54 protein-coding genes are annotated in these 54,074 nt (G+C 70.0%); 25 read left to right on the top strand and 29 right to left on the bottom strand.

The window, feature by feature from the left end; translation table 11 throughout:
* Positions 1-63: 63 nt before the first annotated feature.
* The 4 genes from KBX34_RS24365 to KBX34_RS24380 form a co-directional block, all read right to left on the bottom strand.
* Positions 64-1,416 carry a ricin-type beta-trefoil lectin domain protein gene (locus KBX34_RS24365; RefSeq protein WP_210927114.1) on the bottom strand — a complete coding sequence of 451 codons (1,353 nt, stop codon included), beginning with the start codon at positions 1,414-1,416 and terminating at the stop codon, positions 64-66.
* 269 nt (positions 1,417-1,685) lie between these two features.
* The gene (locus tag KBX34_RS24370) at positions 1,686-2,255 is read right to left on the bottom strand and encodes a DM13 domain-containing protein (protein ID WP_210927116.1); all 570 of its coding nucleotides are present in this window, start codon (positions 2,253-2,255) and stop codon (positions 1,686-1,688) included.
* A gap of 136 nt (positions 2,256-2,391) precedes the next feature.
* On the bottom strand, positions 2,392-2,868 hold the full coding sequence (locus tag KBX34_RS24375) for a nitroreductase/quinone reductase family protein (RefSeq protein WP_210792700.1): 477 nt from the start codon (positions 2,866-2,868) through the stop codon (positions 2,392-2,394).
* A complete protein-coding gene (locus KBX34_RS24380) occupies positions 2,865-3,644 on the bottom strand; it encodes a glucose 1-dehydrogenase (protein WP_210927118.1) in 780 nt (259 codons plus the stop codon). The genes KBX34_RS24375 and KBX34_RS24380 overlap by 4 nt, the downstream gene beginning before the upstream one ends.
* A gap of 132 nt (positions 3,645-3,776) precedes the next feature.
* On the opposite strand from KBX34_RS24380, the gene KBX34_RS24385 reads away from it, so the two are divergent.
* On the top strand, positions 3,777-4,421 hold the full coding sequence (locus KBX34_RS24385; protein WP_088947668.1) for a TetR/AcrR family transcriptional regulator: 645 nt from the start codon (positions 3,777-3,779) through the stop codon (positions 4,419-4,421).
* A 56-nt stretch (positions 4,422-4,477) separates the two neighbouring features.
* On the opposite strand, the gene KBX34_RS24390 is transcribed toward KBX34_RS24385, so the two are convergent.
* Together KBX34_RS24390 and KBX34_RS24395 are read right to left on the bottom strand one after the other, a co-directional pair.
* Positions 4,478-6,652 (bottom strand): UvrD-helicase domain-containing protein, encoded by a 2,175-nt coding sequence (locus KBX34_RS24390; RefSeq protein WP_210927120.1) that lies wholly within the window; start codon positions 6,650-6,652, stop codon positions 4,478-4,480.
* 366 nt (positions 6,653-7,018) lie between these two features.
* A complete protein-coding gene (locus tag KBX34_RS24395; RefSeq protein ID WP_210927122.1) occupies positions 7,019-8,866 on the bottom strand; it encodes a glycoside hydrolase family 15 protein in 1,848 nt (615 codons plus the stop codon).
* A gap of 269 nt (positions 8,867-9,135) precedes the next feature.
* Here KBX34_RS24395 and KBX34_RS24400 point away from each other — a divergent pair, with 269 nt between their 5' ends.
* Positions 9,136-9,909, top strand: a complete 774-nt coding sequence (locus tag KBX34_RS24400) for a hypothetical protein (protein WP_210927124.1) — start codon at positions 9,136-9,138, stop codon at positions 9,907-9,909.
* A gap of 393 nt (positions 9,910-10,302) precedes the next feature.
* On the opposite strand, the gene KBX34_RS24405 is transcribed toward KBX34_RS24400, so the two are convergent.
* Positions 10,303-14,391: a tetratricopeptide repeat protein gene (locus KBX34_RS24405; RefSeq protein WP_210927126.1), complete on the bottom strand. Its 4,089-nt coding sequence runs from the start codon at positions 14,389-14,391 to the stop codon at positions 10,303-10,305.
* Positions 14,392-14,463: 72 nt separating this feature from the next.
* Between KBX34_RS24405 and KBX34_RS24410 the strand changes: the two genes are divergently transcribed.
* The 3 genes from KBX34_RS24410 (at position 14,464) to KBX34_RS24420 (ending at position 16,762) form a co-directional block, all read left to right on the top strand.
* Entirely contained in the window at positions 14,464-14,628 is a 165-nt protein-coding gene (locus tag KBX34_RS24410) for a hypothetical protein (RefSeq protein ID WP_210792706.1), read from the top strand.
* On the top strand, positions 14,625-15,263 hold the full coding sequence (locus KBX34_RS24415) for a hypothetical protein (protein ID WP_210792707.1): 639 nt from the start codon (positions 14,625-14,627) through the stop codon (positions 15,261-15,263). The genes KBX34_RS24410 and KBX34_RS24415 overlap by 4 nt, the downstream gene beginning before the upstream one ends.
* 1,169 nt (positions 15,264-16,432) lie before the next feature.
* On the top strand, positions 16,433-16,762 hold the full coding sequence (locus tag KBX34_RS24420) for a TraR/DksA C4-type zinc finger protein (RefSeq protein ID WP_210792708.1): 330 nt from the start codon (positions 16,433-16,435) through the stop codon (positions 16,760-16,762).
* Positions 16,763-16,876: 114 nt separating this feature from the next.
* Here KBX34_RS24420 and KBX34_RS24425 read toward each other — a convergent pair whose 3' ends face one another.
* A complete protein-coding gene (locus KBX34_RS24425) occupies positions 16,877-17,650 on the bottom strand; it encodes a maleylpyruvate isomerase N-terminal domain-containing protein (RefSeq protein ID WP_210927128.1) in 774 nt (257 codons plus the stop codon).
* 194 nt (positions 17,651-17,844) lie between these two features.
* Between KBX34_RS24425 and KBX34_RS24430 the strand changes: the two genes are divergently transcribed.
* The 3 genes from KBX34_RS24430 (at position 17,845) to KBX34_RS24440 (ending at position 20,932) form a co-directional block, all read left to right on the top strand.
* Positions 17,845-19,050 carry an NAD(P)/FAD-dependent oxidoreductase gene (locus tag KBX34_RS24430; protein ID WP_210927130.1) on the top strand — a complete coding sequence of 402 codons (1,206 nt, stop codon included), beginning with the start codon at positions 17,845-17,847 and terminating at the stop codon, positions 19,048-19,050.
* Positions 19,047-19,967, top strand: coding sequence for an RNA polymerase sigma-70 factor (locus KBX34_RS24435; protein ID WP_210927132.1), 921 nt, complete (start codon positions 19,047-19,049; stop codon positions 19,965-19,967). Before KBX34_RS24430 ends, KBX34_RS24435 begins: the two co-directional genes overlap by 4 nt.
* 101 nt (positions 19,968-20,068) lie before the next feature.
* Positions 20,069-20,932 carry an alpha/beta fold hydrolase gene (locus tag KBX34_RS24440; RefSeq protein WP_210927133.1) on the top strand — a complete coding sequence of 288 codons (864 nt, stop codon included), beginning with the start codon at positions 20,069-20,071 and terminating at the stop codon, positions 20,930-20,932.
* A gap of 102 nt (positions 20,933-21,034) precedes the next feature.
* Here KBX34_RS24440 and KBX34_RS24445 read toward each other — a convergent pair whose 3' ends face one another.
* Complete coding sequence (locus KBX34_RS24445) at positions 21,035-21,838, bottom strand: SGNH/GDSL hydrolase family protein (protein ID WP_088947677.1); 804 nt, start codon at positions 21,836-21,838, stop codon at positions 21,035-21,037.
* A gap of 139 nt (positions 21,839-21,977) precedes the next feature.
* Between KBX34_RS24445 and KBX34_RS24450 the strand changes: the two genes are divergently transcribed.
* Positions 21,978-22,730, top strand: coding sequence for an MBL fold metallo-hydrolase (locus KBX34_RS24450; RefSeq protein ID WP_210927135.1), 753 nt, complete (start codon positions 21,978-21,980; stop codon positions 22,728-22,730).
* A gap of 70 nt (positions 22,731-22,800) precedes the next feature.
* Here KBX34_RS24450 and KBX34_RS24455 read toward each other — a convergent pair whose 3' ends face one another.
* The 3 genes from KBX34_RS24455 to KBX34_RS24465 all read right to left on the bottom strand — a co-directional run bounded on the left by KBX34_RS24455 (position 22,801) and on the right by KBX34_RS24465 (position 25,076).
* Positions 22,801-23,334, bottom strand: coding sequence for a hypothetical protein (locus KBX34_RS24455; protein ID WP_210792714.1), 534 nt, complete (start codon positions 23,332-23,334; stop codon positions 22,801-22,803).
* 50 nt (positions 23,335-23,384) lie between these two features.
* Complete coding sequence (locus KBX34_RS24460; protein ID WP_210927137.1) at positions 23,385-23,921, bottom strand: alpha/beta hydrolase; 537 nt, start codon at positions 23,919-23,921, stop codon at positions 23,385-23,387.
* Between the two features lie 135 nt (positions 23,922-24,056).
* Positions 24,057-25,076: an NADPH:quinone reductase gene (locus KBX34_RS24465; RefSeq protein ID WP_141908986.1), complete on the bottom strand. Its 1,020-nt coding sequence runs from the start codon at positions 25,074-25,076 to the stop codon at positions 24,057-24,059.
* 98 nt (positions 25,077-25,174) lie between these two features.
* On the opposite strand from KBX34_RS24465, the gene KBX34_RS24470 reads away from it, so the two are divergent.
* Positions 25,175-25,528: a helix-turn-helix domain-containing protein gene (locus tag KBX34_RS24470; RefSeq protein WP_307871485.1), complete on the top strand. Its 354-nt coding sequence runs from the start codon at positions 25,175-25,177 to the stop codon at positions 25,526-25,528.
* A 148-nt stretch (positions 25,529-25,676) separates the two neighbouring features.
* Complete coding sequence (locus tag KBX34_RS24475; RefSeq protein ID WP_210927139.1) at positions 25,677-26,177, top strand: hypothetical protein; 501 nt, start codon at positions 25,677-25,679, stop codon at positions 26,175-26,177.
* A 17-nt stretch (positions 26,178-26,194) separates the two neighbouring features.
* Here KBX34_RS24475 and KBX34_RS24480 read toward each other — a convergent pair whose 3' ends face one another.
* The 4 genes from KBX34_RS24480 to KBX34_RS24495 all read right to left on the bottom strand — a co-directional run bounded on the left by KBX34_RS24480 (position 26,195) and on the right by KBX34_RS24495 (position 30,175).
* Complete coding sequence (locus KBX34_RS24480) at positions 26,195-27,694, bottom strand: FAD-dependent monooxygenase (RefSeq protein ID WP_210927141.1); 1,500 nt, start codon at positions 27,692-27,694, stop codon at positions 26,195-26,197.
* Between the two features lie 125 nt (positions 27,695-27,819).
* Entirely contained in the window at positions 27,820-28,437 is a 618-nt protein-coding gene (locus tag KBX34_RS24485; protein WP_088947683.1) for a TetR family transcriptional regulator, read from the bottom strand.
* A 195-nt stretch (positions 28,438-28,632) separates the two neighbouring features.
* Entirely contained in the window at positions 28,633-29,343 is a 711-nt protein-coding gene (locus KBX34_RS24490) for a class I SAM-dependent methyltransferase (protein ID WP_210927143.1), read from the bottom strand.
* A 331-nt stretch (positions 29,344-29,674) separates the two neighbouring features.
* Positions 29,675-30,175, bottom strand: coding sequence for a GNAT family N-acetyltransferase (locus tag KBX34_RS24495; RefSeq protein ID WP_210927145.1), 501 nt, complete (start codon positions 30,173-30,175; stop codon positions 29,675-29,677).
* Positions 30,176-30,279: 104 nt separating this feature from the next.
* Between KBX34_RS24495 and KBX34_RS24500 the strand changes: the two genes are divergently transcribed.
* Entirely contained in the window at positions 30,280-30,765 is a 486-nt protein-coding gene (locus tag KBX34_RS24500) for an N-acetyltransferase (protein ID WP_185755273.1), read from the top strand.
* Between the two features lie 86 nt (positions 30,766-30,851).
* Positions 30,852-31,163 carry an NIPSNAP family protein gene (locus tag KBX34_RS24505; RefSeq protein WP_088951663.1) on the top strand — a complete coding sequence of 104 codons (312 nt, stop codon included), beginning with the start codon at positions 30,852-30,854 and terminating at the stop codon, positions 31,161-31,163.
* Between the two features lie 12 nt (positions 31,164-31,175).
* Here KBX34_RS24505 and KBX34_RS24510 read toward each other — a convergent pair whose 3' ends face one another.
* From KBX34_RS24510 to KBX34_RS24520, 3 genes are all read right to left on the bottom strand, one after another.
* The gene (locus tag KBX34_RS24510; RefSeq protein WP_210927147.1) at positions 31,176-31,826 is read right to left on the bottom strand and encodes a DinB family protein; all 651 of its coding nucleotides are present in this window, start codon (positions 31,824-31,826) and stop codon (positions 31,176-31,178) included.
* Between the two features lie 279 nt (positions 31,827-32,105).
* Entirely contained in the window at positions 32,106-32,420 is a 315-nt protein-coding gene (locus tag KBX34_RS24515; RefSeq protein WP_210927149.1) for a hypothetical protein, read from the bottom strand.
* Between the two features lie 38 nt (positions 32,421-32,458).
* A complete protein-coding gene (locus tag KBX34_RS24520) occupies positions 32,459-33,118 on the bottom strand; it encodes a DJ-1/PfpI family protein (protein ID WP_210927151.1) in 660 nt (219 codons plus the stop codon).
* Positions 33,119-33,222: 104 nt separating this feature from the next.
* Here KBX34_RS24520 and KBX34_RS24525 point away from each other — a divergent pair, with 104 nt between their 5' ends.
* Positions 33,223-34,224, top strand: a complete 1,002-nt coding sequence (locus KBX34_RS24525) for a GlxA family transcriptional regulator (RefSeq protein ID WP_210927153.1) — start codon at positions 33,223-33,225, stop codon at positions 34,222-34,224.
* Here KBX34_RS24525 and KBX34_RS24530 read toward each other — a convergent pair.
* Complete coding sequence (locus tag KBX34_RS24530; protein ID WP_210927155.1) at positions 34,142-34,588, bottom strand: MerR family transcriptional regulator; 447 nt, start codon at positions 34,586-34,588, stop codon at positions 34,142-34,144. The two genes, KBX34_RS24525 and KBX34_RS24530, sit on opposite strands and share 83 nt — an antisense overlap.
* 55 nt (positions 34,589-34,643) lie before the next feature.
* On the opposite strand from KBX34_RS24530, the gene KBX34_RS24535 reads away from it, so the two are divergent.
* Positions 34,644-35,561 carry an oxidoreductase gene (locus tag KBX34_RS24535; RefSeq protein WP_210927157.1) on the top strand — a complete coding sequence of 306 codons (918 nt, stop codon included), beginning with the start codon at positions 34,644-34,646 and terminating at the stop codon, positions 35,559-35,561.
* Between the two features lie 3 nt (positions 35,562-35,564).
* Here KBX34_RS24535 and KBX34_RS24540 read toward each other — a convergent pair whose 3' ends face one another.
* Together KBX34_RS24540 and KBX34_RS24545 are read right to left on the bottom strand one after the other, a co-directional pair.
* Positions 35,565-36,134, bottom strand: a complete 570-nt coding sequence (locus KBX34_RS24540; RefSeq protein ID WP_210927159.1) for a hypothetical protein — start codon at positions 36,132-36,134, stop codon at positions 35,565-35,567.
* Between the two features lie 103 nt (positions 36,135-36,237).
* A complete protein-coding gene (locus KBX34_RS24545) occupies positions 36,238-37,425 on the bottom strand; it encodes an amidohydrolase family protein (RefSeq protein WP_210927161.1) in 1,188 nt (395 codons plus the stop codon).
* A gap of 178 nt (positions 37,426-37,603) precedes the next feature.
* Between KBX34_RS24545 and KBX34_RS24550 the strand changes: the two genes are divergently transcribed.
* The gene (locus tag KBX34_RS24550; protein WP_210927163.1) at positions 37,604-38,788 is read left to right on the top strand and encodes a MalY/PatB family protein; all 1,185 of its coding nucleotides are present in this window, start codon (positions 37,604-37,606) and stop codon (positions 38,786-38,788) included.
* A gap of 26 nt (positions 38,789-38,814) precedes the next feature.
* Here KBX34_RS24550 and KBX34_RS24555 read toward each other — a convergent pair whose 3' ends face one another.
* The gene (locus KBX34_RS24555; protein WP_141909001.1) at positions 38,815-39,186 is read right to left on the bottom strand and encodes a DUF302 domain-containing protein; all 372 of its coding nucleotides are present in this window, start codon (positions 39,184-39,186) and stop codon (positions 38,815-38,817) included.
* 186 nt (positions 39,187-39,372) lie between these two features.
* Here KBX34_RS24555 and KBX34_RS24560 point away from each other — a divergent pair, with 186 nt between their 5' ends.
* Positions 39,373-39,942, top strand: coding sequence for an RNA polymerase sigma factor (locus KBX34_RS24560; RefSeq protein WP_210927165.1), 570 nt, complete (start codon positions 39,373-39,375; stop codon positions 39,940-39,942).
* Positions 39,943-39,959: 17 nt separating this feature from the next.
* On the top strand, positions 39,960-40,925 hold the full coding sequence (locus KBX34_RS24565; RefSeq protein ID WP_210927167.1) for a CU044_5270 family protein: 966 nt from the start codon (positions 39,960-39,962) through the stop codon (positions 40,923-40,925).
* Positions 40,926-40,968: 43 nt separating this feature from the next.
* On the opposite strand, the gene KBX34_RS24570 is transcribed toward KBX34_RS24565, so the two are convergent.
* From KBX34_RS24570 to KBX34_RS24580, 3 genes are all read right to left on the bottom strand, one after another.
* Positions 40,969-42,105: a toprim domain-containing protein gene (locus KBX34_RS24570; protein ID WP_210927169.1), complete on the bottom strand. Its 1,137-nt coding sequence runs from the start codon at positions 42,103-42,105 to the stop codon at positions 40,969-40,971.
* A gap of 70 nt (positions 42,106-42,175) precedes the next feature.
* Entirely contained in the window at positions 42,176-43,252 is a 1,077-nt protein-coding gene (locus KBX34_RS24575; RefSeq protein WP_210927171.1) for an SMP-30/gluconolactonase/LRE family protein, read from the bottom strand.
* Between the two features lie 184 nt (positions 43,253-43,436).
* A complete protein-coding gene (locus tag KBX34_RS24580; RefSeq protein ID WP_157743963.1) occupies positions 43,437-43,835 on the bottom strand; it encodes a hypothetical protein in 399 nt (132 codons plus the stop codon).
* A 32-nt stretch (positions 43,836-43,867) separates the two neighbouring features.
* On the opposite strand from KBX34_RS24580, the gene KBX34_RS24585 reads away from it, so the two are divergent.
* On the top strand, positions 43,868-44,680 hold the full coding sequence (locus tag KBX34_RS24585) for a class I SAM-dependent methyltransferase (protein ID WP_210927174.1): 813 nt from the start codon (positions 43,868-43,870) through the stop codon (positions 44,678-44,680).
* 39 nt (positions 44,681-44,719) lie between these two features.
* Here the strand turns inward: KBX34_RS24585 and KBX34_RS24590 are convergent, their stop codons facing one another.
* Positions 44,720-45,361, bottom strand: coding sequence for an alpha/beta fold hydrolase (locus KBX34_RS24590; protein ID WP_210927176.1), 642 nt, complete (start codon positions 45,359-45,361; stop codon positions 44,720-44,722).
* Positions 45,362-45,428: 67 nt separating this feature from the next.
* Here KBX34_RS24590 and KBX34_RS24595 point away from each other — a divergent pair, with 67 nt between their 5' ends.
* Positions 45,429-45,794 (top strand): DNA polymerase ligase N-terminal domain-containing protein, encoded by a 366-nt coding sequence (locus KBX34_RS24595; protein WP_088947701.1) that lies wholly within the window; start codon positions 45,429-45,431, stop codon positions 45,792-45,794.
* Between the two features lie 57 nt (positions 45,795-45,851).
* Here KBX34_RS24595 and KBX34_RS24600 read toward each other — a convergent pair whose 3' ends face one another.
* Positions 45,852-46,571: a VOC family protein gene (locus KBX34_RS24600; protein ID WP_210927178.1), complete on the bottom strand. Its 720-nt coding sequence runs from the start codon at positions 46,569-46,571 to the stop codon at positions 45,852-45,854.
* 158 nt (positions 46,572-46,729) lie between these two features.
* Between KBX34_RS24600 and KBX34_RS24605 the strand changes: the two genes are divergently transcribed.
* The 4 genes from KBX34_RS24605 (at position 46,730) to KBX34_RS24620 (ending at position 53,155) form a co-directional block, all read left to right on the top strand.
* A complete protein-coding gene (locus KBX34_RS24605) occupies positions 46,730-47,377 on the top strand; it encodes a TMEM175 family protein (RefSeq protein ID WP_210927180.1) in 648 nt (215 codons plus the stop codon).
* 86 nt (positions 47,378-47,463) lie between these two features.
* On the top strand, positions 47,464-48,078 hold the full coding sequence (locus tag KBX34_RS24610; RefSeq protein WP_099852471.1) for a YdeI family protein: 615 nt from the start codon (positions 47,464-47,466) through the stop codon (positions 48,076-48,078).
* Between the two features lie 162 nt (positions 48,079-48,240).
* Positions 48,241-49,680 (top strand): AMP-binding protein, encoded by a 1,440-nt coding sequence (locus tag KBX34_RS24615; protein ID WP_210927182.1) that lies wholly within the window; start codon positions 48,241-48,243, stop codon positions 49,678-49,680.
* Positions 49,681-49,933: 253 nt separating this feature from the next.
* The gene (locus KBX34_RS24620) at positions 49,934-53,155 is read left to right on the top strand and encodes a BTAD domain-containing putative transcriptional regulator (protein ID WP_307871486.1); all 3,222 of its coding nucleotides are present in this window, start codon (positions 49,934-49,936) and stop codon (positions 53,153-53,155) included.
* 104 nt (positions 53,156-53,259) lie between these two features.
* On the opposite strand, the gene KBX34_RS24625 is transcribed toward KBX34_RS24620, so the two are convergent.
* Positions 53,260-53,439 carry a hypothetical protein gene (locus tag KBX34_RS24625; protein ID WP_088947704.1) on the bottom strand — a complete coding sequence of 60 codons (180 nt, stop codon included), beginning with the start codon at positions 53,437-53,439 and terminating at the stop codon, positions 53,260-53,262.
* Between the two features lie 273 nt (positions 53,440-53,712).
* On the opposite strand from KBX34_RS24625, the gene KBX34_RS24630 reads away from it, so the two are divergent.
* Positions 53,713-54,051, top strand: a complete 339-nt coding sequence (locus tag KBX34_RS24630; RefSeq protein WP_099857337.1) for a hydroxyisourate hydrolase — start codon at positions 53,713-53,715, stop codon at positions 54,049-54,051.
* The last annotated feature ends 23 nt before the right edge of the window (positions 54,052-54,074 follow it).

The raw sequence follows: 54,074 nt of genomic DNA on the forward strand, positions 1-54,074 counted from the left end.
CTACACCTCTGGGCCTGCCACGGCGGCGCACGGCCGACCTGGCAGACGATGCGCGATGCGGCGCTAGTTGCGCGTGCTCCACTGCTGGTTGGCGCCGCCGTGGCAGGCCCAGAGGTGTAGTTGCGTCCCATTGGCCGTGCCGGAACCGACGGCGTCGAGGCAGAGCCCTGACTGGACGCCGGTGATGGTGCCGTTGGAGTTCACGTTCCACTGCTGGTTCGGTTGACCGTTGCAGTCCCAGATGAGGACAGCGGTGCCGTTGCTGCTGCCTGCCCCGCTGGCATCCAGGCACTTGTTGCCGTAGACGGTCAGGGTGCGGTTGGCGGTATGGGTCCAGCGCTGGTTGGTGCCACCGTGACAGTCCCAGAGTTGCGGACGGGCGCCGTTGCTGGTGCTGGAGTTGGGTATGTCGATGCATCGACCGGACTGGCTACCCGCGATCAGCACGTTCTGCTGGCCCGGCGGCGGGGTCGATGGTGGCGGAGTGGTGGGCGGCACGGTGGAGCCGAACTGGGTGAAGAACCGCCACACCTCCTGCTTGACCCAGCTCCGCGCGCCGCTCTCACAGCCGGCGCACCCGTCCACCGGACCTTGCTGGTGGCCGCCGTCGAACGCGGCCCAGACCACCGGGTATCCGGCCTGGCAGGAGTATGCGGTGGTGATGTGGGTCCGGCTGCCCGCCGCTGGTTCGGGCGGGTTCTGCGCGGCGCAACCGTTGTTGCGGACGAACCTGTCGCGCAGCGACCGCCCGCTCGGGATGTTGTCGTTGATGCCGTGAATCCCCAGGTACGCCACCGGCTGGGTGCCGCCGCTGCATCCGCTGATCGCCCCCGGGGCCGCGATTGCCGCGACCGCGCGGAACACTGTCGGTCGGGAACACGCCAACGAGTAGCTCATCGCGCCGCCGTAGCTGAACCCGACCGAGAAACGTTGCGTGGTGTCGACGCAGAGAGCGTTCTCGATGACGCGGATCATGTCGTCGGTGAAGGTCACGTCCTCGCCGTTGGAGTTGCCCCAGCCGTTGTTGAGGCCCTGCGGGGCGACGAAGATGGTGCTGTTGTTCGCCTGGGAGAGCATGCCGTAGTAGGCCCAGGCGGCTCCGTCGGTTCCACCCGACGCAACCTGGTTGGCGGTGCCGCCAAGCCAGTGGAACCCGAAGGCCAGCCGGTGGGCATAGGTGTTGTCGTAGCTGTCGGGCAGCCGAAGGATGAAGCTGCGGCTCTTCCCGCTGCTCTGGATGGTGTGGGTGCCGCTGTTCAGTCCGGGCGCCTTGCCGCACCCGGCGGTCGCTGCGGCGGCTGCGACATTCGCGGCGGACGCAGTGGTGCTCAAGCCACCGGCCAGCGCCGCCGCGCCCACGGCCACGACGACTGTCGCCGTCGCAAGAAAACCAAGAATGGGTCTGCGTTTTGTCATGATGGGGCTCCTGCCACTCGGCACGAAATGGTTGGACGAGGTCCTCGGCACCCGGCCGGCTCATGGACACAGGTCCCCGCCACTGGTCCCGCCGCCCACGCGGGACCAATCGGTCATCGAATCGATGTTGCCCACGCCGCGCGCCCGAGCACCACATGACCGATCGTCAGCGGCGCCGCAGCACCTGGCTCGACGTCGAATCGATTCGCTCCGACGCTAGATTGCACAGTGAAAGATGTCAATGCCATGTCCGGCGGGTTGCGGCCTGATCAGGTGCTCGTGAGGTCGGCCGCGCCGAAGGAGACCGCGAACCGCTTGCACCAGATGGAGACGCTGCGGAAGTCGCGCGGGTCGACCGAGGCTGGTAGCTCGTACACCTGGTTGCCCTTGTTGCCTTTGAGCTTTGCCAGCTCGACCCATTCGCCGTCGTCGAACACCCGCCAGCCGGCCGTGCCCCGGGTGACCGGTTGGTCGGTCAGCCACACCCGCAGGTCCGGCCCGTTCGACGTCTTCAGGTCCTTCACGACGAGCTGGTGGCGCCCGTTGGCGAGCCGGACGATCTCGGCGCTGCCGGTCGTCTCGTGCTCATGGGTGACGAACTTGCCCGCAGCCAGGATCTCGTTGACCGCAGGGGCGGTGGCCGATGCCGTGGGGGACTGGGGCGTGGACATCGGCGTCGTGGCGGCCGGTGTCACCCCGGCGGGAGGAAGCGCTTCGTCGACGTACGTGTCGGTGAACAGCTTCCACGGCTGGAACCAGTAGGCGGCCAGGACCGCCACGACCACAACGGTCGCGAGACCAGCCAACGCCACCGGCGACCGGAAGATCGATGCCCTCATTCCCGGAGCGTACGACCGCCGCGACCGTCGAACTGGCCGCGAACCCTTTCGGATCTCTTACGACTCTTCACGGTCGAGGGCGCAGTCGTCGTCTGAACCCGGCCAGGAGTAGGTCATCTGTCGGGGGATCCCGTGATTACGGCCGCTGGCGGAAGCTGATGCGCATCAGCCGACTGTCGGCCCAATCTTCGAGCCGAGTCGGCCGGATGGTCCCGGGGTCGTGGGGCTGATTGAGATCCGCGACGATCTCCGCCAGTACGGCCTGACGTTCGGCTGGGTCGGTGACCGGCGTGGCCCGTGCGGGCAGATCTGCGCGGATCCCCTGCTTGAGGTGGAAAGTGAAGGTCGGATTGGCGAGAAGGTTCGCATGCCAGTCGGTAGCGGCCCCGCCAGCGCCGCTACACAGGTAGGTGGTGCCCGCAGCACGGTAGAAGAAGATCTCGATGCGGCGTGGTCGGCCGGTGCGGCGCCCCAGCGTCGTGATGTCGATGATCCGTTCGCTGGTGCCCGCGGCGGGTGTGATCTGAATGGCTCTCCGGATGGGAGCGGGCAGGTGGGACAGAGACGCGTCCCCTGCGGAGTCGTTCCATCCGGTCGTGTCCGGAGTGCTCATGCGGTCTCGTTCTGGAGGGCGGGGCCGAGGAGGAGGCCGCCGTCGATGACGTACTCCGAACCGGTGATGAACGAGGCGTCCGATGACGTGAGGAACAGGAGAAGCCGAGTGACGTCGGTCGGTTCCCCAAGCCGGGGGATGGCGAACGGGTCGGGTGAGTAGAAGTCGGCGATTGCCATGGTGGCGCCAGCTGCTGGTTCCTGGATGAAGGGGGTCGCGATCACGCCGGGGTGGATGGTGTTCACACGGATGTGGTCGCGGCCGAGCTCGAGCGCCGCCGTTCGTGTGAGACCACGCACGGCCCACTTGCTGGCGACGTACGGCGCATAGTGCGCCGTGCCGCCCAGGCCCATCGTCGAGGCGATGTTGACGATGGTTCCCCCTGCCGCTCGGCGCAGAGCGGGGGCGGCGACCTTGATGCCGAGGAAGGTCCCTGTGAGGTTGATGTCGAGGATGCGCGACCACGTGGCCTGGTCCGTGTTCTCGATCGGCGCCGGCGGGTTCTGGACGCCTGCGTTGTTGACGAGCACGTTCAGGGCGCCGAATGTGCTTTCGGCGGCCTGCACAGCGGCGGACCACGAGCTTTCGTCGGTGACGTCGAGGCGGGTGAAGCGAGCACGGGTCCCGAGCTCGTCGGCGAGAGCGGCGCCGCGTTCGGCGTCGATGTCGCCGATCACCACGTTCGCTCCCTCCGCGTGAAAGGCGCGTACGTGGCTGGAGCCCTGGCCGCCGGTCCCACCGGTCACGAGCACGGTCTGGTTCTCGAAGCGGTTCATCGGATGTTCCTTCGGTACAGGGGTGACCGACCGGGAACGCCGGCCGATGGTGAGTCGAGCGACTCACCACTGCCCCTGACACTAGGTCGGCGGCAGTGGTGAGTCAAGCCACTCACCTCGTATGCTCGGTCCATGAGCAGGGTCGTGACGACGTATCACCAGCGTGTAGCCCAGGAGAAACGCGCGCTGATCGTGACCGCCGCGACGGCACTGTTCCTCGAGTTGGGCTACGACCGGACGTCGCTGGCGCAGATCGCAGAGCGCTCGGGCGTTTCGCGGGCCACCTTGTTCAAGCAGTTTCCGAGCAAGGCTGCCCTGTTCGACGCCATCGTCACCGAGTCTTGGGCAACAGCTGACGAAGAGGAGCCTCCGCCGGCGGGCAACCTCGTCGACGGGCTCAGAACCATCGGTCGCCGCTACGCCGAGCTGTTGAGCCAGCCCCGGATGACCGACCTGTTCCGAATCGTCATCGCCGAGCTGCCGCGATTCCCCGAACTGGCCCACGCGCAGTTCTCGCACGGGAAGATGCCCTACTTCGAGTCCGTACGCGGGTACCTCCTGGCCGAGCACGAGGCGGGAACGGCGCGCGTCGAGGACGTGGAGCTCGCAGCCACCCAGTTCCTGGGCATGATCTCCAACTACGTCTTCTGGCCAACCCTTCTCGTGCCGGGCTGGGAGGTGAGCGCCGAACGCGTCGCTCAAGTGGTCGACGAGGCCGTCCGCACCATTGCCGCCCGGTATGCCGCGACTGGACCAGACACGTCCACCACCGACTGACCCCGCCACCCGCAGGCCCAGGCGCGCGACCACACCCTCGTCTGTGAAGAGCCCGACTACCGCGTGATTATCAGCTGCCCGAGTTCCTGGGTGCATCGGGTGAGCGCGACGTAGAGCCCGTTCCAGCCGCGCGGTTCGGCGGCGATGCCCTGGGGATCGATCAGTAGCGTCACGTCCCATTCCAGTCCCTTGGACTGGGTCGCGGTGAGCACTGGCACATCACTCAGCACGGCCCGGAGTTCGGCGACGCGGTCGGCGGGGGCGATGACGCCGACCATGCCGCCCTGCCATCGTTGCTGGAGCTGTCGCACTGCCTGGGCGGCGGCGCCGGCAAGCTCGGCGGGGGTGATCGTGAGCTCCCAGGGGGCGATGCCGGAGGATCGCACCGCCCGTGGCGGCGCGTTGTGGCTGCCAGCCTTCTTCAAGACCGGTTCGGTGAGGTCCATGACCTCACGCGGGGTCCGGTAGCAGATGGTCAGTTCCGCGGCGGTCCAGCGGTCTCCGAAAGCAGCCTGCACCGCCTGCGCCCAGCTGGTGTGCCGGTGCGCTGCCTCGGCCTGGTCGATGTCGCCCACGGCCGTGATGGAGCGACTGGGGCAGCGCCGCAGGACCATCTGCCACTGCATCTCGGACAACTCCTGCGCCTCGTCGACGACGACGTGGCCGTACACCCAGCCGCGCTGCCGGCGAGCGTGGTCGGCGACGAACTCGCCCTGTGGTTGCGGGGCGTCGACGTCGCCGAGCAGGTCGGCGAGGGCGTCGAGCAGGGGAATGTCGCTCGATGCCCATGGGACCGGCTCGGCCGCGACGGCGGTGAGCTCCTCCGGCGACAGTTGCGGGGCGATCCGGGCCAGCAGGGCGCGGTCGCTCAGGAGGTCACCCAGCAGGGTTTCGGCGTCGAGGGTGGTCCACAATGCCTCGACGAACCGGGCGATGGTGGCGTCCTCGGCGATACGAGTATGCAGGTGTTCGATCTCTTCCTCGGAGAGCAGCCCGTCGACGTCGCTGCCCGTGGACGTCCGGAGGGGACGGTGGTCATGTTCCATCCCCTTGTCGACGCGGGCGAGGATGTCCTCGAAGCCCTCCTCCATCTCGTTCATCAACGTCTCGCGCTGCTCGGCGACGGCGTCGGCGAGGAGGTGGTGCAACTGCTCGGCGAACGCCGCGCGAGCCCGGTGGTAGGGGCGTCCCTGCACCGCCGAGGCGAGCGCCTGCGCCACCGTCGCGGCGTCGATGACGTAGAAATCGCCCTCCCAGCGCAGCTTCAGCTCACGGGGTCGGGGGAGCAGCGACGCGACGTAGCCCTCGAGCGCGGGCTGCCAGAGGGCGCGGCCCTTGATTTCGGCGAGAAGCCGGCTCTCGTCGCGGCCCACGCGGATGTCGGCCAGCAGGGTGTCGCAGGTCGCCGAGACGACGGCGGTCTCACCGAGGGCGGGTAGCACCTGGCCGATGTACTGGAGGAAACGCGGCGAGGGGCCGAGGACCAGGACCGCCTGCTCGGCCATCTTTCGGTAGGTGAACAGCAGGTAGGCGACGCGGTGCAGCGCAACCACGGTCTTGCCGGTGCCGGGACCGCCCTGAACGACCAGCGGGCCGGTCGCCCTGGCCCGGACGATGTCGTCCTGTTCGCGTTGCAGCGTGGAGATCGCCGTCGACATGACACCGGTGCGCCGCTGGTCGAGGGCGGCCAGGAGGGCGCCCTCACCGACGAGTTCGGCCGTCATGCTCCCGTCCAGCGGCTCGTCGTCCACCCCGACGACGGTCGACCCGTTCGTGCGTACGTGACGCCGTCGTGCCTGACCCTGGGGGTCGACGGCCGTCGCGGTGTAGAACGGCCGGGCTGCGGGAGCGCGCCAATCCACCAGCAGTGGCTCACTGTCCTCGACGTCGTCGCGGAGACCGACACGGCCCACGTGTCGCACGGTGCCATCAAGGCCGTCGAGGCGACCGAAGACCAGCCCCTCCCGAGCTCGTTGCAGCTCTTCGTACTGCTGGCGGAGCATGCGCTGCCGGGCATGTTCCAACGCGTCCAGGGCCTCCGACGAGAGCTCGACCTCCAGGTGCTCGGTCAGCCTGTCGCGCCGGGCCGTGGCCATGTCGAGGAACGCCTGTTCCTCGGCGATGGCAGATTGGCGGGCGACGCCCTCCGGGGTGGAGGTCGGCTGTTCACCGCCCGGTGCTACTACGCTGGCATCGGCAGTGCCGTTGTTCAGGGCAGAATTCCGGCGCATTCGCAAATCCTCGTATGGGTGTTCCCCTCGGCCCCGGATGAGCCGCAGTGCATTCCGCCGGCAAGCATAGGGAGCGTTTCTCTCGTCGGCCAGGAACTCCGCCGACCGAGATGGGAGTCTCAACGCCTTGCAGTTCCGGGTCGCTTGTGGCCTCACCCAATCGTGATTTTCTTATTGACAGCTCCGGCAATATCTGATCTGCGGCTGCATTTCCACCAGCCACGGTCTCCGTGGTGATGGTCCGGACCCAGAAGCGGACCGTCAGGTCGCAGCCGGCCGGCACCGTGACGGTGCTGCGCAGTAGGTCCGTGCCCGTCAAGCCCATCCCAGCGCCGGGTCCGCACGGCCGACCGGAGCGTGCCCGTGCTACCGGCGACGCCGGGCGTTGGCCTCGGCGTCGAGCAGATCGTTGAGTGTCAGCGCTGAGTTGATCAAAGAAAGATGGCTGAACGCCTGAGGATAGTTGCCGATCTGCTCCCCGGTCGCGGCGATCTCTTCGGCATAGAGGCCGAGGTGGTTGCTGAAAGTGAACATCTTCTCGAACGTGAGTCGGGCGTCGTCCAGGCGGCCGGAACGGGCCAACGCCTCCACGTACCAGAAGGTGCACATGTTGAAGGTGCCCTCGTGGCCGGGGAGACCGTCGGGGGAGTGGACCGGGTCGTACCGGTGCACCAGGCTGTCGGAGACCAGTTCGCGCTCGATCGCGTGCAGGGTCGACTGCCACAGCGGGTCGCTCGGCGTGACGAAACCGACTGACGGCATGGCGAGCAGCGCCGCGTCCAGCACGGACTCGTCGTACGCCTGCACGAAGGTGCCGCGCTCCCGGTTGTATCCGCGGGCCATGACCTGGTCGTAGATGCGGTTGCGTTGCTCCGTCCAGCAGGTCATGTCCCCCGGGCGGCCGGTGCGGGTGGCCAGCCGGATGGCGCGGTCCAGCGCGACCCAGGACATCACCCGACCGAAGGTGTAGTTGCGGGGGTGGTGGCGGCTCTCCCAGATGCCGGCGTCCGGCTGGTCCCAGTTGTGGCAGAGCCAGTCGACGAGCCGGACGGTGCTCTTCCACACCTGGTGCGAGACGCGGATGCCCTGCTCGTCGGCGAGGTGCATGGCGTAGAGCGCCTCGCCGTGGATGTCGAGCTGGATCTGGTCGGCGGCGCCGTTGCCGATCCGCACCGGCCGCGAGCCCCGGTAGCCCTCCAGATGGTCCAGCACCTCCTCGTGCAGGTCGGAGGAGCCGTCCACCCGGTACATGATCTTCAGAGGATCCTGGTGCTCGCCGGCCTCGCGGATCCGCTCGTCCAACCAGTTCATGTACCGGCTGACCTCCTCGGTGAAGCCGAGGCCGAGCAGCGCGTGCACCGAGAACGACGTGTCACGTACCCAGGTGTAGCGGTAGTCCCAGTTGCGGGTTCCGCCGACCAGTTCGGGTAGCGCGGCGGTGGGGGCGGCGATCATCGCGCCGGTCGGCGCGTACGTCATGAGTTTCAGCGTGATGGCGGAGCGCTCGACCATCTCCCGCCAGCGGCCGGTGTAGCTGGAGCGCTCGAGCCAGCGCCGCCAGTAGTCCTGGGTCCACTCGAACATGCCCTGGACCTCTTCCGGCGAGAAGATGCGCGGCTCGGTGCCGGCCGTCTCCAGGACCACGCCGCCGGTGTCACCCTCGTTGAGCGTGCCGTACGCGATCAGGTCGCCGCCCTCGAGGCGGACGTCGCCGTGTTCGGCGAGCAGCCGCCGCACCGGGTCGACCGGGTTGAACGTCATCGTCATCGACCGGCTGCGGAAGAGGTAGCCATTGGGGTGGCGTTCCAGCTGGTGCTCTTCGCGGGCGTAGTCGAACCGCGGCCGGCACTCCACCCGGAAGCGCATGCTCCCCCGGACCATGTTGACGATGCGGACCAGGCGGTGCGCGTCGGTGGCCCGCTCGCCGGTGACCGGCATGAAGTCCATCACCTCGGCCACCCCGTCGGCGCTGATGAACCGGGTGATCAGGATGGGCGTGCCGGGCAGATAGAGCTGCTTGGTCACGTACCGCGTGTCGTGCGGCGCGATCTGGAAGTAGCCGCCCTTCTCCTTGTCCAGCAGCCCGGCGAAGACGCTCGGCGAGTCGAAGCGCGGCGCGCAGAACCAGTCGACCGTCCCGTCGCACGTCACCAGCGCGGCGGTCTGCAGGTCGCCGATGAGTCCGTGATCCTCGATCGCCGGATAGCTGTCCACGTCTCTCCCCGGTTCGGCTGCGTCCTGCGCATCGAATCTAGGGGGAGAATTGCCGAGTTAGGTGCGATTCGCGTTCAGCCACCCTGTCGCGTACCCCGAGGTGCCTCGACAGCCCGGCCGGCACCTCGCCCAGCCCACCCGGTCGCGTGGATTGCCGGCATCACCGCCAGCCGAGCTCGCGCCCGCCGTCGGACAACCTTCTGAAGGCGGATGCCCCGCCGTACCCCCCAAGGTCAACGTCGACCTGGCTGGTGCGGAACGATGGCACCGTGTCCATGGAACGCGTAGAAGCTCCAGCCACCCTGTTGACCTGGCTCGCAGACCGTCCCAAGTGGGAGGCGGCAACCGGCTACCACCCGGCTGGTTGGGAATCCTCGACCTGGATTCTCCATGCGATGTACGAGAACCCGCGCTTCGCGGGTCTGGGCACCCACGACGAGCTGCATCGACACGGGCGCGAATCTGGCGACCTCGCGCCGCTGATCGTCGGAGACATCAACCTCGACGAGGGAACCACAGAAACCGGCATACCCCTGGGCTTCGTCGTCCGACCGCGGGACCCCTGGCGGCGGGTGCTCTGGTCGCAGCATCTGACCGGGGAGCGGGGGCAGGCACCAGATCGACGCTACCCTCCATGCCACCGCTGGTTTCCCCATAACAGTTGGCCCGTTGCCGTCCAGCCGCCGCCCGAAGGTTCCCTCGACGAGGAGAGCCTGGATGCCTTGCTGGATGCCCTGTGCCGACACTCGGCCGCCGGCCCGAGCACTGACTGCGTCGCTTTCTACGCCTCCTTGCCGGCCAACGACTTCGACAACCTCCACGTGTGGCGCGGCCCGTTGTCAGCAGTCCCCGGACTGCTCAAAGAACGCGGAGGGCCCTACCCGTTCTCACCGACGAATCTGTGGCCCACGGATCGGTCCTGGTTCATCTGGACCGACTACGACCTGCAGGGCACCAGGATCAGCGGATCCAGGTCCCTGATCGAGGCGGTCAGGAGCCACCCCGCTCTCGAGACGGTGGACTGGTCAGGCCAACTCGGCTGATTCTCTGCGACCCCCGGGCACTGTCAGTTGAAAGGCAGATCTGGCGAAAGGGATCGATACCAGAGACAGGGGGCACAGCAGAGGAGTACGACGAGTGCCATGATGGCGATCAGAGCAATCCCGCTGAGGCTGCCGATGGCGAACAGGCGCCCGAGCAATCGACTCCCGCCGCCCGCTTCGTCCGCGTCTGCGGCCATGACGCTCCCATGATCAGCAGTGCTGGCGGATCAATCTACCTTTCGAGGCAGACGGTGACCTTCTGGCGGCTGCACCGTCCGAGTCTCGAGGCGACGGTTCATCACTTCGCCCCTGCGGTGGAGATCGTAGACCTCGGCTGATGGCTCTGGCTTACGAGCCTGAGGGCTGGGTTCGATCGGGCTGGAGACGCGACGGTCAGGTCTGCTCGGCCGTGGTCGGTAGCACCGCGATCAGGTCGAGCACCTGGGCGGCCTGGGTTGGCCCGAAGGCGTCGGTGAGGATGGCCGTGAACGCCTCCTCACCGAGCCCGGCCCGCAGTTCGCGCAGCGCGTTCAGGTCGAGCGCCGCGTTCCTCGACCCGATCTGCCGGTCGATGGCCAGTGCCTCGACGATCAGTGGGATGCCCTCCGCGGGGTGGCCCTGCTTGACCCGCAGCTGCCCGATCGCCACCTGGTCCAGTGCCACCTCCTCCCAGTTGCCCTGCTCGCGGTCGATCCGCAGGCAGGTCCGGTAGCACCGCTCGGCCAGGGCCTGGTCGCCGCGCAGGCCGGCCACACGGCCGAGGTGGAAGGTGCTGTTGGAGACGCCCGACTGGTTCCCCAGCCGTTCCTTGATCGCGATGGAGCGGCGGTAGAACCTGTCCGCGCCGGCGAGGTCCTCCTGCTCCTCGCAGACCCGGCCGAGCTGGTGCAGGACGATGGCCTGGTTGGGCTCGTGGCGCAGCGCGCGGTAGACCTCCAGCGCCTGCTCGTAGCGGGACCGGGCCTCGGCCAGCTGGCGGGTTTCCAGTGCCACCATGCCGAGGTCCTCGTGGCATTTGGCGATCCCCGCCCGGTAGCCGGCGGTGGCGCAGATCGGCAGTGCCCGGAGAAGGCACATCCGGGCGGTGCCGAACTCGCCCGCCTGGGCGGCGGCGATGGCGAGCAGGACGTATCCGCTGCCGAGCGGGGTCGGGTGGTCATCGGGAAACCGGAACCGAAGGTACGCCTCGACCCGCTCGGCCCGGTGGGCCGCCTGCGCCGGGTCGAGGTGCCGGGCCAGCAGGTCGGCGAAGGCCGCCGCGCCCAGTTCCAGGCGCTGCACGGCCAGCCACTCCAGGGCCGACGGGTGCGGTGGCCCGTCGTTCCCGCCCATCACGCTCAGGGTGTGCGGCACCGCCTCGACGGCCCGCCCGAGGACCGTCCGCACCTGGCCGAGCAGGTCGTCGCAGCGGCGCAGCAGCGGGTCCTCGCCGAGCGCCGCGACGATCGTCCGGGCGCGGGCGAAGCAGCTCTCGGCGAATTCGAGGTCGCCGAGGTCCCGGGAGAGGTGACCGAGCAGCAAGGTGCACTCCGCGATGCGGCCGTTGCTGCCGACCTCTTCGAAGATCTCCAGGGCGGCCCGGACCCGGGACTCGGCGATGTCGTACGCGAAGCGGGCGAGGGCGATCCGCCCGAGCATCACCAGCCCGCTGCCCTGCTCGACCCGGACGCCCATCCGCGCGTAGGTGGTGATCGACACCTGGATGCACTGCTCCGCCTTCACGAGGTCCCGGGCTTCGAAGGCGAGCATGCCGATCTGGTGGTGGCTCGCGGCGATCCCGTCCAGGTCGTCGAGTTCCCGGGCGATCGTCAACTCTTCCAGGTAACGCGCCATGGCCAACTCGACGTCGCCGTCGCCCCGGGCGATGCCGGCGAGCTGGTGCAGGGTTCGGGAGGCAGCCCCGCGGTCGCCGAGCCGACTCAGGATCGTCAACGCCTCCTGGTACAGCCGGTCCGCTGTCGCCCGGTCGCCCCGGTTGTCGGCGACCAGGCCCAACTGGTGCAGGAGCTTGCCGACCCCGCTGTCGTCACCGAGGTCCCGATAGACGGCCAGCGCCGCCTGGTAGCGCTCCGTCGCCTGCGGGTACTCGCCCCGGTTGAGGTGTACGTCGCCCAGCCCCTTGAGGAAGCTCGCCGCGAGCGCCGAGCCGGGCGGCGCCATCGGCAGGAGCTCTCGCCAGATCTTCTCCTCCCAGGCCCAGTGCCCGGCCGCGTGCAGCACCTGGCAGGCCCGCTCGGAGTAGGTGATGGCCTGCTCGGTGTCACCCGCCGCCAGGTGGTGGTACCGCGCCTCGACGACCTGCCGGATGAAGGTGTGCTGGTCTGCGGCGTTTCGGGCCCGCCAGCCCCAGTAACGGCCCGCCCGGCGGTGTGACTCGGTGACCGCGTCGCGGCCGGCGACGCGCAGCAGGCTCGTCGCCGTCCACCGGTGCACCAGGTGGCCACCGGTCACCGGGGCCAGCAGCCCCAGGTGCGACAGGGTCGCGACCGCTTCGGCCAGCCCCGCCGACTCCGGCGGCGGGTCGTCGCCGTTCGCCGGGTCGGCGAGTTGCCAGGAGAGCCCGGTCCGGTCCACCGGGGTGCGGTAAACCGCCGCGCCGAGCAGCAACCGGCGGGCCGCCGGGACGGCCTCCAGGTGGGCGAGCAGCCGGGGCAGCAGCACGTCCTCGGCGGCCAGCGCGCCGGCCTCGGCCAGCGGCGCGCCGACGCCGGTCGCCCTGGCGTCGTCGCTGCCGCCGCCTGCCGCCAGTCGACTGGTCACCTCGCCGGCTCGGGCGCTGCCGTCGCGCAGCAGACCGTCGAGGTATTCCAGCGCGCGCGGGTGGCCGCCCAGCCGGTGCCACATCCGCTGCTGTTCCGCCGGAGCCAGCCGGCCGACGCCCGGTAGCCGCCAGAGCAGCTTGCGGGTCTCCTGCCAGGAGAGCGGACCAAGGTGGTGGGGCTCGATGTCGGCGACCGGGAACGGGTGCCGGCTGGTCACGACCAGCTCGTGCCGGGTCGCCCAGTCGGCGAGGAACGCGGCCAGGTCCCCGTCGGCCAGCTGGTGCTCGGCGTCCAGGGCGTCCTCGGCGTTGTCCAGGACGAGCAGCAGCGGCGTGCCGCTGGCGCCACTCGCCGCGAGCCGTCGACGCCAGGCCTGGCCGGGCTCGGCGAGGGCGACGAGGAGTTGTCGCAGCGGGTCGTCCGGTGCGGTCGCCGGCCGGGCACATCGGATCTCCACCTGACGGCGGAGCTCGTCGAGGATCCCGTCGACAGTGGCGTCGCCGCTGGTCGCCACGACGATGCCGCCCGCGTCGGCAAACCGCTGTGCGAGTTCGGCGGCGAGGCTCGTCTTGCCGATTCCGCCGATGCCGTGCACGAGGACCCGTAGCCTGCCCCGGGACAGCCGGCGCAGGATCTCCCGCCGGCCCACGAAGTCCGTCGGCGCGCGTACCACGCCGTCCCCGACGACCGACTGGCCCGGCGGCGCGGCGACGGCCCCGCCGACCCGCCCGCCGGCCAACCGCAGCGCGGGGTCGGCCAGGAACAGCGTCGGCATCCACCACTCGGCGGAGGTCGGCGCCAGCTCTCGGCGGACGACGGAGACCTCCGCCAGGAGTTCCGGCTCGCCCCGGGCGGCCAACCGCTCGTAGAGCCGGGCGCAGAACTCGATGGTGTACGCGTCGCTGACTGTTCCGTTCATCGCCAGGACCGCCGGCGCGCCCCGGGCCAGCAACGCGCCGGCCAGCCCGGGCAGCTCCCGCTGACCCTGGCGGGCGGTCGAGCAGCCGGCGAGCACGATCAACGGTACGGTCCGGCCCGGCGGCAGCACCTCGGTCAGGAACCGCGCGGCGTCCACCCGGTCCTCCGCGCCGGTGGGGGTTTCCAGCAGCAGTGCGCCGGGACGCGCGTGGCAGGAGACGTGCAGGACGTGGAACGGCTCCTCGGCGAGAGCGGCGCGGATCGCGGCGGCGCTGCCCCACTCCAGGACTCGCACCCGCACTCCGTGGCGGTGCCCGGGTTCCACCGCGCCGAGGATCCGGCCTAGCTCCCGCTCGTGGTCGAGCAGCGGCTGGTTGGAGTCGTCCGGGCTCGCGATCGCCGCCAGCATCCGCAGCGGGCCGTCCACCCGGGCCGCAGACACCGCTGCCCGGGGGCCGGTCCGGCACACGTCGACGTCGGGGCGCAGCGCCAGCGGCAGGTCCTCGCCCGGCGGCACCAGGGTTTCCCACGGCAGGTCGGCCAGCGCCGGATCGGTGACCTCGATGCCGAGGCGGTGCCGGCCGGGCCGGGCCAGCTCCGCGCGTAGGGCCGCGCCGGGAGCGCCGAGGAAGCGGTGGCCGAGCGCGGCGCCGACCTCGTACGACAGCTCCACCGAGGGGTCGCCGCGTAGCCGCCAGAGCAGGTCGGCGGTGCGTTGGTCGGCCCGGCCCACCGGGTGTCGCCAGCGTTCACCCCGCGCAGCCATGACCACGTCGGTCGCGCTGACGGTCAACCGGATCACAGACGCTCCCCGCGGTCGCCGGTAGACGACCCGATGCCGGGGCGCATTGCCGGACTGACCGATACTGTATCCATGGCTGACGATTCTGAGGAGCTCGCGCAGGTCAACGCCGTGCGGATCAACGATGTCGGCGAGATGGAGTTCTTCGACGGCCAGCGTTGGGTGCCGTACACCGATCTGCCCGACGACGAGACCGGCCCGCTGGGTGTCGTCTTCCGCCGCGACAACAACCAATGATCGGGGAGCCGCCGACGGGCGGCGGAGGGCTGGACGCGCTCCCGTCCCCGTTGGACTCGGTCGCGGACAGCCGGGCGGCGGCGCGCTGGATCATCTCCTCGGCCGGGGCGGTGGGCGCGCTGCTGCTCGGCGCTGGCCCGCTCATCGCCGCCGGCAAGGTCACCGACTGGGTCCACGCGACGTGGGCGGGCGGCGGTCTGCTGGTGTCGCTGCTCGGTGTGGCCTGGGCGATCTGGCGAACCAGCGAGGTGCTCGTCCCGCCGATGACCACCCCGGGGTCACTCACCGGGCCGGAGCTGCGCGGGCTGCGCGAGCGGCTGCAGGCCGAGCCCTGGTACCACTTCGGGGGGTACGCCGACGACATCGACGGCCTGCTGCGGCACCGCCGGATTGCTGCCGCGATCACCGGCCGCCTGCCGACGGCCCCGCCGGAGGAGCGGGCGGCACTGCGAGAAGGCCTCGCCGTCGCGCGTCGCAACATCGTTCGGACCGACCCGTACCTGCGGTGGCTGCTCACCACCGCGCACGCCTGGCAGGTCCGGGAGATGTTGCGCCAGGCCCGCCGACAGACCTTCCTGGCCTCCGCGCTGGTGGTGGTCGGTGCGGTGGTGTTCATCGCCGCGACCGCCGGATAGCGCGATTTCCGTGATGTCCGAATGCATCCACTTGGTGCAGCCGTGAGATCGTGCTGGCGACGAGGCGGTCAGCCGCCGGGTTGGCGGGAGTGGTGAAGCTGGAGACCGTCGATCGGAGGGTGCCGGCGTTGCGCTACCGTCAGGGTGCCCACACCGGCGTCGAGTAGCCCGCGTCCGTCGGCTGTCGATGATCCGCACTGCCCAAGAACCCAGGGAGATACCGATGCCGGAGCCTGAGCCCGTCGAAGACGCCCACGCGGCGGACGCCGACACCTCAACCACGGACGAGACCGACCAGCCTGCCGTTCCCTCGAATCGGGCTGCCCGTCGCGCGAAGGGCAAGGCCGTCTCGCCTCAACCGCACGGAAAGGGCCAGCACCTCGGCGGCCGGGGCTCGGTCCAGAGCCCGCGCCAGTACGGTAATCGCCGAAGCGGCTGATCGCCGTCCCAGGTCCCGCGCGTATCAGTCGGCGGGCTGTGGGAGGGCAACCTCGCGCGGCGGTGGTGGGCGCCTGCGACGGTAGCCGCCGCGCCGACGTACTGGTCCAGGTCTGACGCCGCTGTGGCATGAGCAGGCCGTCGAGGACTTCACCGACGCCCTGACCGGCTACACCATCGTGGAAGCGGACTCGCACGACGAGGCAGTTCAGATCTTCTCCGGGCACCCGCACCTGAGGCTGTTCGCCGGAAACTCGATCGCCGTCCTGGAGTGTCCCTCTCCGCCCAGCTGATGCCCCGGCTGACGAGTTGTCTGTGAGCGGACTGGCGCTGTTTTCCAGGCCGGTGGCTCGGAGCCGTGATTGTCCGGTCTGAGCCGTGAAGAGACGTTTCGGGTCGCAGGCCGTGGCCAACATGGGGGCCCTCCGCAGGCGTTGGCTTTAGCGCAGGAGTCCCCCTATGGTGGAGGCATGCCGTCGGTGACTTTCTGCTCGTCTGTCGTCACTGCGCTGGCAGCGCTTGGCGCTGCTCGCGCAGCGACGCAGCGACGCCTGACGGTTGGGATGCGCGTGCCGGTTGTCCGCGCGCTGCACATCGCGCCCTCGCACAAGCTGTCGAGCCCGCCGCCAATCGGCCGAGACCCTCCCGCGGAATCGTTGCATCCCAGAACGACCGCAGGGCGAAGCCATTCGAGCTTCGGCCCTTTTTCTTTTTCCCTGGAGAGGTAGACCATGAGCGTCGATCATCGTGCTGTTGATCAGAGCTGGCTGGCTGATCTGCGAGCGTCCCTGGCGGACGACTTCGCCGCACAAACGGCTCGGCTGCGGGAACTGACCGAGCTCAACGCGGACACCGGCGACCCCAGCGAGGCGCACAACCAGGCTGCGCTGCTGCTGGCCACCCGCCGCAACATCGAGCAGATCACCGGTGCTCTGGGCCGGATCAGCGAAGGCACCTACGGTGCCTGCCAGAAGTGCGGCCAGAACATCCCGGCCGAGCGGCTCGAGGTTCTCCCACACGCGCGCTTCTGCGTGCCGTGCCAGGAGAAGCACAACAAGTGACGCCCCGTGTGGCTGCCGCGCCGCTGCACGGCAGCCACACACCGGCGATCAGAGCCTGACCTCGCAGGGTACGGGCGGAGCCCAGCACAACCGACAGAGGCGTCACATGCGCGTTTACGCGGTCGGGTCCCAGTCTGCGAGCTGCTCCATCGGCTCGGTGTCGCCGCTGGTCTCCAGGCCGTCGAGCGGGAGGCGCTCGTAGAAGTAGAGGATCATTTCGCTCGCTGTGCCTCGCATCGCCATGTCGCCCGGCTCCGCGTCGGCGGCGAGGTCGTCGCAGCGGACACCGTCGGCGTTGAGGGTCAGGCGCCAGGAGCGGCCCTCGGTCGCGTGCAGGTCGATGGTCGCCGGCTTGAAGGGCCAGGGGACGGTCGTCGCCGAGACGGTCGTCAGGAACTCGTCGACGCCCTCGACCGCGACGTCCGTCGGAAGCGGCTGCGCGGCCCCCTGGGTGAGCTGGGCGTCGTAGGTGTGGACCGCCATCTCCTGGATCTGGTGCCGGGCCACGGCTCCGCTGGTCTGCGGGGCCTGCGAGCGGCCCCACCAGGTCCAGCAGCCGCGGTCCGGGCCGGCCTCGCGCATCGCGGCGAGCATGAGCTCGGTCGACTCGGCGAGCCAGGCGTCCAGGGCTTCGCGGTCGCGAGGCGCGGTCGGGGCGCCCTTCGGGTCCGTCCTCGCCGGGGGCTCAGCGCCCGGGCCCGCCGCGATGATGGCGGCCTGGCGGCGGCGGCCGTCGCCGATGTGCTGCGCCAGTTCGCGGAGCGTCCAGTCCGGGCAGGCCGGGACCTGGACGTCAAGGTCCGGGGCGGATGCGATCGCGGCGCGGAACGCGGCCGAGCGGTCGTCGATCAACCGCAGGACCTCGGGGAACTCCACAGTGTTCTGCACCTCGGTTGTGTATCACTGCGCTCCAGCCGCCGGATAGCGAATTTGTCGGACGAACGCGCCGACACCCGGGCGGGGCGCCGGCGCCGAACGCGGGCGCGAACGTCGACCATGTCGTGCGTCACGTCGATCTCATGTCACGGACACGTCGGCAGCTTGCGTCTGGTGGTCGTCGGCGCGAGGAAAGAGGCGAAACGATGAGCACAGAGCACGAGGTCGGGACGGCGGCTGAGCACCGGGTGGTGATTCTGGGGGCGGGGTACGCGGGGATGGCCGCGACGATCCAGCTCGCGGCGCGGGTCAGGCGCCGCGACGGTGTGCGGGTGACCCTGGTGAACGCGCAGGAGCGGTTCACCGAGCGCCTGCGGCTGCACATGACGGCGACCGGGCAGCGGCTCGCCGAGATGAGCATCCCGGAGCTGCTGGAGGGTACGGGCGCGCAGTTCGTGCGCGGCTGGGTGACGGCGTTGGACGCGGATGCGAAGACCGTGCGGCTCGACGACGACCGGGTGCTGCACTACGACACGCTGGTGTACGGGTTGGGCAGTGTGGCCGACACGGCGGCGGTGCCGGGTGTCGAGGACTACGCGTACACGCTGAACAGCGTCCAGGACGCCGAGTTGCTGGCTGACCGGCTGGCGCGGCTCGGCAGCGGCACGGTGGTGGTCGGTGGCAGTGGGTTGACCGGCGTCGAGTCGGCTGCGGAGATCGCCGAGCGGCACCCGGAGCTGAACGTCGTGCTCCTGGGTCGGCAGGAACCCGGCGCGACCATGATCCCGAAAGTCAGGGCGCACCTGCGGTCCGCGCTTGAGCGCCTGGGCGTCCGGGTGCGCAGCGGGGTCGAGGTGGTGAAGGTGCTGCCCGGTTCGGTCGAGTTGGCCGGCGGGGAGACCATGGCCGCCGACGTCGTGGTGTGGACGAGTGGCACGCGCGTGTCGCCGCTGGCTGCGGCAGCCGGTCTGGCCGTCGAGGAGCGCGGCCGGATCGTCACCGACCCCGCGCTGCGGTCGGTGTCGCACCCCGACGTGTACGCGGTGGGCGACGCCGCCGCGATCCGTCAGAGTTACGGCGTCATGCACGGCACCTGCCAGGGTGGCATGCCGACCGGGGTGCACGCTGCGGTGGCGATCGTCCGCGCGCTCAAGGGTAAGAAGGCGAAGCCTTTCCGCTTCGGCTATTACCACACGCCGGTGAGTCTGGGACGGCACGATGCGGTCGTCCAGTTCACCCACCCCGACGACAGTCCTCGACGGATGTATCTGACCGGCCGCAGAGCGGCCTGGTACAAGGAGACGGTGAGTGCTTCGCCCTGGCCGACGTACGGCCGCATGAAGAGGATGCCCGCCGCGGGCGCGTTCTGGCCCCGCGGTGGCCGCTTCACCCGGGTCCGGGACGCGCGGTGACCCATCCGTTCCGGGAGCTCGACCAGCGGGTCTACAACGAGCATCGCAACCTGCTGTTCTCGGTGGCCTACCGTATTCTCGGCACGGCGGCCGACGCCGAGGACGCGGTCCAGGACGCCTGGATCAAGTGGTCGGCCGCCGACCGCGCGCAGGTGGCCGACCCCAGGGCCTATCTGACGCGGATCGTGTCGAACCTGGCGATGGACCGGCTGCGCTCCACACGGCACAAGCGCGAGACGTACGTCGGGCCGTGGCTCCCGGAGCCGATTCTCACCACCGGGGACACCGCCGACGCCGTCACGACCGCCGAGTCCGTCTCGATGGCCATGCTGGTGGTGCTGGAAACACTGAGTCCGTTGGAGCGGGCGGTGTTCGTACTGAAGGAGGTCTTCGACCTCAGCCACGCCGAGATCGCGGAGGCGGTGGACCGTTCCGAGGCCGCGGTGCGCCAGGCCGCGCACCGCGCTCGCGAGCACGTTCGGGCCCGGCGGCCACGCTTCGTCGCGGACCGCTCGCGGCAGCACGAGGTCACCAGACGGTTCTTCGCCGCCGCGACCGGTGGCGACATCAACGCCCTCATGGAGCTGCTGTCTCCGGACGTCGCACTGTGGACCGACGGTGGTGGCAAGGTCCGCCAGGCCATGCGGCCGGTGGTGGGGGCACAGACGGTGGCCGCCTGGTTCGCAGCCATCGGCACCGTCACCTACCAGGGCGTCGAGCCCGCCGACATGAGCGCCGAGCTGGTCGAGATCAATGGCGGGCTGGGCATGGTGTTCCGCGGTCCGGGTCGTGTGGTCGCCACCGTCACCGTCGAGGTCGACGCCGGCGGCCGCATCATCGCCATCCACAACGTCGCCAACCCGGACAAACTCCGGGCCATCGCCGAAGGCGCCAGGCGCGACGTCCGTACACGCTGAGCCGCGGGTGACGGCCCTCGCGGCCGGGACCGGGTCGATGCCTGACCAGACGGTACGTGGGCGCAGGTTTGCGGGACGGGCGGCTCGGATACTCGTCGCCCATGTTTGACGCTTTCACCGACGAGAGGGTCGACGTCGGGGAGGTGGAACTCCGTGTCCGGCATGCCGGGCAGGGACCCCCGGTGCTCCTCATCCACGGGCATCCGCGCACCGGGTCGACGTGGCACCGGGTGGCACCGCGGTTGGTGGACCGGGGCTTTACCGTCGTCTGCCCTGACATGCGCGGCTACGGGCGGTCCGGCAAGGCGAAGATCCTCCCGGACCACTCGCAGCAGTCCAAACGGGCGGTCGCGGGGGACCTGGTCCGACTGATGGACATCCTGGGTCATCCGACGTTCGCCGCGGTCGGCCATGACCGTGGTTGCTACGTGGCGTTGCGCCTGGCACTGGACCACCCGGACGTGGTCAGCCGGCTCGTGGTTCTCGATGGCGTGCCCATCAGTGAGGCCCTCGCCAGGTGCGACGCGCGATTCGCCCACGACTGGTACCACTGGTTCTTCTTCGCGCAGCCCGACAAGCCGGAGCGGGCCATCGCCGTCGATCCCGATGCCTGGTACGGCAACAAGGCCCAGCCGCAGAGCATGGGGGCCGAGAATTACGAGGAGTTCCGGGAGGCCATCCACGACCCGGCCACGGTCCGGGCGATGCTGGAGGACTACCGCGCCGGCCTGGGTGTCGACCGGGAGCACGAGGAAGCCGACCGGCGTGCCGGTCGCACAGTCCGCTGTCCGACGCTGTTTCTCTGGTCGACCCGTGACGACATGGAGGACCTGTACGGTGATCCGCTCGCTGTCTGGCGGCCCTGGGCCGACGATCTGCGCGGTCACCCGATCGAGTCCGGGCATCACGTCGCCGAGGAGAACCCCGACGACCTCACGGCGGCGCTGCACGGCTTCCTCGCGTGACCATCTCCTCGGCCCGTAGGCCCGAGTGCTGATCCTGTACGGGGCCGACCCAGTTCGACGGGGCACGCGGGGCGATGGGTATCGCCCCGCATGCCCTCGACGTCAGCCGGCGACGGAGCGGAAGACCGGGTAGTAGCCGCTGGACTGGCCGGCCGCGGTCGGGTGGTAGGAGATGCCGAGGTTGACGAAGTTCAGGGCGTGCAACCACTTGTCGCCGTAGCTGCACAGTTGGTGCCCGACGAACTGCGACCGGACGTCGGCGAAGGTGAAGCCGGCGGCCTGGGCGGCGCTTCGGGTGAGGTCGTTCACCAGGTTGATGCCCTCGTTGATCTTCGCTCGCGAGGTGGCGCTGAGCCCGACACACGTCGTGCCCAGTTGGTAGAAGACCGGGTAGCCGACGACCACCACCCGGGCTGACGGCGCACGGGTGCGGATTCCGTTGTAGACGGTGCGCAGCAGGTTGGTGAGGTCGGCCCGCGCCTTGTCCTCGGCGGTCTGCACGGCGGCCACGCAGTCGTTGGTCCCGTAGAGCACGCAGGTGGTCATGATGTTGGCGAACCCGACATCGTTGCCGCCGACTGTGACGCTGACCAGGGTCGTGGTGGTGCTGAGCGCGCTGAGCTGCGTGTTGTTCACGCTGGCGGTGGTGGCACCGGAGCAGGCAACCGAACGGTACGACGCCGGTCGCACGTTGGTGGCGTACAACGCAGGGTAGGCGTTGGTGCTGCGCTGGCAGGAGCCACTCTCGGCGGTGTAGCTGCCGGCACCCACCCCCGAAGAGTAGGAGTCGCCGAGGGCGACGTAGTGGTCGCTGGGAGCGGCCTCGGCGGGCGCTGCCAGGGTGAGGGTGGCGGCCAGGGCCGTCGCCAGGCTCAGGGTGAGGGTTGCCAGACGGGATTTCCGCACGTCGCGCTCCAGTGGGGGTGGGAGATTCGGTGTGACATAGATATCACTGGATATCGATGTTGGGAAGATCCCTAAAAAGGGTCCTGGGGTGTTACGCGGCCGTCAGGGGTTCGGGGGCCGCGCTGGCACACTGGCGGACATGGTGGACTGGCATACGCAGGCCGAGGTGGGTGACGACGTCATCCGGATCTCGGAGCCGCACGTCAACGAGCTGCTGTCCGCGAACTTCTGGTGGCTGCGCAGCACTGATCGAGACCTGGTGATCGACGCCGGGCTCGGTGTCGTCCCCCTGCGCGAGGCGATCCCGCGCCTGTTCCACCGCGATCCGATGGTCCTGCTCACCCACGCGCACCTGGATCATGTCGGTGGAGCAGCCGAGTTCGCCGACCGGGCCGCCCACCCCGCCGAGGCCGAGGTCCTCGTGGCGGGCGTACCGGCGAGCCTGTACGGCGCGGAGCTCTACGACAAACTCGGGATCGACCCGGCGGGAGAGCCCGTCCCGGAGCTCATGCTCGACGCCCTGCCCAGTCCCGGCTACGACCCGGCCAGCTACCGCATCGCACCCATGGCCCTGAACCGGATGGTCGACGACGGCGACCGGATCGACCTGGGCGGGCGGGTGCTGACCGTGCTGCACCTTCCCGGTCACACACCGGGCAGCATCGCCCTGCTGGAGGAGCGCACCGGGACCCTGTATTCCGGCGACATCATCTACGACGGTGCCTTGATCGACGATCTGCCGAACTCGGACGTGGCTGCCTACCGGCGAAGCATGCAGATGCTCGCCGACCTCGACGTGTCCGTCGTCCATCCCGGCCACGGGCACAGCTTCGACAGGGCACGGCTTCGCCAGTTGGCCGACACGTACCTGCGCAGGAGAGCCTCAGGTTGAGTCGTACCCGGTGCTCAGCAGGCGGCGCGGCTTCTTCAGGCGTCACGCTGCGACCGCTACCGCCTCTGGTTCATCCGGAGGTGGAGAAGGTGAGGAAGGTGTCGGGAGGCCGGCTTTCGGGAGTGGGACCGTCGTGGGTCTTCCACGTGTCCCCGACGACCTGGGTCGCTACCTGCGACCAGAACGCTTCGACGCCGGGGTTGTAGCGCTGGAAGCCGATGCTCCACCGCCCCGGGAACAGGGCGATGATTCGAACGGCAGCGGCGCGACCGACGCCTGTGCGACGCAGCGCGCGGACGATGAAGAAACTCGTGATGGACGTGCCGCCGTCCTCAGTTGGGGTCGTCATCGCAAAGCCCGCTGTCCGGCCGGCCGCAGCGATCAACCACGCGCGGCGCTGCGGGTCGACACCGGCGAGGAACCGGTCCAGCGGCCGGTCGTTGAACGTGCCGTCGTCGTTCGGGAGGTGACCGTAAGCCTCTGACAGATCATGACGGTATAACTGACCCAGATTGCCGAGCACCGCCCGATGTGAACGGTCGACCGGAATGAGGGCGACGGGATGCGACGGCGGGCGGGGCGGAATCGCGGCTTCCCAGGGCACCCGGCCAGTCTTCCATGCCGGGCAGCGCACCCCGGGTCGCGCCGGCGGCGTCAGGGGATGAGTCGGTCGACAAGTTCGAACCGGTCGTACGGCTGGTTGTAGTCGCCGAAGTGCCCATCGTCGCGCACGATCTGGGTGCCGCCGAGCCGCTCGAACATGGTGCGCCCCTGTCGGTCGTCGCAGCCGTACGGATCCTTGCGCGAGTTGATGAAGTAGATGTCCCGCACGTGCGACCGGATCGCGGCCCAGTCGTAGCTCTGCTGGAGGACCGGCTCTTCCTCGGTGTTGGGCCGGGTGCAGTAGCCCGCGACCAGGATCGCCTGGGCGACTGTCACATCGACATGCTCCAGGAGCGCCAGCAGCAGGGCCGCGCCCCCCGAGTGGCCCACCAGGACCGTGTCCTCGTCGAAGCTGTGCCCGTCGAGCACCTTCGGCAGGAACGTCGCGATCGGCTCGACGTTGATGCCCGGGTGGTGCGGCACCTCGACGGTGTAGCCCCGGGCCCGGAGTCGCTCCGCCAGCCAGGGATACCAGCACACGTCCGGGTTGCCGCCGGTCCCGTGAAAGATGATCGCTCTGCGCCCCACCAGGCCCCCTCGTATCGACGTCTTGATCAAAGCACGTGATCCGAGAAGTGGGCACGACGAGTGGCCGGTACGCGGATCTGCCGATGAGCCGATCCGCGCCCGATGCGAGCCGGAGATGCGGTAGCTGGTCGAACGTCAGGGCGTGACGTCCACCAGTACCTTGCCAACCACGCCGGCCTCCACGGCTCGGTGAGCGTCGGCGGTGCGGTGCAGTGGGAAGCGGAGCAGTGGCAGGCCGTGCTCCTCGCCAACCGGCAGGGCGCCGTCACGGATCGCGGCGGCGACGTCCTCGACGGCTGCGGCGCGCGCCTGCGGGCCAGCCGTGTAGAGCACCAGGAACTGCAGGCGGGTGTTCAACACCATGTTCTGGCCCACGTTCAGCTCGACCGCCCGTCCGCCCTCGTTGGCGTACGTCGCGATCGTGCCGCGGGCACGCAGCACGGCCAGGTCCAGGGTGAGGTTAGCGCCGAGCGCCACCTCGGCGACGATGTCGACGCCGTCGGGGGCGATCGCGCGGATGGCGGCGGCCGGGTCACCCTCGCGATAGTTGATCGTGTGGTGGGCGCCGGCCGAAGCGGCCAGCTTCGCCTTCTCCGGGCCGCTGACCGTGCCGATCACGGTGGCGCCTGCCCATCGGGCGAGTTGGATCACCGCGTGCCCGACCGCGCCGGCTCCGCCGGCGGCGAGCACCACCTTGCCATCGAGTGCACCGGGGTGCAGGCGGCGTGGTCCGTCCTCGGCGACGGTGAGGGCACGGTGTGCGGTCAGCGCGGGGACGCCGAGTGAGGCGCCGACGTCGAAACTGGCCTCGTCGGGCAGTGGCACAGCCTGATCGGCGGGTACGACGGTGAACTCGGCGGCGGTGCCGGTGGGCCGACCGGCGGCGGCCATGAACAGCCACACCCGCTGACCGACCCGACCCGGATCAACCCCGTCACCGACGGCGTCGATCACGCCGGCGCCGTCGAGGTGTGGGGTGATCTCGGAGAACAGCTTGCGGTGGGCGACGCCGGAGCGGGCCTGCCAGTCGGTCGGGTTGACCCCGGACACGGCGACCCGGACTCGGACTTCGCCGGCGTCGGGTGCGGTCAGGTCACGCTCGACGAGCTGGAGCACGTCGGGGCCGCCGTTGTCGCGGTAGACGATCGCTTTCATGACACATCCTATGTTCGATCTGCATCGTACTGTTCGAGCTGCGTCGAACAGTACGACGAGGGTCGTACTTTCCGCAACATCTGGCTAGGCTTCGTCTCGTGACCGAGGTGATCGAACCTTCCATCGAAACCGTGACGATCGACGTCGTGCTCAGCGCGCTCGCCGACCCGGTGCGGCTCACGCTGGTGCGTGCCCTCGACGCCGCTGGGGACTGGACGTGCGGCAGCGACGTCCTCAAGGGCAGCCGCTTCACCATCGGCAAATCGACGCTGTCGCACCACATCAAGGTTCTGCGCGATGCCGGACTGATCCGCACCCGCGTCGACGGCATTCGCCGGCTGGTCACGCTGCGCTACGACGACGTCGAACAACGCTTTCCCGGGCTGCTGAGCATGCTCCGCGAACACGCCCCTGCCCGTGCAGCCGAAGAGGCGCCCGCCTCAACCGCATGACGCAGACGAGCGAAAACAGAATCTCCGGCAGGAGTGATCCCGTTCGTCGCGATGCGTGCGTTGACGCCCCCGCGCCTCGCTCCTCTGCGGGAGTGAGACCCACCCAGGGAGGGAGGCGTCAGGGTGCTGCCGAGGCGATGGTGCTGGTATGCCCGCTCTCACCGATCGTCGCTGGGCGTACGGCGCCTTCGCATGGTTGATCTTCTTTGTGGTGTCGCACGTGATCCTGGTGTTCTTTCCCGGCGACGATCCGACCGGTGACGGCCCCTGGGACATGAGGGCCTACGTGATCTTCAACGTTGTGCTCATCTCGATGTCGGCCATCGGGGCAGCCGTCGTCCTGGCCACCGTCCGCCCGCCGGCTCGACATCTCCCTCGGTGGTTACTGCTGGCGCCGCTGTTGGGCGGCAGCGTGCTGCTCGTCATCCGGGGTGTTCCGGGGATGGCCGAGAATCTGCTGATGGTCACGGGCGTCCGTCGCGGTGGCTTCATGGGGGCCGCAGACATCTCCACGGGCGAGTTCTGGACCGGCATCGGAATCAACACCTACTTTTTCACCGGCGCGGTGTTGCTGGTGGGGACAACTGTTTCGTACAGCCGCCGATCAGCGGGAAGCGGTCCGAGGAGATCAGCCGACCAGGTTTGGTGAGCGGACGGCTCTGTCGCTCACAGTGGAAGGCCGAAGTGGCGGGCCAGCGAGGCGCGCAGGGTGTCGGAGTTTCCGGCGGACCAGGCGACGAAGCAGTCGGGGCGTACCAGCAACGCGGTCGCGGTCGTGCCCTCCAGCGCGCCGGTGACCACGTCGACCCGGTCTCGCCACGGCGCGGCGACTCCGGCGTAGGCACCCGTGGAGTCCAACAGCAGCGGCCGGGCGACGCGGGTCAGCTCGGCGAGGCGTAGCGCGCCGTGCTCGCTGTGCACGACCACGTCGGGGGCGAAGCGGCCGGCCAACGGGTCGGCCGGATCCGCGGGATAGTAGATGTCCGCGCCGGACATCAGCGCTGCGATGTGCCCTGTCACCTCCGGCTTGCGCAGCAGCTCGGCGAAGAGTTGCCGAAGGCCGGTGATCTCGTCGCCGGGGCCGATGAGCGCCGACTGTGCCTGGGTGGACATGACGACCCGTTCGGCGACGGGGCGGCGCTCGGTCTCGTACGTGTCGAGCAGACCCTGCGGTGCCCAGCCGCGCACCGTGGCGGCAAGCTTCCAACCCAGGTTGACGGCGTCCTGGAGGCCCAGGTTGAGGCCGGGGCCACCGATCGCGGGGTGCACGTGCGCGGCGTCGCCGACCAACAGCACTCGGTCGGCGCGGTAGCGGTCGGCGATGCGGGTGTTGCCGCCGGTCAGCCGCCGCAACAGTCCGGGGCCCTCTGGCGCGCCGAAGGGGATGTCCACGCCGAGCACCCGCGTGACGCTGGCGCGTAGCTCTGCCAGGTCCATCGGGGTCTCGTCGCTGGTCGGAGCGTCGGGCCACTCCGTCGTGCTCAGGATCGCCGGACGGCCGGGGAACGGAGCCCAGGCGATCAGGCCACGCGCGGTGCGGGTGTGTTGGAACGGCGGGACGACGCCGTAACCGGGCGCACGAAGGCCGCCGGTGTCGGGGTCTAGGGACGACGCGGGGACGCTCACCGTGGCGGTACGGGAGATGGACCGGTCGAAGGTGGCGCCGGGAAAGCCGATGCCGGCGAGGCGGCGCACTGCGCTGCGGCCCCCGTCGGCACCGACGAGGAAGCGGGAGGTGAGCTGCGTACCGTCGGCAAGGCAGACCTCGACCGCGTCGGGCCGTTGGCGGAGGTCGACGACCTCATGGCCGCGGCGGAGGTCGACTCCGAGCTCGACGGCCCGATCGGCGAGGGCGGCCTCGAGCTGGGCTTGCGGCACGCCGAGCACGTAGTGCGGGTTCTCCGCGACCATCGTGAGATCCAGTGGGAACGCGCCGAAGACGAAGGCCGGCTGGGGCGACGGTGGGGTGCTCTCGCCGCTGAGCCGCCCGTAGAGCCCGCGCCGGTCGAGCAGGCGGACGACCTGGCCGACGAGGCCGTTGGCGCGGGGCTCGCCGGTGGGCGCGGCGTGGCGTTCGAGGACGACGGGGTGTACGCCGGCGAGGGCCAGCTCGCAGGCGAGCATGAGGCCGTTGGGGCCGGCTCCGACGATGAGGACATCGATCATGATGGTGATCCCTTCGGGGTGTGCGTCATCGCCACGGCAGGCGCGGCACGCGGCCGGCCCGCCGCGGAGGTACGACGCGGCTGAAAGGCGTGGATGAGGTTGTGCGGTGAGTGAGGGCCGGGGCTTCAGCGGGGCGGCGGGAGCCCGGCGGCGACCTGGGCGAAGGCGTCGGTGATCAGGCGCTCGATCGGGGTGGGCGGGTCGGTGCTGTCGAGATAGTGCTGCATGGCGACGGTGACGGCGGCGCTGGCGGCGGCCGCGACGAGCCTCGGATACATGTCGGTGGCGAGGTCGGTGCCGGTGCGCTCGGCGACCGCGGCGGCAAGCTCGGCCTCGGCGACCGCGACGGCGCGCAGCCGCTCGCCCTGCAGCGCGGGCTCGGCGAGCATGGTGCGCACACCGGCCACCCACTGGGCGTGTGCGGGGGAGGGCATCGCCTCGACCTCGGGGCCGGGCGTGAACTGCTCCAGCGCTGCCTGGGTGAGCGCCGCCCAGAGCGGCTCGTCGGCGGGGCGTTCGCGCAGCGCGGCGGCTGTGCGCAGGCTGCGGTCGAGGTGGCGGGAGGCGATCGCCTCGGCCTTGCTGGAGAAGTAGTTGTTGAAGGTGCGCGGGGAGACACCGGCCGCCTCGGCGATGTCCTCGACGCGGACGTTGTCGTAGCCGCGCTCGACGGCGAGGTGGATGGCGGCCCAGCCGAGCGCCGCCCGCGTCTCGGCCTTCTTGCGCTCCCGAAGCCCCGTCATGCCACCACGCTAGCACTTCTTGCGTGACACGCAAACATGCGGGTCACGCAGAAATGCCGATAGGAACTGCCGTTCATGCTGCGGGAACGCCCGTGGTCCCGGGTGTCCGGTCCACGTGAAGGTGGCACTAATCGTCGCGCGTGAGCAGTTGCGGTGCCAACTAGGTGCGGACGGCGGAAGCGTCTCCGTCCAGGTTTAGTTGGCACCTTCTTGCCGGCGGTGTGCAAAGAGGACCGCTCCTGGAAGGCTCTCGTCGAGGCCGAGCAGCATCTGGGCCTTGACCGTGAATCCGGCATCGCGCAGCCAGGTCGCCATCCGGTCCGGCTGACGGCGGTGCACGTAGACCTTCATCGGATGACCGCCGTAGCCTTCCGTCTTCAGCCGTGACTCATCTCCGACGTGAAAGCCGAGCAACAGAGGTCCATCGGGACGCAGCACCCGCCGAAAGTGGCTAAGAACCGCCGGGATCTCGTCGTCGGGGATGTGGATCAACGACCAGAAGGCGAGCAGGGCAGTGATCGATGCGTCAGCGAGTTGTAGGTCCGTCATCGAACCCACCTCGAACCGCAGGTCGGGGTGCTCCCGCCGAGCGATGTCGATCATCGCGGGTGACAAATCGACGCCGAAGGCATCGATGCCCAGCTTATGCAGGTGGGCAGTGACATGGCCTGGTCCGCAGCCCACGTCCGCCACCGGGCCACCGCCGGCGGCGTGGACCAGATCGGCGAACAACGCCAAGGCCGCGAGCAGATAGGGCTCCCCAGCCAAAGCCACCCGTGTGTAGTCGGAGTAACTGTCGGCGACCGTGTCGTAGGAGATCCGGATGTCTGCCAGCCAGTCGTCCGCTCGCCTGCTCCGTGACCCAGAAGTGCCGCCGCCTTCCAACCGCGTTCCGGTATCCGTCATCGTTCGGCTCCTCCTCGTGAACTGGTGCGGACGCGTAGGTCTCGGAAGCCGCGCACGCTACCAGTTTCCAAGCCAACTTCGGTGAACCGAGCACCCACCTTCGAGGTTTGACACCGCCCTGGCCGTCACCAGCTACAGCGAGACAGACGCCAGATGTCGGAGACCGGAGACCAGTGCCAACACAATCCGGACGGCGCCACCACTGGTGCCAACAACCGTGGACGGTGCCAGCTTCAAGTGGACCGGACACCGGGCACCCTGATCGTGGCCGGCCTTCGCGGACTGACCACGACCCGGATACCGAGCTGGTCGTGGCCCCGCCAACCAGCCCTTAGTGCTCCAACGTCACTTGGTTCGTGGGCAGTCGAAGCCGCATAGCTGGATAGGTGGTGCGGCCGAAGCCAAGCGAGCGATAGAGCGGTTCGCCACTCGGGGACGCGCGCAGGTCCACAGTCCGGATTCCGCGGTCGCGGTACCAGTCGAGCAGTGCCCTCACACACAGTCGGGAGTAGCCGCGTCGCCGCTGGTCCGGATCAGTCACCACGTTGAAGATGTATCCGCTCTCGCTCGTTGGATCGTCTGGCCCGCCGAGCCGGCAGTCGACAGCACCAACCGCGCACGCAGCCAATGCGCCGGACCGGTCAGCACGGTCGACAACGAAGGCAACCATTGTCGGGTCCGGAGCGGCGAGCCGGATCTGAAGAACCTCGAACGCCACTCGCCGCCATTCGTCAGTGGCCGGCTCGGGAGAGGCGCCATCCTCGAGGAACACCCCACGTAGGCGAACCAGCTCCGCTGCATCTGCCACCGTCGCCCTGCGTACCTCACCCATGGCCTGGGAGGTTAGTCACCACTCGTCCCAGCGATGTGCTGCACCTGCTGTCGAGACGGGGGACAGTAACCAACCTCGGCTTGACCGTCGGCCACACTTACGGCGTGACGACGACGATCGTGCCCATCGGCTGCGCCCATCCGGCTTTCGATCAGGTAGCTGCTCTGTTTGACGACTATCGCGTGCACTACGGCCAACCGTCATCCCCTGAGATCACACGCACCTGGCTGCACGACCAGCTCGCGCAACACCGGCTCTCCGCCGCTGCCGCCATCCGAGCCGATGACGTCTGTGGCTTCATCACGGCCATGATCATGCCGGCGTCGCTCACGCTGGGCACCGCATGGTCGATCCGCGACCTCTACGTGGCCCCGCGCCATCGCCGTAGCGGCATCGCGAACGCCCTCCTGGAGCACACCATCCACAACGCGCGTTCCGCTGGCGCGCGTCGTGTGTCACTCCAGACCGAGACCGACAACGCTCCGGCTCTGAGGCTCTATACCGAGGTCGGCTTCCAGCCCGTTACCGGCCTGGAACTGCTCAACCGCAGCTTCGATCTCACCGACCAGGATCCAGGAGACACGGCCTAGCGGGCATTCTCGAACCTTCCAGCACGCTCCTGCCGCTGACCGCGGTCGTGCTGCGATGCGCGAGCACCGGCCCGTATGGTGGCGCGATGATCACTTGCGTCGTGCACTACACCATCGACCCCGCGCAGATCGAGGCCTTCGAGCGCTTCGCTCGTGAGTGGATGCGGCTGGTGGCCGCGCACGGTGGCGTGCACCACGGCTATTTCCTGCCCGCCGAGGGAGCCAGCGACAAGGCGGAGGCGCTGTTCAGTTTCGAGAGCCTGGCAGCCTACGAGCGTTACCGTGCGCGGTTCGGTAATGACCCGGAGTTCGTCGCGGCGGACAGCATCCGCAACGACTCGGGTTGTGTCGTGCGGTACGAGCGGACCTTCATGCGACCGCTCCTGCCGACCGACTGAGCCCGGCCGGTCCTACTGCTGCGCGTCGAGGTCGCGTGTCGCGTAGCGAAGGTGCTCCCACTCCTCGTCGAAGATCACCTGGAGGCAGTGCAGGACCGGCCGCTCGTGCGCGGGTGACCACGGGGTCGGCCGAGGCTCGGCGAGCAGCCCCGGTGTGACGGTCGCGAGGAAGCCGCGCACCATCGCCTGCCGCTCGGCACGCAGGTCGAGCACCTCGGCGAAGCTCGGATGCCGCGTAGCAAAGACCGACATGTCGAATCCATCCGTCTCGTACTCGGTGTATGGCTGCCCGAGCGGATGGAAGGGTTGCGGCAGGCGCAGGATCGCCTTGCCGAGCCATGCGTCCGTGGCGAACGCGAGGTGGCGCAGGGTCTGCGCGAACGACCACTCGCCACCGATCGAGGCCTCGGCGGTGCTCTGCGGCATGGACTCCACCCGGTCGACGGCCGCCGACCAGGCCCGTTCGAGTGCCGCCCACGCCACGCGCAGGCCCTCGGGATCGCCGGCATCCTTCAGCTCGCGGCCGGGAAACCGTCGGTTGAGCTCGGCCTCGACGAGCGGCACCACGTCGACACCGTTGATCAGCAGCGTGCCGTCCGCCAGCCACGGCGCATCGATGTCGAGCCCGCTGACATCGACGCCGCGCATGACCGCGCCGGCCAACGTCGACCTGTTGAACCGTGCGCCTCGTAGGTCCCTGTCGACGAACGTGGTGGTGTCGCCCTGTGTCATGACAGCCTCCGTCTCGATGGCGTTCGCGGCGATGCTAGCGGGCCGGTCCGACAGAGCCCGCCGCCCGATGTCCGGCGACGCGGGCTCCCGTGCAGCGCCGGCGGGCACCGACCCAGGGGGCGCCGAGCGCGGGAACATGCTCGCGGCGATGGCGACCGGTACCGCTGGCGAGGATTGCCGCGAGCATATGGACCGCCACCGGGAACGCCCTCACGCGCTCCGCTCACCGGTCACGCGCGTCCGCGGCAGCCGCCCGGCGCGGGACTCGCCGGAGAGGGCGTCGCCGTGAACGATGACGTCGTACGCCAGGTTGAGCCGCAGTGGTCTGGTGATGCTCTGCCGCCAGGTGACGCGCTGCCCGGTTGGGTCCTCGTGGACCACGATGTCGGTGAGGGGCGTGGTCTCGCCAGCGCCGGTCGCGCTGCCGTGGATCACGCCATCCTGTTCCTCGAAGTGGTAGGCGGCCTCGATGGTGCCGACGGGTGTCTTCATGCGGAGCAGCCAGGTGCCGACAATGGTGTTCATCTGCTTCGTGACTTTCCTTCTTCGAGGGGCGGGGCAGGTCAGGCCGCGTGCTGACCTGTGGTCTTCCAGGTGGTGCCGCGACGCTCGTACTCGAACAGCTCCTCGACCGCGTGCGCGGCCTGCGAACCGAAGTCCCGTTCGAGCAGGTAGAGGGCTACGTCGAGACCCGACGTCACGCCGCCGCCGCTGACCAGGCCGCCGTCGTCGACCACGCGCGCGCGGACGGCGTGCACGCCGGTGGCGTCGAGCATGTCGATGCCGAGCACATGCGTGGTCGCGGTGCGACCTTCGAGGAGACCGGCCATCGCGAGGGCGAGTGATCCCCCGCAGAAGGCCGCGACGGTGATCTTCGGGTTGTCGAGCGCGCGGCGGATGAGGGGCATCGCGTCGCTCTGCGCGAACCGACCCAGGAGTACGGGGATCGTCTCGTCTCCGGCGTCCGGGTCCCCGTCGACGGGGCCGACCGCACCCGGGACGACCACGTAGCCGGGTACGTCCGGATCGAGCCTGGCGGTGGCCGTCAGGGTGATCTGGGAGTTGCCGGCTCGTACGACGCCGGGACCGCTCGCGCTGACGAACTCCACGGCGAGCGCGCCACCGAGGAACTGACTGCCGGCGGTGAGCACCTCGAACGGGGCGATGACATCAAGGGGATCGAAGCCGTCGAAGAGCACGATCTGGACGTGGACCTGTGTCATTGAGGATCTCTTCCGGTGAGCGTTTCCTCCTATGTTTGCGCCGCGCCGGACCGCGTTGCCATGGCTATCAAGACAGATAGCTCCTGGATCTGGCCAATCGCGAAGTGCCCTATCCTGCGGGGGTGTACACCGTCGTCGTGCTTGCGCTCCCCGATGTGATTGCCTTCGATCTGGCCACCCCGATCGAAACCTTCGGACGCGTGCGCCTACCGGACGGCCGCCCGGGATACCGGGTCGTCGTCGCCGGTCACGAACCGTCCGTCCAGGCCGGTCCGGTGCGCCTGGCCGTCGATGAGGGGCTGGACGCGATCGAGCGGGCCGACCTCGTCGTGGTGCCAGGGAGGAACGACCCGTTGCAACCGTCGCCGCCCGCTGTTCTCGCGGCACTGCGGGCCGGAGCCCACCGTGGGACGCGAATCGCCTCGATCTGTGTCGGCGCGTTCACGCTGGCCGAAGCGGGCCTGCTCGACGGTCGAGACGCGACGACCCACTGGCTCGCCGCTGACGAACTCGCACGAAGGCATCCCGCTGTCCGGCTGAACCCGGATGTGCTCTACACGGACAACGGAAGCATCCTGACGTCCGCTGGCGCCTCGTCCGGTCTCGACCTGTGCCTGCACATCGTCCAGCGCGACTACGGGGTGGCCGTCGCGGCGGACGCCGCCCGCCTCGCCGTCGCGCCGCTGCACCGCCCCGGAGGGCAGGCGCAGTACATCGTTCGGAACCGGGCAACGCACCGGACGTCGACGCTGCAACGAGCGCTCTCGTGGATCGAGGCGAACGCGTACCGTGACCTGACCCTCGCGGACATCGCCGCCGCTGCCGGCATGAGCGTGCGCACGCTGACCCGCCGATTCAAGGACGAGACCGGGCAGAGCCCCATGCAGTGGGTGTCGGGGGTGCGCATCCGCCACGCGCAGGACCTGCTGGAGACCACGGACCACACCGTCGACCGGATCGCTGCCCAGACTGGCTTTCCGACGACCAGCAACTTCCGGTTCCAGTTCGGACAACTCCTCGGCGTCACGCCCGGGGCGTACCGGAGGGTCTTCCGTCCGCAACCGTCACCGGGTGTTGCCAGGGATCTCCCGAGCCGCCGGCGGTGAGGTGCTGCTCGTAGCTGGACACCTTGACGTCGACGAGCTCGAGGCAGTCGCTCAGCCGCGCCAACTGCTCGGTGATGTGGCGCCGGTGTTCCCGCAGCAGATCGAGCCGTTCGGCCTCGTTGCCGCTGCCTTCGCGGACGAGCTGGGCCAGGCGGCTGATCGTCGTGAGCGGCATGCCGGAAGCGCGGAACTTCACGCAGTTCGCCAGCCACTCGACATCCCAGGCGCTGTAGACACGCCTGCCGGACCCGTCCCGCCGCACGTCACCGGCCAGCAGGCCCGCACGCTCGTAGAGCCGCAGAGTGTGCACGCTCAAGCCGGTGCGCTGCGCCACCTGCCCGATACTCAGGTCCCCGTCCGCCATGGCGTCGACCGTAGCCATTGACCTAGACCTCGGTCTAGCACCTAGCGTCCGCGACATGACAAGCCACACGACCCACACCATGTTCGGCGCCCACAGCACCACCGCGGATGTCCTCGCCGGCATCGACCTGACCGGCAGGACCGCCGTCGTCACGGGTGGCTACTCCGGCCTCGGACTCGCCACGACCCGGGCGTTCGCCCAAGCCGGGGCTCGGGTCGTCGTCCCCGCCCTCCGGCCGGACGCGGCGCAACGTGCGCTCGCCGGCGTACCCGGGGTCGAGGTCGATCAACTCGACCTTGCCGACCTCGGCTCCGTCCGCGCGTTCGCCGAACGGTTCCTTCGCAGCCATTCCGCCCTCGACATCCTGATCGCGAACGCCGGGATCATGGCCTGCCCGGAGACACGGACAGGACCCGGCTGGGAAGCGCACCTCGCGATCAACCACCTCGGCCACTACGCGTTGGTGAACCTCCTGTGGCCCGCGCTCACCGCCGCCGGCACGGCTCGTGTCGTCTCGGTCGCCTCCGGGCGCAACCCGACGTGGCGTATCCGCTGGGACGACGTGCAGTTCGAGCGCGGGTACGACAAGTGGGAGGCGTACACCCAGTCCAAACTCGCGAATGTGCTGTTCGCCCGCCACCTCGACCTGCTCGGCAGAGGGCAGCGCGTCCGCGCCTTCTCGGTCAACCCCGGCTGGGTCCGCACGCCCCTGCAACGACACCTCGCGGTCGAGGAGATGGTCGCCGCCGGCTGGATCGACGCGGACGGAACTCCGACGCCGGGGCTGTTCAAGACCGTCGAGCAAGGCGCGGCGACCCAGGTCTGGGCCGCCACGTCACCTCAACTCGACGTGAACGGCGGCGACTACTGCGTGGACTGCCAGCGCACCGACGGCAGCCCCACAGACGACAGTGAGGCAGCCCGACTCTGGGCGCTGTCGGCCGACCTGACCGGCCTCGACGTCATCGGATAGCCCTCACGCTCGCGCTCGTCCGCCGTCCTCGGCAATGTCAGGCCTGGGCAGCGGCCGGCGGCGTAGCTCGCGCAACACGCCGTGCCGGTGCGCGGCCCACGCGAGGCGTCGGACGCTCGGGTGTCTGACGAACAGCACCGTCGCCCGACGGATCAAGCCGAACCGGTTGTCGCTGACCTGGTTGTCGATCGCCTGCCAGATCAGCTCGCGCGCCTTGGCGCTGTCCAGGACCGCCCGCACCTCACGTCGCACCGCGGGATCCTCGGCCGCCGAGGCGATGGCAGCGGCCTGACCCGGCCGGTCCGCGAGCGGCTCCACCACCGCCGCGACGAGCGGCCGGCGCACCTCGTCCCGCTCCAGCAGCAGCAACACCGCTTCCCGGATCTCGACAGTGTCCAAGCTGGACCGCAGCAGGCTCAACAGGCTGCTCTCCACCTCGCGATCCTGATCCGCGACGGACAGCGTGGCCAGCAGCACCGACACCTCGTCGAGATCGATGAGGTGTCGCAGCCCGCTGCGGAACTCCGGCAGCCCCCACGCGACCTGCAGAGCCTTCACGAGATTGCGGTTCATGAGCCACCCGCTACCCGGAAGCGACAGCCGGCGAAACCCCGAGGCCGGCCGGGATTGATCAGCTGAGGCTTCTACAGCGTGGATGCCTGCTGCTCGGACATCGTCACCTCACCGGGTTGCCGGCGCGGTAGACGGCGAGCGGGCGGCGCAGTGCGCTGATGTCGCTCGTCGGGTCGCCGTCCACGACCAGCAGGTCAGCCTCGAACCCGGGTCGGACGCGGCCCTGGCGCCGCCCCAGGCCACACACCTCGGCACCCACCGAGGTGGCCGCGGTGAGGGCGGCGGCGGCGGGAATGCCGCAGGCGACGTACTCGACCAGCGTCTCTGGCAGGATCCCGTGCGGCTTCGCGGGGCCGAGACCCGCGTCCGAACCGGCCACCAGGCGGACCCCGGCCCGGTGCAGGGTGGCGGCGCCGTCGCGCAGCGTTGCCGCACTGAGCCCGGCCCGCGCCGCCATCGCCACCACCTCCGGCGGCGTGACCACGGCCGGGTCGGTGCCGAGCGTGGCACAGACCGCCACCCCGGACGCGGCCAGGCGGTCCGCGACCTCGTCGGGGACGTGGGCGCCGGCCGCGGTCACGCACGTGCAGTGCTCGATGCCGTCGACACCGACGCGCAGCGCCTGCTCGACGGCGTTGAGCGCGTGCGCGTGCACTGTCACCGGCAGGTCCAGATCGTGCGCCCGGGTCAGCGCGGCGGTCAGCTCCTGGTCGGTGAACTGCGGCCGGGTGGTGTCCGTGCCGGGGGTGAACACGCCGCCGCTGGCCATGACCTTCACCAGGTCGGCCCCGGCTGCCGCCTTCAGGCGTACGGCCTCGCGGATCCCGTCGACGCCGCTCACCTCGCCCCCCATCGACCAGCAGTGCCCGCCGACGGTGGTGACGGGGGCACCCGAGGCCACCACCGTGGGCAGGTCGTCGCGCACCTCCCGGGCCCGCCACCGGAGCACGGCACCGCGCCGGTCGCCCAGGTCCCGGACGGTCGTGACGCCAGCCGCCAGATGCGCGCGCAGTGACGCCTCGACAACCGCGTCGAGGTCCGTCTCGGGACGCTCGGCGAGCCGGCCGAGCGCGTCGGGACCGGCATCGGCGCACAGGTGTACGTGAGCGTCCACCAGCCCGGGCAGCACGGTGCCGTTCGGCTCCTCGCGCACGGGCCAGCCCTCCGGCGCCTCGACCCGGCCCCGCTGCACGTCGACGATGCGCCCACCGTCCAGCAGGACCAGCACCCCGCCGTCCACGAGTCGTTCGCCGTCGAACATCCGCGCCACCCGGATCGCACGTTTCGTCATCGACCCTCCCCGTTGATGTGAACCGCTCCGGTCAGGCTCTCATTCGGCGGCGACGGAATCCTGCTCGAACTCTGGCCCCTGCGACGGCGGCGGCAACCAGGGACGGTCACGGTCCTGACATCGCCGGCCCATCCAACGACGTCGGCGGGGCCCGGACGAAGCGGAATAGGCTTCAGCGATGACTGGTGTGCTCAGTGGTGCCCGAAGCCCGGTGAACCCCCTTCGCCAGCTCACGCTCGACCAGCTTCGGCAACGGACGAGCCTCAAGTGGCGGGAGTACCCCGACGACGTGCTGCCGCTCTGGGTGGCAGAGATGGACGTGCCGCTGGCCGAGCCGGTCGCGCGGGCGATCACCGACGCCGTCGCGCGCGGCGACACCGGCTACACCTCCGGTACGGCGTACCCGCAGGCGCTGGCGGAGTTCGCCCGGCGTCGGTGGGGTTGGGACGGGCTGGCAGTGGAACGCACCGCGCTGGTGCCCGACGTCATGCACGGCATCGTCGAAGTGCTGCGGCTGGTCACCGAGCCGGGGGACGCGGTGGTGGTCAACTGCCCGGTCTACCCACCGTTCTACGAGTTCGTGGCGCACGCCGACCGCCGGATCGTGGAGGCGCCACTCGGCCAGGACCTGCGGATCGACCTCGACACGCTGGAGGACGCGTTCCGGCAGGCTCGGGCCGGTGGGCGGCCGGCGGCGTACCTGCTGTGCAGCCCGCACAACCCGACCGGCGTCCTGCACACCGTGGACGAGTTGACCGCCGTCGCCCGTCTGGCCGAGCGGCACGGGGTGCGGGTGGTCGCCGACGAGATCCACGCGCCGGTGGTGGGTGGGGGAGCGCGCTTCGTGCCGTACCTCTCGGTGCCCGGCGCGGAGAACGGCCTGTCACTGATGTCCGCGTCCAAGGGGTGGAACCTGGCCGGTCTGCGCGGTGGTCTCCTGATCGCCGGCCCGGCGGCGGCCGGTGACCTCGCCCGAGTTCCGTTCGAGGCCAGCGTCAGCACCAGCCACCTCGGCGTGATCGCCCACACCGCCGCCTTCACCGACGGCGGCGAGTGGCTCGACGCCCTGCTGGCCGGCCTGGACGACAACCGTCGGCTCCTCTCCGCGCTGCTCGCCGAGCACCTGCCGGCCATCCGTTACCAGCCCGGTCAGGCCACCTATCTCGCCTGGCTCGACTGCCGTGCCCTGGGCCTCGGCGACGACCCCGCCGCGGTGTTCCTCGACCGGGGCCGGGTGGCGCTCAACTCCGGTCTGGCCTTCGGCACCGGCGGCAGCGGGCACGTCCGGTTGAATCTGGCCACCGCGCCGGAGCTGATCACCGAGGCGGTACGCCGGATGGCCGTCGCCGTCGCTCGCCCATAGGGGGACTCCGCGTGGTGCGGCCGGGCTCAGCGACCCTCGACCGCGGAAGCGACAGTGGCCGGGGCGTTCAGGGGCGCGAGCTGGTCCGCACCGAGCCCGTAGCGCTGGGCGAGGTACGCGGGGTCCTGCCAGGTGATCAGCGAGCCCGGCTGGCCGTCGTCGCGCACCATGAGCCGCATCGGCAGGTCGATGGCGATCTCGGGACGGGCCAGCATGAGCGGCGTGCCCGCCTGCGGGTTCCCAAAGATGATCACCTGCGTGTCGGGCATGCTCAACCCGACCTTTCGGGCGGCCGCCGCATGGTCGACCACCGCCACCACCGCAGCACCGACCCGTTGCGCCTCAGCCCGCAGCGCGGAGATCGTCTCTCCGACACCGTGAGCGCTCCGCCTGGTCATCAGTCCGTCGTTCACGGTCGAACCCCCGCTCACCGTGTCGCTGGGCGAATCCCTCTCATCCTGCTCGCAACCGGGCCGGTTCGCGGGGGTTTGCCGCCAACCCGCCGTCGGCACCGCGTCAGGCTCCGGTAACACCCGCGCTCCGCCGTACGAATAAGGGGTGTAACGGCTACGAGAGGACGGCCTGTGAATGACCCCAGCCCAGCGGAGGATGACATCTCCGGCGTCGGAGTCGACCCGGTGGCCTTCGCGGTCTTCTACCGGCGGCACGTGGAGGCGGTGGGCCGGTTCGTGGCACGGCGGGTCGACGACCCGCACCTCGCCGCCGACCTGACCGCCGACGTGTTCCTCGCGGTGATCGAGTCGGCAGCAGGTTACCGGCCGGACCGGGGCAGCCAGATCGGCTGGCTGTACGGGGTGGCCCGCAACGTCATCGGCGACGAGCGACGGCGGGCGGCCCAACGGCTGCGGGTGACCGGCCGGCTGGCCGGACGACGGGACCTGGGCCCCGACGACATTGCCCGCATCGAGGAGCGCATCGATGCCGAGTCGGCGGCCCGCCGTACCCATCGCGCGCTGAGCGAGCTGCCCGAGGACACCCGGACGCTTGTCGAACTGATCGCCGTGGACGGCCTCACCGTCGCGGACGCGGCGACCGCCCTCGGGATCTCGCCGGTCGCCGCCCGGGTCCGTCTGCATCGTGCCCGTCGCGTCGTCCGCGCTGTGCTCGCCCGCCCAGTCACCACCCTCGCCTGATGGAAGGAGATGGCGTCATGAACAAGACCGATCAGTCGTCGCACGGTTTCGAGGAGCAGCTCCTCACGGACCTGACCGCACACGTCGCCCGGCGGGCCGACCTGATCTCGGCGGCCCGTCCCGCCGGACGTCGTGCCTGGTTCCTGCGCGGTTGGCGCCTCGCCGGGGCGTTCGGGCTGGCAGTCGCACTGACCGCCGGTGCGCTGGCGGTCCAGACGATGAGAGTGGGCGACAAGCCGCCGCCCACTGCCAGCGCCGCGGAGATCTTCCGGAGGGCGGCCGACGCCGCCCGGCAGCAGCCCGAGCTCACCGCTCGACCCGATCAGTACGTCTTCACGGAGCGCCTGGCGACGACGCGGGAGATGCCGGACAGCGGCCCGTACATCACCATTCGCGTGCAGAGGTGGGAGTCGGCTGGGGGAGTCGCCCACGCGCAGACACGTTTTCGACCGGAGGCCGACCCGAACGGGTGGAGCGATCTGAGGGTGCACCGCATGGATGATCCCGTTGATCCCGACAAGGAGCTCGACGCGTTCCCGCCGCCCGCGTACCACGACGATCTGCCCACCGATCCGGACGAGCTGCTTCGACACCTTCGGGAACACCCGGTCGACCTGCATCTTCCCGAGGGTGCCGACGAAGAGGCCGTCTACGGGGACGTGAGCATGGCGTACACCACCGCGCGGTCGATGCTCGACGGTTACGTGCCGCCCCGAGCGCTGGCGGCGCTGTACGAGCTGCTGGCTCGGGAGCCCGGAGCGGTCGTCATCTCGGGCGACGTGGTGGACGCCGCCGGCCGGCACGGGGTGGCGATTCGGATGCCCGGCGTGATCGGTGGCCACGAGGACTTCATCTTCGACCGGGACAGCCACGTCTTCCTCGGCAGACGTGGGTCGGTGGTGCGCAACGGCAAGGAGTCGCTGTACTCGACTGCCGCGTTCATCCGGCTCGCCATCGTGGACCGACCGGGGCAACTGCCCTGACCGGTGCTGGGATCGCCTGTGCGCGGCTCACCGCGCCGATCTCCTACCCGGTTGGTCGGTCCTCACCCAGCCAGGAGAGGTCGCGTAGTGAGCCTTCCAGGTGCGCGATCGCGATGGTCGCGACGGTGTCCACGCCGACCCCGGTGTGGGCGACGATGCGCCGAGCCACAGTGATCGCCTCCTGCGGGTTGGTCGCCTCGAACAGCAGTGACACCAGCGCGCGTACCGCGGCGCACCTGCCGTCGATGTCCTCCAGCAACCGGGGGTGTCGCTCGACGAGCCGGGTGAGGCGGTGGTCGACCACCGCGTCGAGCATGGGCTGCGCCCGTCGCCGCAGCGTCGCCCGCAGTGCGGCCCCGCCGTGCGGGGCGCGCAGCAGGTCTGCCGGGTCGGCGCCGGCGCGGAACTCGGCCGCCAGCAGCGGGCCGGGACAGCGCGCCTGTCGGAGCAGGTGCCACGCGCGGTCCACCGCCGCGCGGCCCGCCGGGTCCGCGTCGAAGGCCGTGACCAGGCCCCGCGCGGCACCGGGCAGCTCCCGCAGGATGGTGGCCTGGGTGTCACTGAGGGTGGTGCCGCAGGGCGCGAAAGCCACCGCTCCGGTCCGGCCGGACCGGGAGTAGGACAGCCACACCGCGAGGACGTCGGCGGGCCCTTCGACGAGGACCGGGGTCCATCGGGCGGTGATGCGGTCCTGCTGCTCGGCGAGACCGAACAGCAGGTGGCTCTTGCTGTAGATCGCTGTCCGCGGGTTGTTGAGGTACTTCGGTACGTCTCCGGCATGTGGGCCGGCGCGGCCGAGGAATGCCACTGTGTGCCCGGCCGGGTCGCGTACCGGGAACATGACCCGGTCGCGGAACACGTCGATGAGGCGGTCCGGGCCGGTCCGGGTGCGGGTCGACAGGCCGGCGCCGATCAACTCCTCCGGTGTGAAGCCGGCGGCGCGCAGGTGGGTGGTCAGCGCACTCCAGCCCGGTGGGGCGTACCCGACCCGCCACGGCCACTCCCGCTGCACGAGGACACCGAGGCCGCGTTCGGCGAGGTAGGCGCGCGGCGCGTCGGCGTGCGCGAGCTGCGCGCGGTAGTACGACACCGCGGCGTCGACGGCCGCCAGCAGACGCCCGGGCTCAAGCCCGGCGCCGCGTACCGCTGGCGTCGGCTGACGGAGTCGGGGTGCGCCCATCGGCTACCTCCGGGATCCACGCTAGCTGCCGCCGGCCCGTCACCGCCAGGATCGGGGTACGCCCCTGCGTTCAGTACGGGTAGCCGGGAATGTTGAGTCGCACGCTGTAGAGGCCGGAGTCGTTCCGGGGGCCCGAGGTGACGTAGAGGGTCTGCCGGTCGGTGCCGCCGAACGCCACGTTGGTCGTACCGGAGGTGCCAGCCCGGATCGTGCCGAGTTGTGTGCCCGTGGGGGAGTAGACGTGCACCAGGGAGTCCGAGCCCGACGCCCAGTACACGTTGCCCGCGCAGTCGATCGTCGCGCCGTCCGGACCACCGATGTAGTTCACGAAGACGCTGCGAGCGCCGGTGCTGCCGTCGGGCTGGACGGCGTACTTGTAGATCTTGTTCTCGGAGTAGGCACCCACGTACAGTGCGGTCCCGTCCGGCGAGAGCGCGATGCCGTTGGGTTGGCGCAGCCGGTCGTCCACCAGTGACACCTGGCCGCCGGAGACGCGGAAGACGCTGGTACGCCCGCTCATCTGGTCGGCGCGGTTGCCGCGCTGGAAGTTCGGGTCGGTGAAGTAGACGACGCCATCCGAACGGACCGCGACGTCGTTGGGCGAGTTGAACGCCCGGCCCTGGTAGTTCGCCGCGACGGTGCTGCGGGTCCGGTCGCTCAGCCGGTACGCGGACACGCTCCGCTGGTCGTGGGTCGCCGCGACGACCTGCTGGGCGTCGGCGCTGAGCGCCAGGCCGTTGCTGCCCGCGTTGGCGATGAACGTGTCGAAGGTCGCCGGCGGGGTGAACCGACGGATCGTGGACGGCTGGACGTTGTACGGCCCGGTGCCCGCGGCCATGTCGGACATCAGGAGGTAGCCACCGTCGGCGACCCAGACCGGCCCTTCGAGGAACGAGAATCCACCCTGGATCCTGGGCGCTGTTACGGAACTGGCCGGTAGCGGCGGGCCGTATCCGGCCCCCGTCGGGCAGGCGCCTGCTGGCGTGCCGGGCGGATTGGCGAGCGCGCCACCGGCTGCGGAGTGAGCGCTAACATGAGCGGCACGCAGAGTGTCCGGGGGAGCGGCGGCGGCCCCGCTGGTGAGGGGTGCGGTGCTGAGCGCGAGGCACAGACCGCCCAGCGCGGCGATGGTGGGACGCCAGTTCATCGAAGACTCCTGTCGACGTCGGCGGGCGCGAAGCCCGGCGATCGACGGCGGGCGTGGTCGCGAGGGCGGCACGGCGCGCGCGGGCCGTCAACGTGGGTACGACGCAGCATATGCGACAAGCCAGTGATTAATGTCAATGCACGGTCTGTTGTTTTGCCAGATTTCCGGCGCAGTGGCCACTGCCTCAGGCGGTCGTGGACGGTCGCTGTGCCCTGATCCCCACGATGCCGGCCACCAGGAGCACCGCCACCGGCAGGAACGCGCCACCGATGCCCAACCCGAGCAGCAGCCCCCACGCGGTGATGATCAGCGCGGCCACCACGTCGGCGACCACTGTCAGCCGACCGATCCGCTGCGCGAGCACCGGCAGCGTCGCGGCCACCACTGGCACGCCGAGCAGGTAGCTGGCCGCAGCCCCGGAATCATCCACGGTGTAGGGAGTCAGCGCGGCGGCCACCAGCACCGTGATCACCAGAGCCGACCACCGGACCACCCGTCGAGCGTCGACCGGCTTGCGGACCAGGACCACGACACCGACGAGCAGGACGCCGACGATCGCCCCGACGGTCACCAGATCAATCATCGTGCCCTCCCGACCGCAGGTATGGTGCCGCCATGGCATCCCCAGTCTGGGCCGACGGTACGGCCTACGAGGCCTACGTGGGTCGGTGGAGCCGGCTCGTCGCGGTGGAATTCCTGCGCTGGCTCGACCTGCCGCGCGGGCTGCGCTGGCTCGATGTGGGTAGCGGCACCGGCGTGCTGACCTCGACCGTGCTGACGACCGCGCAACCGCGCCAGATCACCGGCGTGGACCCCTCCGAGGGGTTCGTGACGCAGGCCCGCGCCCAGGTCACCGACCCGAGGGCCGACTTCGCAGTCGGCGATGCCCGGGTGCTGCCCCTGCCGGACGACGCCGTCGACGTGGTGGTAAGTGGTCTGGTGCTGAACTTCGTACCCGAGCCGGCGCGGGCGGTGGCGGACTTCGCCCGCGTGGTCAACCCCGGTGGGGCGGTGGCCGCGTACGTCTGGGACTACGCCGAGGGAATGGAGATGATGCGGCACTTCTGGGACGCGGCCAGCGCGCTCGACCCCGCCGCTGCTGCCCGGGACGACGGCCGCGGCTTCTCGCTGTGCCGGCCGGATGTGCTCGAGGCGCTGTGGCGCGACGGCGGGCTCACGGACATCTCGGTACGGGCGATCGAGGTGCCGACCGTCTTCGCCAGCTTCGCCGACTACTGGACACCGTTCCTCGGCGGGCAGGGCTCCGCCCCGGCGTACCTGGCCTCGTTGGCGGAGCCCGAGCAGGCCGCCCTGCGGGATCTGCTCGCCGCCCGGCTGCCGCCCGGACCCGACGGGTCGATCCGGCTCACGGCCCGCGCCTGGGCGGTCCGTGGCACCCGGCCGACGACTGGCGCGTCGCCGATGTAGCAGCCCCGCCGGTGACTGGGAGAGGGGCTGCCAGCACCGTTAGCGCAGGTACGCGGACAACCGGTCGGCGAGCTGCTGCGGATGGCTGAACGACACCGCGTGGCAGCCGTCGATCTCATCCGGGGTGACGCCGAATCGGTCGGCGGCCACCCGGCGCTGGAAGTCCGCCGGAAAGAACTGGTCCTCGCGGGCGATGAGCACCTTCGTCGGCACGTCCGGCCAGGCGTTCAGAGGCCACGGCTCGTTGGCCTCGGCGCTGATCTGGTCCCGGTTGTGCGCCGCAGCCTGCGCGATCAGCTCGGCCGGCACCCCGTTGTAGAACTGCTCCTCCTCGGTGAGCCCTTCCGCGCCGCGATAACCGGTGTTGCCCCACCAGTCCCCGGGCTTTTCGCCGGGCTCGGGGATCATCGGTGTGAGCAGGACGATCAGCCGCACCGGCAGCCGGTCGGCGATCAGCGGCGCGGTGAACGCGCCATACGAGTGGCCGACGACCACAGGATCGCGCCGGTCGCCGATCGCGCTGACGACCGTGTCGCAGAACTCGGCGAACCCCGCCGACCTGTCCTCGATCGGCAGGTCCGGCACCACCACGTCGTGGCCGCGGCTGGTCAGCTCGGGGACCACGAGATGCCAGTCCCAGGCGCTGCCCCCACCGCCGTGGATCAGAACGAAAGTCGCCATGACCCGAAGCCTCGCACCCGGGTACGACATGCGCGTTGGCAAGCGATGAAGCCGCCCAGCGGCGACAATGGCAAGGGTGGCGCCCGCCTTCGTCCTGCACGATCACCGCAAACCACGGCCGCACTTCGACCTGCGGCTCGAGGAGGGCGGTGTGCTGCGCTCCTGGGCAGTGCCGCGGGGCCTGCCGGACAGCCCCCGCGACAACCGGCTCGCCATCGCCGTGCCCGACCACCACCTCGATCACCTCACCTACGAGGACGCCGACAAGTCGATCGCCGACATCGGCACCTGGGAGGAGCACGACCGCACCGACCGTCGGATGCTGTTCACGTTGCACGGCCGCACCGGCAGTCGGCGGTACGCGCTGATCCGCACCGGTGAGGGGTGGCTGCTCCACCTGACGAAGGAACAGCCCTCCGACGATCTCGGATAGTTGCTGTCGTCGACCCTCTGGACTTCACGTCTGCGCGGGCCGGGCGGTGCCGTCGGATCACCGCATCGCCTCTGCGAGGTCGGCGGCGGTGTCGAACGCGGACGCTGCCCGTGCGGTCTCGTCCGCGGTGAGCACGACACGATCGACTCGACTCAGCATCTCCGTCGCGGTCTCCTGGTCGTGCAGCACCATCGCCAGTTCGGCGCGGTAGACGAGAACCTCCACCTGTGCGACCGGGTCGTCGTCGGCCTGCGGCCGGGCCAGCGCGCTGTCGAGGATCCGGACGGCCTGGTGGACGTCGCCCCTGGAGTCGGCCTGCACGACGGCGTTCGCCAGGGCTTTGGCGAGCCGTCCGTCGGGCGTCGTGGCTGGCGCGGGCGTCGTGGTGGCGTTCTGTACGACGCGGATCCAGTTGCCACCCGGGTCGATGACGCTGAACCCGCCCAGACCGTCGTAGTTCTTCCGCGCCCGGGGCCGGGTCATCCGTGGCATGCCGGACACCAGCACCTTGCCGTACGCGGCCCGCATGCCCGCCGCGAACGCCCGGTGCAGTTCCCCGATATCCGAGGTGAGGACGAGGCAGGAGCCGTAGGACTGTTCCGGGTCGAACCCGGTCATCTCGAAGAAGTGCAGATGCAGATCCTCGCGCCGCAACGCCACGTACGGGCTGGGCTTGCGTTGTTGGTGCGTGGCGTGGAATCCGAGAGCCGCGTAGAAGGTGACGATGTCGTCGATGGACGCGCAGGGCAGCAGGGGAACGGTCACCTCGTTGGTCATGGCCTATTCCTAGGCGTCGCGGAGGGCCTGTCGCACATGGAAATAGCCGTCCGTCGCCTTCAGCGGGCCGATCGGGTGATGCGGCCGATGCGTCGCTGCGGCAGCGCCCTCCGGCGATCAGCACTCCGGCAGAAGCCTCGTCACCGCATAATCAGGGCGTGCGGTCCAAGAGCGACAATCCTCGTCTGGTGCGTCAACCCGGTCGGTTGATCTCCTTCAGCGACGCTGTGTTCGCCATCGCCGTGACGCTGCTCGTGCTGGAGATCCAACCCCCGCAGGACTTCGGGCATCTCCTGCGGGGCCTCGGCGCGCTGTGGCCGTCGTACCTGGCATACGCGCTGAGCTTCCTGCTCATCGGGCAGGTGTGGGTCAACCACCACGTCATGTTCGACCGGGTCCGGCACGTCGACCGGGAGGTCCTGTTCCTCAACACCCTGCTGTTGATGGTCATCGCCTTCCTGCCGTTCTCCACGTCGTTGCTCGCCGACGCGTTGCGCGCGGAACAGGGTCTGCGCGTCGCGGTCGTCGTCTACGGCGCCACACTGTGGACGGCGGCGGCCTTGTTCAACATAATTTGGGCCCATCTCCGCCGCGCCAAACTGCTGGACCCCGACCTGGGCCCCTTCGGCATCCGGGCCATCGGCCGCAGGTTCGCGCTCGCGCTGGTCTGGATCGGCTCAGGCATCCTCGTCGGCGCGTTCGTGCCGATCGCGGGTGTCGTCATCATCGCCGGCTTCCTGCCCGCCTACTACCTCCCCATCCGCGGCGAGTACGGCGAGGACACGGCCACCGACCGGCCCGGCTAGCCCCCCACGACCCCCGACGTTCGCGGATCGCCGGATCGCTGGGTGTCCCGGTGTGGACGCGGTCGGCGTCGGGTTAGCCTGCTGTCGTGGCGGGAGCTGAACTGGATGAGTTGATCGTCGCGGACGGCGACGGGCTTCGTGCGTGGTTGTTGGCCAACCACGCCACGTCACCGGGCATCTGGCTCGCACTGGCCAGGAAGGGCGGCACCGTCACCACGCTGACCTGGCAACAGGCGGTTGACGAGGGGCTGTGCTTCGGCTGGATCGACGGGCAGGCCCGTAAGCGGGATCAGGAGAGCTCCTGGATCCGGTTCACCCCACGCAGGCCCCGCAGCTCGTGGTCGCAGCGCAACGTCGCCAACGTGGCTCGGCTGGAGGAGCAGGGTCGGATGCTGCCTCCGGGCCGCGCAGCGGTGGACGCCGCGAAGGCGGACGGGAGGTGGGCGGCCGCCTACGCTCCTCCCTCGGAGGCCGAGGTGCCGGCCGACCTTCTCGCCGCGATCGCCGCCGACCCCGCTGCCCAGGCCATGCTCGACGTCCTCACCAAGGCCAATCGATTCGCTCTCATCCACCGCGTCAACGGCGTCAAGCGGGCTGAGACGCGGGAGCGGAAGATCCGCGAATTCGTCGCGATGCTGGCCCGCCACGAGACGTTCTATCCGCAGAAGGCCAGGCCAGCGGATCCGCCGCCATCGGCATAGCGCATCCGTCCGAGGGCGGCGGCAGAGGCGAAACGGCTGTACCGGATGACTGGTGGGCCGACGACGGGGATCCGCCGTGTCAGGAGTTAGGGGTGGGCCGACGCCGGCCGGGTCCGTAGATTCAGCTTCGGTTGCGTTTGTGCGGCCGCGAGGGGGCTGGCCATGCTGTTGCCGTCGTTGTCCGGAGATGTGCCCGATCGTGCGGACGCCGTACGCGTCGACGGCGACGCCATCTCCCGGGAGGCGTTGCGGGCCGCTGCGGGCGCGGTGGCCGCCGACATCGCCGGAGCCGGGACGGTGGCGGTGCTCGCCACCCCGAGCGTGGCAACGGTCGCCGCCATCGTCGGTGGCCTGTTGTCCGGGGTGGCGGTGGTTCCGGTGCCGCCGGACACCGGCGCGGCCGAACTCGCCCACGTGCTCACCGACTCGGGGGCCCAGCTGCTGCTGGCCGGTGAACCGGACGCGCCGGTGCTGGCGGACTGTCCGATACCCGTGGTGCCGGTCGACCCGGGCCGGCGTGGTGAGGTGCCGACGAGCGGCCCCGCCCCGTCCACGACCGGGTTGATCCTCTACACCAGTGGCACCACCGGCCCGCCGAAAGGCGTGCTGTTGAGTCACGCGGCGATCCGGGCCGGTATCGACGCGGTCGCGCACGCCTGGGACTGGACCGACGAGGACGTCCTCGTGCAGGGTCTGCCGCTCTATCACGTACACGGTCTCATCCTGGGTCTGCTGGGACCGCTGCGCGTCGGTTCGCCGCTGGTGCACACGCGGCGGCCGACCCCGGGCCGGTACGCGGCCGCCGGCGGTTCGCTGTACTTCGGGGTGCCGACGGTGTGGAGCCGGATCTGTGCCGAGCCGACGGCCGCCCGTGCGCTGTCCGCGGCCCGGCTGCTGGTCTCCGGCAGCGCGCCACTACCCGCGCCGGTCTTCGCCGAGCTGGAGGGGCTGACCGGGCACCGGCCCGTCGAGCGGTACGGCATGACCGAAACCCTGATAACGCTCAGTACGCGCGCCGACGGCCCTCGTCGAGTCGGGTCGGTCGGCCGTCCGGTACGCGGGGTGCAGGCCCGGCTCGTGGACGACGCGGGTGCGCCGGTGCCGGCCGACGGGCAGACCTTCGGGGCGTTGCAGATCCGTGGCGAGACGCTTTTCGACGGCTACCTGCACCTGCCCGACAAGACCGCCGAGACGTTCACCGCCGACGGCTGGTTCCGCACGGGCGACGTGGCGACGGTCAGCGAGGCGGGGGAATACCGCATCGTCGGGCGGGCCAGCGCCGACATCATCAAGAGCGGCGGATATCGGATCGGTGCCGGTGAGATCGAGGACTGCCTGCTCACCCATCCGCAGGTGCGCGAGGTGGCGGTGGTCGGCGCCCCGCACGACGACCTGGGCCAGGAGGTGGTGGCGTTCATCGTCGGCGAGCAGTCACTGGCAGCTCGTACGCTGGTGACCTATGTGGAAAAGCGGCTGGCCCGGCACAAAAGGCCGCGCCGTGTCCACCTGGTGGAATCGTTACCGCGTAACGCCCTCGGCAAGGTGCAAAAGACAACTTTACTGTCGCTGATGGAATCGGGTACGTTGCCGGGCGGTAACTGACACATGGCATTTCGGTGACCTGCCTGGCCGAAAGGTCGAGTTTGGCTGGGACCTTCGGTCAGCTAACCGGCTCTCATATTTTCGACCCGTGGTGACTGCTCGTAGTCTCTAGGCGAACACGGGGGGTGAGTCGTGCATTTAGATGTCTCTATCTCCAGGCCGAACTGGCTACGGTTGCAGGGCTGGGTCGCCAGCCGACCGAAACGACGGCGTCGAGCGACACCGACGCCGCGTCACCGCGGGGGAGGTGCTCGTGGAGGTACGGGTTCTGGGGCCGCTTGAGGTTCTGATCGACGGCAATCGGTTGGACCTGGGCGGACACCGGCAGCAGATCGTGTTCGCCAGCCTGGCGCTGGAGGCCAACCGGGTCGTCCCGGTGGGGCGCCTGATGGAGGCCATCTACGGCGACGACCTGCCCAGCACCTCGCGGGCCCAGGTGCAGATCTGCGTCTCGGCGCTCCGACGCCTGTTCAACACCCACGACCATCCGGACACCATCGTCACCCGGTCCCAGGGCTATCTGCTCCGGGTCACCGATGGCGACCTGGACCTCGACCGGTTCGTCAGTCTCGTCGAGGGCGGTCGCCGGGCCCGTTCCAGCCAGAACTTCGACGAGGCGGTCCGACACATTCGCGCTGCCCTTGCTCTGTGGCGTGGCCGTGCCCTCTACGGGCTGGAAAGCCGGCTGGTCCAGTCGGCGGCCAACCGCCTCGACGAACGGCGGATCAACCTCCACGAGGACTGCGTCGAACTCGAACTCGAACTCGGCCGGCACCGCGATCTCATCCCCGAGCTCTCCGACCTGGTCGAACAGCACCCGCTGCGCGAACGGCTCCGTGGCCAGCTGATGCTCGCCCTGTACCGATCCGGCCGTCAGGCCGAGGCTCTCGGCGTCTACCGGCAGGCCCGCCGCACCATGATCGATGAGCTGGGCCTCGAACCGAACCAGTGGCTTCAGCAACTGGAACACGCCATCCTCACCTCCGACGAGGAACTCGCCGCACCGGTCTCACCCGCGCCCGCCCCGCCATCGGCCGTCCCACCAGCGCCGATCTCCCCAGCGCCGCCGCTGCTGCTGCCCGTGCCGGTCCCGCCGGCGCTGGTCGTCGCACCGGTGGACGACCTTGCCCTCGGCGCGATCACTCCGCCGGTGATCGTCGCTCCCACCGAACCGGTCGTCCCGGTCACCGTGCCCTGCCTGCTACCCACGGACATCGCCGACTTCACCGGCCGGTCCAAGCAGATCGACGTGATCGAGCAGCAGCTGTTGATGGCCGCCGAGAGCCCGACGCAGTTCGCGGTGCCGATCGTGGTGGCAGCCGGTAAACCGGGCATCGGCAAGACCACCCTGGCCGTGCACGTGGCGCACCGGGCCGCGGCGCGGTATCCGGACGGCCAGTTGTTCGCCGACATGCACGGCCGCAGCCCACAGCGCGTCGGCCCGATGCAGGTGCTGGAACGCTTCCTGCGGACCCTCGGCGTCCCCGGGACCGCGATGCCCGAAGTGCTGGAGGAGCGCGCCGAGCTCTACCGTGACCTGCTCTCCGACCGCCGGATGCTGATCGTGCTGGACAACGTGGCCGGTGAGAGCCAGGTGCTGCCGTTGCTGCCCGGCACCCCCCATTCGGCGGTGCTGGTCACCAGCCGCAGCCGCCTGGCCGGGCTGCCGGGCGCTATCCACCTCGACGTCGACGTCTTCGACGAGGAGCACTCGCTGGAACTCCTGGCGCACGTCGCCGGCCGGGAACGGATCGACCAGGAGCCCGCCGCGGCCGCGCAACTGGCCTACCTGTGCGGGAACCTGCCCCTGGCGCTGCGGATCGCGGGCGCCCGACTCTCCGCCCGCCAGCACTGGACCGTCGAGCACCTGGTCGAGCGGCTCGACAACGAGGCGCGGCGGCTGGACGAGCTGAAGCACAGCGGGATGGGGATCAGGGCCAGCATCTCGCTCACCTACGACAGCCTCACCGAGGAGGCCCGCCGGCTCTTCCGTCGACTCGCGGTCCTCGACGTCCCGTCGTTCTCCGGGTGGGTCAGCGCCGCACTGCTGGACGAGCCCGTGATGGACGCCCAGGACCTGCTGGACGACCTCGCCGAGGCGCAACTGGTGGAGAGCACCAGCATGGGGCCGGGGCAGGTCCCGCAGTACCGGTTCCACGACCTGATCCGGGTCTTCGCCCGCGAACGGCTCGCCGCCGAGGAGACCGTCGCCGACCGCAACGCCGCCCTGTGCCGGGTGCTCGGTGCCCTGCTGTTCCTCGCCGAGGCCGCCCACTGCGGCCTGCACGGCGGCGCCTACTTCGTCCTCAACAGCGACGCACCGCGCTGGCCGTTGCCGGACCGGCTCACCGGCCAGCTGGTCACCCATCCCCTGAACTGGTTCGAACGGGAGCGGCACTCGCTGGTCGCCGGTGTGCGTCAGGCCGCGCAAGCCGGCTTCACCGATCTGTGCTGGACGCTCGCCCACACCGCGGTGACCCTCTTCGAGCCGCGCATCTACCTCAACGACTGGCGGGAGACCCACCGCATCGCGCTCGCCGCCAGCCTGGCGGCGGGTGACAGCCGGGGACAGGCCGCCATGCTCTACTCCAACGGCTCACTGTGCCTCGCCGAACAGCGGTTCGACGAGGCGCGCCGCGACCTGGAAGCCGCCGGGGCCATCTTCCGTGGGCTCGGCGACGAGCAGGGGCTGGCGCTGGTCACCCGCAACATCGCGTTCGCCGACCGGATCCGGGGCGACCTGCCGGCCGCCACCACCCGCTACGAGCACGCGCTGGCGAGCTTCCGGCGCAGCGGCGACCTGGGCGCGGCCGCCTACGTGCTGCACAGCCTGGCGCAGGTGCACACGGAGAGCGGCAATCCGCACGAGGCGCTGAGCATCCTGCCGGAGGCGCTGGCGTTGAGCCGCAGCGCCCGCAGCCGTCGGGTGGAGGCACAGGTGCTGCACCGGATGGGAGACACCTACCTCAACACCGGGGATCCTCTCGCGGCGGCGAGCGCGTTCGCCGAGGCGCTGGCGGTCGTGCAGGACATCGGTGACCCGGTCGGTGAGGCGTACGCGCTGCACGGCATGGGCGTGGCGCACATGACGGCCGGTGATCTGGTCGCCGCGGAAACCGCGCTGCACAGCGCGCTGAGCCTGGCGAGCACGGCCGGCGAGCGACTCATCGAGGCGCGGGTGTCGCTGGCTCTCGGGGAGCTCGCGCTCGAACGCGGCTACGCGACGCAGGCGGTGGTGCACCTGCACCGTGCACTGGGACTGTTCCGGGGCATCCGCGCGCCGAAGTTCGAGCAGCGGGTGCTGACCAAGCTGACCGAGGCGTACGTGGCGGCCGGCGGCCGGGACCACCCGGCGTCCGTGGCGGCCGAACCGGTGCGAGACAACGTCGTTCCGCTGGTGCGTCAACCTCGGCCGCAACGGCCGGATCGCACGGGCAGCGGTTCCTCGGTGGTGCAGGGTATTCGTCAGGGCTGAAACTCGGGGTGCTACCGGCCGGCTCGTCAGCCGTACCGGGCTCCCGGGACGTGCGCCCGGTGGCCGTTGATCAGATGGCCCGCCGGAACCCCACGCGGTGACGATCAGCCCCAGGGCTGGCTGGGGGAAGGGGTCGTGCTCGGCGTGGGGGTGGCCGCCGGGGCCGGGGCGGTGGCGCCGTCGGCCTGTGCGGCGGTCGCTCCGAACAGCCCGACCGTGATGGCGGCGGCGACGACGGCGAGGGCGATACGGGCCTTGACGGTGATCGAGACGTTGTTGCGCATGGCGATGTTCCTCCAGCTGAGGGGGGATTTCGTTCCGCCGTGTTCGGCGATGTCACCAACGTAGGAACGAGCCCCATCACCGCGTTATCTGTTCACCTGCCAACCCCTATCACCGCTATCGGATAGCGGCGGATAGCCGGCGATAGAACGGCGAAGGCCATCCGATAGCCAGCCGGCGCACAGTTCTGCCCAAGGCCGGGAATCCGGCAACCAACCGTCGCCCGTTCGCACTGCGGGCACGAGCGACGGGACTGACTGGCAGGTGAAAACGACATGAGTGTTTCGGCGCAAGCTTTGGACGGTGTGTTCGGCCGCCCCGCGGCGGGCATCCGGGCGCGACTCGAACGCGCCTCTGACGGCGGCTGGAAGCCGGTCGCCGACGCGGAGTCCGACCCCGACGGCCACATCGACGACTGGGCGGCAGAGCTTCTGGAGAGGGGCCCCTACCGGATCGTCTTCGACAGCGACCACTACTTCTCCGGCCTCGGCGTCAGCGCCGCCTACCCGGAGATCGCGGTCACCTTCCGCGTCCAGGACGAGTCCGACACCTGCCAGGTCCAGGTGCTCCTCACTCCCTACTCGTACTCGATGTACTTCGGCACCCGGGGATGAGTCAGGTGGCGCCCGGGCCGCGA

The sequence above is a fragment of the Micromonospora sp. M61 genome, from assembly GCF_018070245.1.
In the GTDB taxonomy this organism is placed as follows: domain Bacteria; phylum Actinomycetota; class Actinomycetes; order Mycobacteriales; family Micromonosporaceae; genus Micromonospora; species Micromonospora zamorensis.

Excerpts from the sequence above, each read along its gene's own strand:
- KBX34_RS24570 (WP_210927169.1), bottom strand. The coding sequence starts at position 42,105 with ATGGGCGCACCCCGACTCCGTCAGCCGACGCCAGCGGTACGCGGCGCC.
- KBX34_RS24615 (WP_210927182.1), top strand. The coding sequence starts at position 48,241 with ATGCTGTTGCCGTCGTTGTCCGGAGATGTGCCCGATCGTGCGGACGCC.
- KBX34_RS24585 (WP_210927174.1), top strand. The coding sequence starts at position 43,868 with ATGGCATCCCCAGTCTGGGCCGACGGTACGGCCTACGAGGCCTACGTG.
- KBX34_RS24475 (WP_210927139.1), top strand. The coding sequence starts at position 25,677 with ATGCCCGCTCTCACCGATCGTCGCTGGGCGTACGGCGCCTTCGCATGG.
- KBX34_RS24625 (WP_088947704.1), bottom strand. The coding sequence starts at position 53,439 with ATGCGCAACAACGTCTCGATCACCGTCAAGGCCCGTATCGCCCTCGCC.
- KBX34_RS24520 (WP_210927151.1), bottom strand. The coding sequence starts at position 33,118 with ATGACACAGGTCCACGTCCAGATCGTGCTCTTCGACGGCTTCGATCCC.
- KBX34_RS24490 (WP_210927143.1), bottom strand. The coding sequence starts at position 29,343 with ATGACGGATACCGGAACGCGGTTGGAAGGCGGCGGCACTTCTGGGTCA.
- KBX34_RS24415 (WP_210792707.1), top strand. The coding sequence starts at position 14,625 with ATGATCGGGGAGCCGCCGACGGGCGGCGGAGGGCTGGACGCGCTCCCG.
- KBX34_RS24370 (WP_210927116.1), bottom strand. The coding sequence starts at position 2,255 with ATGAGGGCATCGATCTTCCGGTCGCCGGTGGCGTTGGCTGGTCTCGCG.
- KBX34_RS24575 (WP_210927171.1), bottom strand. The coding sequence starts at position 43,252 with ATGAACTGGCGTCCCACCATCGCCGCGCTGGGCGGTCTGTGCCTCGCG.
- KBX34_RS24385 (WP_088947668.1), top strand. The coding sequence starts at position 3,777 with ATGAGCAGGGTCGTGACGACGTATCACCAGCGTGTAGCCCAGGAGAAA.
- KBX34_RS24555 (WP_141909001.1), bottom strand. The coding sequence starts at position 39,186 with ATGACCAGGCGGAGCGCTCACGGTGTCGGAGAGACGATCTCCGCGCTG.
- KBX34_RS24550 (WP_210927163.1), top strand. The coding sequence starts at position 37,604 with ATGACTGGTGTGCTCAGTGGTGCCCGAAGCCCGGTGAACCCCCTTCGC.
- KBX34_RS24505 (WP_088951663.1), top strand. The coding sequence starts at position 30,852 with ATGATCACTTGCGTCGTGCACTACACCATCGACCCCGCGCAGATCGAG.
- KBX34_RS24450 (WP_210927135.1), top strand. The coding sequence starts at position 21,978 with ATGGTGGACTGGCATACGCAGGCCGAGGTGGGTGACGACGTCATCCGG.
- KBX34_RS24540 (WP_210927159.1), bottom strand. The coding sequence starts at position 36,134 with ATGAACCGCAATCTCGTGAAGGCTCTGCAGGTCGCGTGGGGGCTGCCG.
- KBX34_RS24630 (WP_099857337.1), top strand. The coding sequence starts at position 53,713 with ATGAGTGTTTCGGCGCAAGCTTTGGACGGTGTGTTCGGCCGCCCCGCG.
- KBX34_RS24590 (WP_210927176.1), bottom strand. The coding sequence starts at position 45,361 with ATGGCGACTTTCGTTCTGATCCACGGCGGTGGGGGCAGCGCCTGGGAC.
- KBX34_RS24580 (WP_157743963.1), bottom strand. The coding sequence starts at position 43,835 with ATGATTGATCTGGTGACCGTCGGGGCGATCGTCGGCGTCCTGCTCGTC.
- KBX34_RS24465 (WP_141908986.1), bottom strand. The coding sequence starts at position 25,076 with ATGAAAGCGATCGTCTACCGCGACAACGGCGGCCCCGACGTGCTCCAG.
- KBX34_RS24420 (WP_210792708.1), top strand. The coding sequence starts at position 16,433 with ATGAGCGTCGATCATCGTGCTGTTGATCAGAGCTGGCTGGCTGATCTG.
- KBX34_RS24545 (WP_210927161.1), bottom strand. The coding sequence starts at position 37,425 with ATGACGAAACGTGCGATCCGGGTGGCGCGGATGTTCGACGGCGAACGA.
- KBX34_RS24410 (WP_210792706.1), top strand. The coding sequence starts at position 14,464 with ATGGCTGACGATTCTGAGGAGCTCGCGCAGGTCAACGCCGTGCGGATC.
- KBX34_RS24480 (WP_210927141.1), bottom strand. The coding sequence starts at position 27,694 with ATGATCGATGTCCTCATCGTCGGAGCCGGCCCCAACGGCCTCATGCTC.
- KBX34_RS24440 (WP_210927133.1), top strand. The coding sequence starts at position 20,069 with ATGTTTGACGCTTTCACCGACGAGAGGGTCGACGTCGGGGAGGTGGAA.
- KBX34_RS24380 (WP_210927118.1), bottom strand. The coding sequence starts at position 3,644 with ATGAACCGCTTCGAGAACCAGACCGTGCTCGTGACCGGTGGGACCGGC.
- KBX34_RS24565 (WP_210927167.1), top strand. The coding sequence starts at position 39,960 with ATGAACAAGACCGATCAGTCGTCGCACGGTTTCGAGGAGCAGCTCCTC.
- KBX34_RS24375 (WP_210792700.1), bottom strand. The coding sequence starts at position 2,868 with ATGAGCACTCCGGACACGACCGGATGGAACGACTCCGCAGGGGACGCG.
- KBX34_RS24365 (WP_210927114.1), bottom strand. The coding sequence starts at position 1,416 with ATGACAAAACGCAGACCCATTCTTGGTTTTCTTGCGACGGCGACAGTC.
- KBX34_RS24530 (WP_210927155.1), bottom strand. The coding sequence starts at position 34,588 with ATGGCGGACGGGGACCTGAGTATCGGGCAGGTGGCGCAGCGCACCGGC.
- KBX34_RS24595 (WP_088947701.1), top strand. The coding sequence starts at position 45,429 with ATGGCAAGGGTGGCGCCCGCCTTCGTCCTGCACGATCACCGCAAACCA.
- KBX34_RS24535 (WP_210927157.1), top strand. The coding sequence starts at position 34,644 with ATGACAAGCCACACGACCCACACCATGTTCGGCGCCCACAGCACCACC.
- KBX34_RS24495 (WP_210927145.1), bottom strand. The coding sequence starts at position 30,175 with ATGGGTGAGGTACGCAGGGCGACGGTGGCAGATGCAGCGGAGCTGGTT.
- KBX34_RS24390 (WP_210927120.1), bottom strand. The coding sequence starts at position 6,652 with ATGCGCCGGAATTCTGCCCTGAACAACGGCACTGCCGATGCCAGCGTA.
- KBX34_RS24515 (WP_210927149.1), bottom strand. The coding sequence starts at position 32,420 with ATGAACACCATTGTCGGCACCTGGCTGCTCCGCATGAAGACACCCGTC.
- KBX34_RS24485 (WP_088947683.1), bottom strand. The coding sequence starts at position 28,437 with ATGACGGGGCTTCGGGAGCGCAAGAAGGCCGAGACGCGGGCGGCGCTC.
- KBX34_RS24600 (WP_210927178.1), bottom strand. The coding sequence starts at position 46,571 with ATGACCAACGAGGTGACCGTTCCCCTGCTGCCCTGCGCGTCCATCGAC.
- KBX34_RS24430 (WP_210927130.1), top strand. The coding sequence starts at position 17,845 with ATGAGCACAGAGCACGAGGTCGGGACGGCGGCTGAGCACCGGGTGGTG.